Genomic DNA, 57671 nt, shown 5'->3' with positions numbered 1-57671 from the left:
AACCATCGTTGTTCCGTTAGGTGTTTCTGCTCACCTTCTCTCCTGGGGAGTCCCTCTTTCGAAAATCATAGAATTAGATTGGTTTGAATCCAAAGAAATTGTTTCAAATCTCAACATCACTGCCACTCCTACGAGACATTTCTCCGGACGAAGTGTACTAAGGAACAAAAGTTTATGGTGCTCCTATGTTTTAAAGATTGGAGAATACAAAGTATTTGTGGGTGGTGACTCAGGTTACGGCTCTGTATTTGAAACCATTGGAAAAAAATACGGACCTTTTGATTTAGCATTTTTAGAATGTGGGCAATATGGTGATGATTGGCCTTTTATCCATATGCGTCCTGAAGAAACCGCTTTGGCAGCAAAAACCATAGGTGCAAAATCATTTGTTCCGGTTCATTGGGGAAAATTCATCCTTTCCCTTCATCCATGGAATGATCCCATCAAACGAGTGCTTGTTGCATCACAGGAATTAAAACTCAATTTACAAGTTCCAAAAATTGGGGAGAGTTTTTCTTTTACGGGATCTGGAAGTGTGGATGGATGGTGGAATTTTCAGTGACAAAGAAAGAGTTTTTCTGCCATAGTTAGATTCTAATTTTAACCTGGGTTTTAATCAATGAAACATACCTTAATCATTGGAGCCACTTCCGATATTGGAATTCATATTGCAGAATCTTTAGCCAAAAGAGGATTTCCTCTTTCTTTAACAGGCAGGGATCAAAAGAAATTAAATGAAATAAAAACAAAACTTAAATCCAAATATGCCATTTCAATTGAGACTTACGAATTGGATGTCACTGATTTTTCTTCCCATACAAAATTCTACCAGACTTTAAAAGAAAAACCAACGATCGCTTTTTTTGTGGCAGGTTATTACGAAGACCAAACAAAAGCCAGAATAGAACAAACAGAGCTCCTTAAAACCATTCATACGAATTTCACAGGGGCGGTATCACTCATCAATCTCATTTCCTTAGATATGGAAAAACGACAAGAGGGGACCATCGTTGCGATTAGCTCCGTAGCCGGAGACCGTGGTCGGCAGATGAATTATATTTATGGAAGTGCCAAAGCAGGTTTAACCACCTATCTTTCTGGACTTAGGTCTCTTTTGTTTTCAAAAGGTGTCCATGTCTCTACCATCCAACTGGGACCTGTGTATACAAAAATGTCTTTGGGACACAACCTCATTCCTTGGCTCACCTTACAACCAGAAGTTGCTGGTGAACTCATTGTGAAAGCTGGCCTTAACAAAAAGGATATAGTTTATATTCGGTGGCCTTGGCGTTTCATTATGGGAGTGATACGAATGATTCCCGAATGGATTTTCAAACGTCTTCCCCCATTTTAAAAAACAAAATCTAAGTTTTAAGGAAAACTAATATAGTTCCAAATGGTTTGAAACCCATTGACCATAGGACAACTATGTAAGGCAGCCGCCCCCATTCCATTACAAGCGCTCGTCACCAGACGGTGACTATTGGCATACGGAGCACCCACACTGGTGTTTGTTAGAGTTCCAGTCATAGAAAATTGGTTTAACCAAGCATCTGTTACCTGGTTTGTGTTTCCACTAAAGTTAGCTACCGTGTCATTTTCATGAATGAGTCCATAATACGATCCAGCAGGTGCTGTTTGTGCGCTCGCAAGCCAAGACGGGAGTGAAGAATACTGCAAACTATAATCGGAAACTCCGCTATAAATAGAAACACGAGCCACGGCTCTCCGTTTCCCATGATAGGCAGCATGTCCACTTCCTTGTGAATGACCACCTACATAAATCAAATTCCAATTGATATTGTTTCCCGCAAAAAATTGTTCCCAACCTTCACCTGGCCTCGAAGATACAAGATACTGAAGAAGAGCGAGTAACCTTCCTTCAATAGAATTGTTTACATCAACAGAAACATAAGGAGATACATCAGCACCAGTCACCACTTCATTACGTAAATTTTCAAAACAATTTGTATCAAACCTTGCATCTCCTTGGTTACAAAGACTATTCACAGCTTCCCCATTCGGATAACTGAGTCCAATGATATGATAGCCACGGCTGGCTCCCTGCTGCAGGATAGCACCTATTTCACAGGGACTGGAACCAGTTCCTGGATAAAACACAGAAAGGATATTTTTTCGACTAACGTTTGATTGTGGAGGATAAACCTGATGTGGATTATTATAGGAAGTAATGGCAGTAGATGTTTGCGAAGGTTGGATTTGTAACCTGGTTAAAGCTCCAACTGCCCCATTCGAAGGGAAAGTATTCTGTCCTGCACAAGATCTGGCATACAAACCAAGTCCGAGGAGAGTTACAAGGTCCTCTTTTTCATCTGACTCTTTTTTACAGGAAACAAGAACACAGAAAATACAAAAAATGATAACGAAGGAACGAATGGAGACAATAAAATTCAAAACACTCACCTAAAAACTAAATCCAAAGATTAGTTATAAGTAAAAATAATCGAAAAAGAAAGCAACTCATTATACACAAGTGATTTCGAATGTCAAAAACACTTATGCGGAAAGAACAAACAAAATGCTGATGCTATATGCGAATCAAAACTGATTACTTTAAGTTTTGCGATTGAATGAAACGTTGGTTAGTATGGGAAGTAACTCCCTCCACCGAGTAGATGGCCCATCCTTCCTTGGAATTCAAACGATTGACTGCGAAATGGTCAAACTCGCGAGTGGAAATCCTTTGTTCAATAATTCCAAACACTACTGACAGAATAGGAAGGAGGATATTTCTGACATCCCTAACCTCATCCATTTCCGTATCCTTTGGTATCATTCTAACTTCGGTAAACCCCGATCTCATTGCTACAGTAAATAGGAATGGGTGCAAATGTTACAAAATGCACAAAAATCAGAATCTCGAAGTATTTTTTCTAGCGATTTCCTAGCTTCAGAAAAAATCGGAAGTGAATTTCTAAATCGACGGATTGGAATCTAAGAGAAAAATGGGTTAAGTACCCATGTCTTTAGATTCGCAAACTAGCCTCAGTAAGTTTCGTAGCTTACTCCACATATCTTCCATTCTGAATGCAAACCTTGATTTGCACCAACTCTTACCACTCATCATGTTATATTCCAAAGACTTACTAGAGGCAGAAGCAAGTTCCCTCTTTCTTTTAGAAGATGAGGAATTTCTCTACTGCGAAGTAGCTCTTGGAGAGAAAGGAGAGATCATTCAAGAATACGCTAGGTTAGAGTTAGGTGAAGGAATTGTGGGGATGGTTGCGCGTGAGAAAAAACCCATTGCTTTGGAAGATGCTTACCAAGATCCAAGGTTCAATGCGAGTATGGACAAACGAACTGGGTTTAAAACCAAATCTCTAATTTGTGTTCCTCTTTTTATAGAAGACCGACTCATCGGAACATTAGAGGTCATCAACAAAACAAACAACCGTATCTTTGACGCTTCTGATTTGGAATACTTAATTTCCCTTTCGGAAGTGGCCGCCACTGCCATCCAAAACGCAAATATAAAAGATAGTTTAGACAAACGGATCCTGGAATTATCATTATTATACGAATTCGAGAGACTTTCTGTTTCTGAAAAAAGTTTAAATGAACTTGGAAAATGGATTCTCAATCGAGTATTAGAATACTTAGGCGCAAGTTCTGGAACCATTTATCTTGCTAATCCCGAAAAACAAGAGTTAAGTATTCTTTCTGCAAAAGGGATTCCAGAAGATGCATATGATCAAATTAAAGTTCCTTATGGAAATGGAGTCGCAGGTTGGGTCGCAGAAAAAAAAGAAAGCCTACTCATCCACAACTTAGATTTAGATCCGAGGTATAACAAACTTTCTCCTTATAAATTTGAATCCAAATCCCTGATTTCGGCACCACTTATTTTCCAAAATGAATTGCTTGGTGTCATCAGTATCAATAACAAAATTTCCGGATATGCTTTCCAACATTCTGACTTAGACTTACTCACAAATATTGCAGCAAGACTCAGTAGTACGATCAAAAATGCACAACTTTTCCACCAAATTGTGGATACAGGAAAAGAACTGAATCGTGCCAAAAACATCATGAAAAAAATCATGCCGTCCATCCTTCCGAGCTCCGACAAACTCTCATATGGTGTGGCGCACATCCCTCTAGAACAAGTGGGCGGTGATTTTTATGATGTTACACAACTAGAAGATTCTAAGTTTTCTATTTTGATTGCAGACATTTCCGGTCATGGACTTTCTGCAGCTGTACTTGCAGCGATGGCACATATGGTTCTGAAAAACTTTGAACCAGATATCAAACTCAGCCCTTCTTTATTTTTAACAACACTGAACCATATGTTGTATGGAAAACTGGCAGGGAACTTCCTTACTGCTTTCTATGGGATCATTGACTTAAAAACAAATACCATCCTTTGTGCCAACGCAGGTCACCATGCACCATTTTTATTGAATAAAAAGGACTCTCCAATGATTCAATTAGATGTGAAAGGAAAAATTTTAGGCCTCATTCCTGATTTGTTTTATGAAGAAAAGACTTTCCCGTTTGCGCCTGGGGATCGGCTAGTGATGTATACGGATGGAATCACAGAACATATGTCAAAAGACCATAACAAACGTTATGATGAAGAATTATTTCAAAAAGCGATCCAAAAATCAAAACCTTTGAAAACGCAGGAGTCTGCTGACGACCTCATCCGAGATGCAAAGAATTATGTAGGGTCAAACGAATTTGCCGACGATGTCACAGTTTTGTTAGTCGATCGAATTTAAAAATAAAAAACAAAGAACCACTGCTAATAATAAAAGTGGTTCGGGATTTTCATTTTTTAAATAAAATTCACGGAATCAATTCTAAACTTTCATTATTACCTGTATGATAATGTTCTACCAAATCCATTATTTTTTTGGGTTCAGAAACCACCAGAGAACTCTTTTCATAGAGTGTTTCTGATTTAAAAGCAATCACCTGTGCCTGTTCAGACAATGCAAGTAGGATATTTGAAATTTGTTTAGATGCAATTCCTGCTTCTAAAACCGAGTGATCAATTTTTTTTACCTGATCGTCCACGGACTCCAACTTAAATTTAACACGAGTAGATTCTTGTAGATCATGATACAAAGAAGCAGTGACTTTGTTTAAAATGGATTTAATTTCATGAAATAAGTCCGATAAAGAAAAAATTTCAAGAGAAGCCTCCCTAACTTTTGTGGACGTTGTTTGAATCACCGACAATGTTTCATCAACATAATTTTTGATTTCTTCTGCAGAAACAGCTATTTGTTCATTTAAACTCATCATTTCTTTTGCCACGATAGCAAACCCGGCACCGACATTACCGGCCCTCGCTGCCTCAATGGATGCGTTTAAGGAAAGTAAGTTGGTTCGGTCAGCAATCTCAGTAATAATTGAAACTATGTTCAAAATTTTACCTGAAACATTTTTAATAGCATCAATCCCCTCTAAGGAATCAGAGATTTTTTGTTTTCCTAAATCTGCTTTTTTGGTAGATGTTACTGATAACTCATCCAATCCTTTTAAAGCATTTTGTGTCCCACTTAAATTTTGATTCACCGCATTCATATAATCTTTAATATCTGACATGATCACGGAATGGTCTGCAGTGATCTGTTTGATATTAGTGAGTGCCGAAGTAAGGTCTTCCATACAAGCGGCTGCTTCCTCACTTCCTGAGGCCATAGAACGTGTGGAGGTAAAAAAGTGATTGGTGAGGTCTGTCAGCTCTTCAGAGATTCGAATGGAAACATGGCTTGCCTTTTGAATTTGAGAAATAATCCCCCAAAGATTGATGCTCATACTTTTCATTGAGAGTAACATGATTTTTACTTCATCCCGACTATCATTTTGAAAATGATCCGGATATTGGAATCTTCCGGAAGCTACTGAAATCACTGATTCCGTGGCTCTCTGTAATTTTTTATTTTTTTGCGAGAGAATTAGAATAAAACCAGAACCGATCAATATTTGTGAAAAAAATAAAAAACCGCAGTACAACGGTTTTTCGGGAAAAAGAAAAGAAAAAAGGCCTAAAAAGGGAAGAGAGATCAAAACAACCAGGAAGACATCCATGAATTTGATGGTTCTAAGATTCTTAACGACCTTATTTTTTTTCCAAAAGAAAAGGGAACGTTTTCCCATCTTTTGATATAGTTGGTCATAAAATTCTTTTTTTGCATCGGGTAACTTTTTTCGAACAGACACATAACCAACAACCTTTCGTTCCTCATTGAGGATAGGAGTGATAGTGGCATCGACCCAATAATAATTGCCTGATTTGGCTCTATTTTTCACAGCCCCTGTCCAAGGAAGTCCAACTTTAATATAATCCCAAAGTTCAGCAAAAACTACCTTGGGCATATCGGGATGTCTCACTATGTTATGTGGTTTTCCAATCATTTCTTCGGCGTCGTATTCGGAGATTCTTGCAAAGTCAGGAGAAACATAGGTAATCAAACCTTTAGCATCGGTACGAGATATAATGACATCCGATTCCGTAAGAAAATTTTCCAATAAATTCACTTTTATATTTTTCAACTTTATATCCTTAGTCGCGATATTAAACCTGATATACGATGATCCACATCAGATATCTGAACTTAGTATCATTCAAAATTATCAACTAACATGTTATAAACTAAGAATATGGGATTTTGTAGCAACTCGGTTGTCATTTTTTTATTCACGAACCGAATTGATATTTGTCAATGAGGCTTAAGGGATTCTACTTAGTTTTGTAGACCATATCCAATCAGTAAACCTGTTTATTCATTTGGTATTATCTAGGTGAACCCTATGATCTTCAAGGTAAGTTTTTCGATACGAATCTATATCAACCTTCCGCATCTTACGGAAGTGGATGACTGGTCATCGGTTCTAATTTACAGCTAGCACTAAGGAGCAATGTCCCAGAAGGATCTCTTGTAGCAATAAGGTAACTTGAAGAAAGTGCGATACAGGCTTTCGCTTTCTTTTTGTTAAATGATAGATCCCTTTTTTGATAACTCACTCCCATGGCATCAGGCCAACGAGTCAGTACGGCAAGGTCTGACAATCGTCGAGAAAAATTGTAACTGTCTTTTGCTAAATCTTGACCATAAATTCCAATGTATAGGGAAGTTTCATCGAAAATGTCCCGACCAAGTATGGTTTCTTCTCCGATACCGGATTTTCCTAGATTATTACACTGAGTCAAAAACAAGGCAAACAAAAATAAATAGAGTAATCTCACCAGCTAACTTTGAAAAATAAGCCTCAAATCGTCAACTAACAAAAGCATCCGCAGCCGTAAATGTAATGATGCAAAGATATTTTATAGACCCTTTATATCTTCATTCCTCATTCTAGCTTTTAGAGAAACAATCGAATCCTATAACTCCATAAGTTCTTTACTGAGTGTTTGAAACTTCTGAAGTAACTCTGGGTTTTCTTTACAATCTTTTATAACATCGGCTTCAAATGATTCCACTAACAAACGTATGGAGGCACTAGAAGTAGTGTCATTGATCCCTCCGTCAAATGATTTAGATACGATGGGCAAAACGAGATAAAATGGAATTGTTAACCAAGAAATAATCCTTCTTCCTCGAATGGGATAAGTATAATCTCTAATAATTTTTCTGCTATCTCTATCATAAAGGGCGAAGGTCACATTAGAATGAGATTCTTCGAAAGAGGGAAAAATACCTAAAGTCAGCAGAAAAAGCAGGGCCGATATGCCCGCGTGATTCATTCCTGTCGATGTTGTGTAGGTTAAATCAAGTTTTGATGTTTTACTCAAACCAAACAATTTTGATTTTGCCAATTCGTATTCAACGGCAGGGGAATTATATAAATTAGGTTTTGCTGCTTCTTCAGAACGAATCAGGTTGAATCGGATCTTTCCTTGCATCAGTATTTCACCGGTGTTGGAGTTATCAGAATTTCGATTCGCTATGGAAAAGTAATGTAGGTTACAAGAAAAACTGAATGATAAGGCAAACACCAAGGCCAATTGGAAAAATAATTTCATAATGTAAGGATATTTTGCGTAACCGCAGAACCTGGTGCAAGCCGATTTCCTAGACGGGAAGTGACCGAAACAAATCGATCAATGCGAATACAAAGCGCCCACACAGGTTCCGCATATATCGGAATCCGCATTTGCCGATTTGGCCACAGCCACTCGGATTTTTTTTAGATCCAACCTTAAAGATGATTTTTCCATCGTGTGTTTGGAAGGATCAAAACCACAAGGGAATGATTTCACTCCGCCCTTCTCTACTTGGATATGTGCCAGTTCTACAGATTCAAAACGAATGAGTGTGTACAAATTTTCCTCTCTATCTTTTAAGAATCATATTTTAGCCCGTAATGGCGAATACAAATAAAAAACTGGGAATTTATTCTATATAGCACAAAGAGTGTTTACGGAATTCGGAAAAAGTTCAAACAAAGGAAAGCAAAAAAGCGCAGAAGCTGTATAAGTATGTATCACTCAAGAAACGCGTTTTTGTTAATAAAACTCTCAAATTTACACAAAAAACCGAATATAATTGTTTACTTCATGAGCCCATGAAGTCGAATATTGCGAGTTATGCGAAAGTTTACAGTCTTATTATATATTTAAAAAAGGATTAAAATATGAAAAAATTAACAATATTTCTAGCTATTATAGTTGTAGGATGCTCAACGTCTGCAGACAAAATCGTTCAAAAATATAACCAAAGCATGACTATATCTGATCAAGAAAGATCTGATTGGTTTCCTAATTCTGAAAGTGCCAATAATTACGAGAAAGCATATAAATCCCCCCTCTACTATGCTACTAGTTTTGGTGACTTTGAAACATTTAATTATCTAATCAATATTGGCGCTGATTATCAAATTAAAGATTTGTTTGGGAATAATTTACTTAGCGTCGCTGCCGGACTTATGAGGTTTGATGACAATTGCAAAAATCAATGCCTAGAAAATAGAATTAGCAATAAACTGAAAATTATCAACTTTCTAAAAACCAAAGGACTTTCTCCATTAAACAAAGACGGTGAAAACGTAGCAGTTATTTCGGCAATTAGTTCTGCCTCTTACGAACCGATTCCTCTGCTTTTTTCAGAAGCTGATTTAAAAAATAATTCAACACGCTTAGGCAATGAACTTATTGGGTGCTATCGGCCCGATGAAGATCTTTATTATTCTGGATTCCAAGATCAAGCAGAAACAAGATATCGAGATAAAATTAAAATACTAAATTTCTTTAAAAACAAAGGTGTTAAGTTTGATAAAGGTAGAATTTGTAAATTAGAAGGCTTTGAAAAAGGTAATCTTCTTAAAATCAAGCTGGAGTTTATTGCTCAAGCAAGACAAATGTAATTCACTAAAAAAGCAAACCTTCGCATAACTTCCATGTACGACATTAAACTGTTTCTCTGGTAATGCTATTTTTATGGTTGGGAAATTGTCAGCAAAGAGATTATATCAAAAACATAAGATAATTTACAAAACTTTTAAAAGAGAACCTTTTTGAAAAAAATGTCCCATTCAGGTTCGAACTGTTAATATTTCAGTATGTAAAAAGGAAAATCGATATGGGTTTGTTCAATAAAATATTCAAAAAGAAACTAGATTATCAACCACCAATACAAAATAATGCGGCAAAACTTCTAGAAAATCATGATGGGATTTCCCTACTTGATAAACATGAAAAGGGTTTACTTGATGACAAATCGTTTCTTAGTTCTTTTGGTAAAGTTAAGGTTTTTTATTCAACACCTTTCGGAGACCATAAGGATGGAAGTAGCAGATTGTTTGTTCTTCCTGCACCGGACAAGACGGCATACCTCCCTGTTTTCACTTCAACTGAGCGAGCAATGGAATTCTATAATGAAGCTGGCAGACTAGGTTTTTTATTAATGGAAGATTCATTTGTATCATTTCTTGAAACAACGAAAAAAATAAACGAAGGTAATACTCCGATAAAATTGGGCGCAGTGATAGACCCTGGATATTACGGTGTAACCGTTAACGCAAACGTGCTCGATACTGTGATCGATATGACAAAATAAACATACGATAAAAAAATGTTTTGGATGTTAATGACAGGGCACAAGGGATAGAAGCGGAAATCCTTATCGCAGGATGCGATAAGACTTGCGCGAATAGCGCGGTCCCTTTCCGTTAGGAAAGGGATGTGCCCCCAATCCCTTCATTGCGATAGTTTTCTTTATACTTGGCATAGTTGTTTGCGGTGCGAGTGATGATCTCGCGGTCCTTGTCTGTAATGTCGCGGATGATTTTGGCGGGGCTTCCCATGATGAGAACTCCTGGCGGGATTTTTTTCCCAGGAGGAACGAGGGAACCTGCACCCACAAAGGACCACTCTCCGATCTCTACATCGTCCATAAGCATGGCCCCCATCCCCACAAAACTATGATCCCGCAAAACACAACCGTGGATGGTCGCATGGTGGCCAATGGATACATAATCTCCAATGGTGACGGGAAACAGATCTCTTGCCACATGTACCAAAGTCATGTCTTGAATGTTGACATGTTTGCCAATCGTGATGGTATTTACGTCACCACGAAGTACACATTGGAACCAAATGGAAGACTCTTCGCCAATCGTGACTTTTCCAAGTACGTCGGCAGAGGGTGCCACCCAGGCCGTGGGGTGGAGGGAAGGTGTATGGCCTTGAAAAGAACGGATCATTCCTCTAAGCACAGGCAGTCCAACTGAAACTCAAGGCCTTTTCGTTTTTTCCGCTTGCGTTTTTACCTTCAACTAAGTTACCGTAGTCTTAGATTCAAATGGGATCTCTCTCCTCAAAAACGCTATTTTTCTCTAAAAACCTGCTAAGGAATATTTCATGGCAATAGAAATCAAAGTCCCCGAGATGGGGGAATCCGTAACCGAAGCGACTATCAGTGCTTGGACCAAAAAAGAAGGCGATGCCGTAAAAGTAGACGAAGTGCTCGCTATTTTAGAAACAGACAAAGTCTCATTAGAGATCCCTGCTCCCACTTCCGGGGTTTTAAAATCCATCTCCAAAAAGGTCGGGGATGTAGTTCACGTGCGTGATATCATGGGTACCATTGAAGAAGGTGCTGTGGCATCGGCTCCTGCGAGTTCCACTGTCCAAGCTCCGAAAGCGGAAACACCAAATGCGCAACCTAACACGGGCAAAGTGAATGAAGAACTTCCTCCTGCTGCTCGTAAACTCATCGAAGAAAACAAATTAGATATTTCAAAAATCACGGGAACTGGTCGCAACGGACAAATCACAAAAGAAGATGTGATCCTTTTTATGGAAAAAGGTGGCGCTGCCGGTGCTCCGAAAGTAGCAACAAGCCCTGAGATTCCGAAAGCGGTTGTGGTTTCGGCAAATGCCGGTCCAAGAGAAACCGTTGTGCCGATGACAAAACTTCGCCAAACCATCGCTAATCGGTTGGTGAGTGCACAACATACGGCAGCCATCCTTACCACTTTCAACGAAGTGGATATGTCTCCGATTATGGACCTTCGTAATAAATACAAAGACAAGTTCAAAGAAACTCACGGTGTGGGTCTTGGATTCATGTCACTTTTCACCAAAGCAGTGGTGGCCGCTCTCAAAGCATATCCTGCCATCAATGCAGAAATTCGCGGAACAGACATCGTCTACAAAAACTTCTATGATATCGGAGTGGCTGTGGGTGGACCCAAAGGTCTTGTGGTTCCGATTGTGCGTAATGCCGACCTACTTAGTTTTGCTGGTGTGGAACAAGAGATCGCAAGACTTGCCGGCAAAGTCAAAGACGGAAAAATCTCTCTCGAAGACATGGAAGGTGGGACTTTCTCCATCTCCAATGGTGGTGTGTATGGATCGATGATGTCGACACCCATCCTCAACCCTCCACAATCGGGAATTCTTGGAATGCACAATATCGTCAAACGCGCGGTAGTTGTGAATGACCAAATTGTCATTCGCCCTATGATGTATTTGGCTCTTTCTTATGACCACAGAATTGTGGATGGAAAGGAAGCGGTTCAGTTCCTTGTGAAAATCAAAGAAATGGTAGAGGACCCAACTAGACTCCTCTTTGAGGTTTAAGGATTTTATGGAACAATACGATATCATTGTCATTGGTGCAGGTCCTGGTGGGTATGTGGCGGCGGTTCGCGCAGCCCAACTCGGCAAAAAAGTAGCCATCATTGAAAAAAGAAAAACACTCGGTGGGACTTGTCTCAACGTAGGTTGTATCCCTTCCAAAGCCCTTCTCGATTCTTCTGAAGAATATCACAAAACAAAACACAAATTAGCCGACCATGGAATCTCCGTAAAAGATGTAAAAATCGATATCGCGAAGATGATGGCACGTAAAGACAAAGTGGTTTCTGAGGTGACATCCGGTGTAGACTACCTGATGAAAAAAAACAAAATCACTCGTTATTTGGGTCATGCCAGTTTTGTATCTAAAACAGAAATTTCGATCACCGCAGAAGATGGTAAAAAAGAATCCATAGCTGGAACAAACATCATCATTGCTTCCGGATCTACCCCAATTGAAATTCCTCCCCTTCCTGTAGATGGAAAAAACATCATCACCTCTGACCACGCAATCGGTTTGGATTCTGTTCCAGAACACCTGATCATTGTCGGTGCAGGTGTGATTGGTTTGGAACTGGGATCTGTATGGTTACGCCTTGGTGCTAAAGTCACTGTGGTAGAACTCATGCCACGTCTTTTCGGAACGGCTGACCAAGCCATATCCAGTTTAGCGGAACGATTGTTAACTGGGCAAGGGATAGGTTTTCTCTTTGAAACCAAAGTCCATGGTGCCAAAGTCAAAGGCAAAAAAGTAGAAGTAGAAATCGAAGGCAAAGACGGCAAAAAAACCATTCTCGAAGGAGACAAGGTTCTTGTTTCCATTGGTCGCCGTCCCAACACGGACGGACTCGGTGCCAAAGAAATTGGAGTCGAAATGACTGACCGTGGCCGCGTAAAAGTAGAACTCAATAAATTCCAAACCAATATCCCAAATATCTATGCGATTGGGGATGTGGTCGATGGCCCGATGCTTGCTCACAAAGCAGAAGACGAAGGGATTGCTGTTGCCGAACTCATTTGTGGAAAGTATGGCCATGTAAATTACAAAGCCATTCCTTCTATCGTTTACACTTGGCCAGAAGTGGCTTGGGTGGGACTCGGCGAAGAAGAACTAAAAGCAAAAGGTATCGAATACAAAGTGGGTAAGTACATGTTCAAACCGAACGCTCGTGCCAAAGCCATGAACGAAACGGATGGACAAGTAAAAGTCATCGCTGACAAAAAAACGGATAAACTTCTTGGAGTTTATATCGTAGGTCCTCGGGCCTCCGATATGATAGCGGAAGCTGCGATTGCTTTTGAATTTGGAGCCAGTGCGGAAGACATTGCTCGTTCTACACATGCCCACCCCACTCTTTCCGAAGTGCTTCGGGAAGCGGCGATGGATGCTGATGCGAAATGGTCGATCCATTCGTAATTTAACTGTTGTTTTGTTGTTTTAGGGAGATTATATGACAACCGACCAGATGATGAGTTTATACGGCGATAACGTCGTATTATTGGAAGAGTATTACAAACAGTTCAAAGAAGATCCGCAAAGTCTTTCAAAAGACTGGATCGACTTTTTTGGAGAACTGGAAAGAACATCCGTATCCAGTAACGGTTCCAACGGGAATGGATTTAATGGAAATGGATATGTAAATTACGCATCCACCGAACACCGGAAAGGTTCTTCACTCAGCGACTTCGGTATCATCAACCTTCTCAATGCCTACAGAAGACAAGGGCACTTAGCAGCAAACCTCGACCCACTCGGAATCAACAAACCCAACCGCGAATTCATCGACCTCAAAGTCAAAGCCCTAAAATCTAGCGACTTAGAAACAGAAGTGGATTCCGGAATTGTGAATCTTGGGAAAGCAAAACTAAAAGACGTCATCGATTGGTTTGAAAAAACCTATTGCGGATCTATCGGTTGTGAACACTACTACCTCGTCAATGATGAGGAAAGAGAGTGGTTACAAAATCGTATGGAACCACTCGCAAACAACGAACCCATCAGCAAAAAAACCGCCTTACGTTTGTTTGAAAAACTTTACCAAGCTGACAGTTTCGAAAACTTCCTCGCTAAAAAATTCGTAGGGAAAAAACGTTTTTCTCTCGAAGGTGGGGAAACTATGATCCCTATGCTTGATACCCTTGTGGAAGAAGCGGGTGGTCATAAAATGGATGCACTTGTGATTGGTATGGCGCACAGGGGGCGTTTGAATGTGCTTGTAAACATCATTCGTAAACCTGCGGGCCTTATCTTTGCTGAGTTCGAAGAAAAATTAAACCCAGGCCAACTTGGTTATGCGGACGTTAAATACCATCTTGGGTATTCCAACAATGTCATGACACATTACGGAAAAGAAGTCAAACTCTCCCTTGCCTTCAACCCTTCTCACTTAGAAGCCGTAGACCCTGTCATCTTTGGATCGGTTCGTGCCCGTCAAGAAATGGCAAAAGACATTGACCGCTCTAAATTTATGCCAGTGGCCATCCATGGGGATGCTGCCTTTGCTGGACAAGGGGTTGTGGCAGAAACTCTCAACATGATGAACCTAGATGGTTATACTGTTGGAGGAACTTTCCATATTGTAATCAATAACCAAATTGGATTCACCACTCTACCGAGCGAATCTAGATCTACTTTGTATGCGACTGACCTTGCCAAAGGTTTCCAAGTTCCTATTTTCCATGTGAACGGAGATGATCCGGAAGCCACATATCGGGTCACAAAACTTGCGTTAGAATACCGTCAAAAATTCAAAAAAGATGTGATCATTGATCTTATCTGTTATAGAAGACTTGGTCATAACGAAACGGATGAACCAACCTTCACACAACCACAGATGTATGATATCATCAAAAAACATCCAAAAACCATCAAAATTTACGAAGAGAAATTGTTGCAACGTGGTGACATCACCCCTGATGAAATTCAATTCATTAAGGATGGAATTGCCCAAGGACTTGAAGACTCTTTCCAACAAGCAAAGGAAAAAGACACTCGGATTACCGTAGACACACTCGGTGGTGTTTGGTCAAGATACACCAAAGAACCTTTGGATTCCGATGTTCATACACAACTCCTCCAACAACAATTAGGTGGAATTGTCAAAGCAGTCACAACCCTTCCAGAAGGATATACAGCGAATCCAAAACACATCAAGGTTTTAGAAGACCGTAGAAAAATGGGAGCGGGAGAACTTCCTATCGACTGGGGATTTGCAGAATCTCTTTCTTTTGGTTCCATTTTGGAAAACGGATTCCCAATTCGCCTCGGTGGACAAGATGCACAAAGAGGAACTTTCTCTCATAGACATGCCACTCTTTCGGACATTGTGAACGGGAAAAAACTCACCCTTCTCAACCACATCAGCGACAAACAAGCAAAGATCGATATTGTGAACTCCTCACTTTCCGAGTATTCTTGTCTCGGATTTGAATATGGATATTCCCTTGCAGATCCAAATAGCCTTGTGATGTGGGAAGCTCAGTTTGGTGACTTTGCGAACAACGCACAGGTGATCTTTGATCAGTTCATTTCCAGTTCGGAAATCAAATGGCAAAGGATGTCTGGTCTTGTTTGTTTACTCCCTCATGGATACGAAGGACAAGGTCCGGAACACTCGTCAGCAAGACTCGAACGTTTCCTCCAACTTTGTGCTTTGGACAATATCCAAGTGGCAAACCTTACCACACCGGCACAGTACTTCCACATCTTACGTCGACAAATCTTACAAAGTTTTAGAAAGCCACTCATCATCATGACACCGAAGTCACTCCTCAGGTTGAAAGATGCGGCTTCTAGTTTGGAAGATATTACCACTGGTGCTTTTAGAAAGATCCTTCCTGATCCAGTAGCAAAACCGGAAAAAGTAGAGAAGTTACTTTTCTGTTCTGGAAAAGTATACTACGACCTACGTAAAGCAATTGATGCTCAAAAATTGGAAAACGTAGCTGTCGTTCGGATCGAACAACTCTATCCGTTCCCAGAAAACCATATCCAACAAATGATTACAAGTTATGGAAAATTGAAAAAATTTGTATGGGTACAGGAAGAACCAAAAAACCAAGGAGCTTGGTTTTTTGTTCGGGATCGTATTGAAGCCGTGATGCCAGAGAACAAACGTTTGCATTATGCAGGCCGTTCTGAGTTCCCAAGTCCTGCTTGTGGGCACGTGGTCACACACTTAAAAGAACAAGAAGATTTAGTAAAGGATGCCTTATCTTAAAAAATAAGCCATCCCACTACAAAAATCAAAATTGTTTAAAAGGAGCCTTGAGAGAAATCTCAGGGCTTTTTTGTTTGAATGACAGTAAAACTTTCAAAACCAAAAAATGAAATATGAATTAATCAATTGACAAACCAGCAAGCGGCCGTTAAATTCTCTGAAATGAGAAAAGTATTCAAACATTCGTCACAAGTAACCTCTATTTTTGTTATATTCTTTTGTTTATTGAGTACCACCATTTTTTCCCAGACACAAAAACCGGAAGCCGTTTACGGATTTTATAAAGGTGGATTTTATATGTCAACGCTTGGAGGAGAAACCGCATATATAGGCGGAAGTCTCATCCAAAGGGAACAAGCTTACCAAAACGGACTCCGGACACAAGCAACTCTCGGAGTTATGCCTGTTCGAATGATCGGAGTACTTCCTTTTCCGCAAAATTTCCCTTTACCAAATGACAAGGTCCAGGCGGGAAATACACGACGAGCTACCATGGAATATGGACTGACTGAACATATAGGATTGTTTATTTCCTATAGTACAATGTCGGTAGTGGCACAAGGAAATAACCAACTCGCCTATCCGGATCGAAATAGTCCTAATGGATATACAAATTATGTGGAAGCAGTTCCGTTAACGAATACCCTTTATAAGGATCGAAACTATGGATTAGGTCTGAATTACCATTTTTTATCAAGGAACAAATTTGATCCATTTATTGGTTTAGAAGTGAGTATTCTCAATTTTGATGCTAAATATAGAACGGGACAATTGAATAATTTATACTATCCTACTTACACACATCCAGGTACAGGAATTGGTGGTAGAGTTGCGTTAGGTATGAATTATTACGTTACCCCAGAATTCGGTTTTTCTTTAGAGCTTTTTGGATCTCGTAAAATTCTTAAATCAAATGCGTTCTCTTCAGAAGCAATCAACCATGCGGGATTTCAGTTTGGATTTATTTTTAATTTGGATGCAATCGGTAAATACTAAGGAATCATTCCAAAGATCCACTCAGAACTCCCTTAAACGTAACCGTATCAAAATCAAAGATATGAAGTTTGATTTCCGGTTCAGGGAGTTTTCGTCTTTTATTCACTTGTTTATCGGGGTTCTTTCCTAAAATTAACGTTAGGTGGTTTTTTGCAGAATTGTAAACAACTTTACGAAAATGGAATCCCAAAGGCAAAACAGTTTCTAGTCGACTAGTCTCTGGATCAAACAGATAAACCAATTTGTGGTCTTTATAATTGAGAACTCCATCTAAATTGCTATCTTCAGTGACAGCTAAGATAATGATTTTTTTCTCTAAACCTAGGACATCTTCTTTAGGGTCATCGATGGTGTTGGATACAGTTTTTTTGGCAAAATCGCCGGCAAAAAAATCCCAAATATAAACATCATGAGGAAAAAGTTTTTGGACCTTTCCATCTTTTAAGTTGATAGAATATAAATTTCTTGCATGAGATAAAATCCCATCAGGACCAAACCCACCGGACTCAGTGACAAGTCCATGTGGATAAATAAAGTATTGTTTCCAATAAATTTTCCCATTTCCATCTTCTAAATCTAAATTATCAGAAGGTTCAGGAGAATTGTCTTTTTCTTTAGATTCTGGAGTTTCTACAGTCACTTCATACCCATCATCATAAAGGCGCCAACTCTTAGATAAACTAAAAGTTAACACCGCAAGGATGAGTAAAAAAAATAGAAAAACTCCGACTCTAAACTTTTCCATTATTTGTTCGAGTTATATGCCTTAATTGCGCTAAACACTTCGTCAAGCTCCGAATCTGTCATATAAGCAAACAGAGGGAAGTTGAGAACAGATTTGGAAATCCTACGAGCATTCCCATCTTTGCCAAATCTCTCAATGAGATATGGCTTTGCGCCAGGTTGGTCAGACATGGCCCCAGGATAAATATTTCCAAATCCAATCCCTTTGTCTTTTAAAACAGCTTCAATTTTAGGACGTACTTCAGGATCCACCAAAGTTACGTTACAATAACCATTTTCGTCATAACCTTTGGGTGGTTGGATGACACCAATTCCTAAACCCGGTAGTTCTTTATAATATACGTTTTGTGACTTTTTGCGGGAATCAATTCTTGTTTGTAGATGTTTTAAAGACAAATTGAGAAATGCTGCCTGTAAAGAATCCAGTCTTGAGTTCCATCCCACAAGTCCATGTTCGTAATGAGAGGTTCTTCCATGGTTCACAAGACGACGTGTCACGATAGATAACTCTTCATCATTTGTAAATACAGCACCACCGTCACCAGCAGCACCTAACACCTTTGCAGGGTAAAAGGAAGTTGTGGATATGAGCGCATCTTTGTATAACGATTTTCCATTGTGTTTCACACCAAAACACTGAGCTCCATCTTCAATGAGAGCCACATTCTTTTCTTTGCAAAATTTACGGAGTTCTTCAATTTTTGATGTTCCCCATCCATACAAATGAACAACCAGAGCAGCCTTTGGTTTTACTTTTTCTACTGCTTCTTGAAAAACTTGAAAGTCCATTTGTAAATCAACAGGATTGGTATCAATGGTGTAAGGATCACCACCCACATTCACAACCGCTTCAAAGGTTGCCCAAAATGTTGAATCCGGTAACAAAACTTTATCACCGCGGCCCACTCCCACAGCACGAAGAGCCAATTGTAAAGCATCGGTTCCATTGGCACAACCAATGGCATATTTTGTTTCTGCCCAAGTAGCAAGACCCGCTTCTAAATCTGTAACTTCGTTTCCACCGATAAACTGTGCGTTTACGGACATGGACTTTACTTTTTCATTCCAGGTGTCCAAAAATCCTGGTTCAAATCGTTTGATATCTATAAATGGAACTGCCATTGTATGCCCTTTTTAATTACTTATTTGTGAAAATTTGATGAAGCCAACCATTGAACTCTTTGGAATACATGGTCCAAAGAAAAAATAATGCCCAATACAGAACCGTCCCATAAGCGAGCGCAGGGATCAAGGTTTTACTTAAGTTATTGGATGCGGAATAATAAATTCGAATGAGAACGAGAGGCCATAAAAAAAATAAAAATACATAGATAGAATTTCCCATAGCCGAGATCCAAAGAAGTGCCTCCGCTTTTGGATTTTCTTTCCAACGAGTCACACCTTCCCAAAATTCAGGAAAAAACTGAACTAAATAAAAACAAAACACGAGAAAGAAAAAGAACTTCCAATGTGACTCCAAATCTCTTCGAAAGAGAGTGAGAAGAAGGCCCACAAACCAAATGAAAAGAACAGGAAAGGCAACGGTTTCCAGTAGTGTCATGAAATCTTTTTTAAGTCTCCGTTAGTCGTTCTAAACAGGAAATGAGTCCTGTTGGATCTGCGATCCCTTTTCCAGCAATGTCAAAGGCTGTCCCATGATCCGGGGACAGACGAGTAAAATCCAGTCCTAAGGTTATATTGACTCCCTTCTTCCCTTCAAGCAATTTAAATGGGATGAGTCCCTGGTCATGATACCCTGCCAAATACAAATCGTACGCAAACCCCCCCGGCAAAAAAGCAGAATCTGCTGAAAGTGGACCTTCCACAGAAAACTTTGCTTTTCGTAAGATTTGGACACCGGCCGCAAGGATGGTCAATTCTTCATCCCCAATCTTTCCCCCTTCACCCGCATGTGGGTTTAGTCCCAAATAAGCAATTTTTGGATTCTTTAGAAATCTCGAACGGAGGAGGGCTTTGGAAAGTTCCTTCCAAGAAAACTTTTTTAGTTCTTTTACCACGTCTTTCAAAGGGACATGGGTGGTTAAAGGAATTACGTTTAATTTTTCACCAGACATCATCATAAACGTAGGGCGTTTATAATACTCAGCCAAGGTTTCTGTATGACCTCTAAATCCTTTGATTCCTGCTTTTCCAACCCACTCTTTTGACAGCGGAAGGGTGATTAAATCAGCGCCTAATTCCTTTTGCCAGTCCATAGCAGCGAGTAAAGAATCATACGCCATCCTACCTGAGGTTTTGGAGGGTTTACCTAAAATAAAGTTACGTGATTTTTTAGAATCTGACCAAGGGAGAGAATAAAACCCGGGTGCGTCAATCGGCCGAGTCAAGTTTGGAAGTGAGGGAACCGTGAGATTGTGAGGGCCACGGATAAAATAGATGCGGTGGCGTTTCCCTAAGGATTGCAACAATGGGAAGGCAGAAACCATAAGCTCGTAGTTGATACTTGTTGGATCGCCTTCCGAAATCAGAATGGTTTTCAATTATTCTTTTGCGTTTGGTTGTTTCCCAAAAATTTTCTCAACACTTAAAGAATCTTTGGAATATTCCAATTCGATTAGGTCTTTGGCACTATGTTTGAGGTCGTTGGAAATCATACAACGTCCTTCGAGAATCACCCCATTTTGGATGATGAGTTCCGGAGTTTTGATATCGCCGAGGATTTTAGAAGTAGGAAGGAGCATCACGCGGTTTCTCGCAGTCACGTTTCCAACCACAATTCCCTCTACGATGACACTGGCAGCAGTGATGTTGGTTTTGACCTTTCCGGTAACACCAATGTAGAGGTGTTCGGCTTGGAGGGATTTTCCCTCGAATTTACCGTCAATTTTTAAGGATCCATTGATGAAGAATTTACCATTGAAGTAAGAATTCTCACCAATAGTTGAATTGGTAACTTCGGTCTGATTTTTGACTAATGCCATGCTGTTACGAGTCCGTGAATGTGATTTTTCACAGTGTCCTTGTTCCCCCCGGGAATGAAAAGGTTTTTTTACCCTCGAAAAGACGGGAGTCGAATCAAATCACAAGCTTCTTCAGCGAATTCTTGAAATTCACGAAGGCCTTCCATAATCGAACGACCTTCCAAAACCGTGGCCTTTTCAAACCTCGGATTGAATTTGATCGGTTCTTCCATGTTCATAATGACATTATTCCCTTCTTTGATGTCTTTGTTCACCGCAGTCAGAAAGTCTCTAAATTTACCAAGGGTTTCGAACGATTCTGCGATGAAGATTCGGGATTGTTTGTTTTTCATCCGTGAGAGCTGTTCACGGAACTCTTGTTTGTCGGCAGCCGCATATTCCTCTACTGTTTCCACTAGGATCTTCATGTTCCGCCGTAAGTTTTCCATATACTTAAGAACTGAGTCCCTTTCTGTAGCATGGGAATAATCAAATTTAATATGTCCATCCCCAAGGATCGGAATATATTCCAAATCCATAATATTCACAAGAGTACCTATTTGATTGATTTCACTATCATTGGAATTGGGAGAAACTTTCATCACCGGATACTGAGATATAATTTTGTGTTTGAGGTTCTCTGGATTTTCCTCTCTGGTTTTAGCGTTTCGCATAGTCTGCTCTAAATTATCAGGAATACCTTCCGGTGATACCTCTTGCATCCGGCGTCTATAACGTTCGATATCAAATGCAACTCTTTCCTTTTGCAGATCATTTTTGGCATTTCTTTCAATTTTCTCCAAATTCCTTAGCATTTTCTGCAATTTGGAGAGTTCCATAATCTGTTCTTGTGAGAGTGGCATCTTATACCCAACCTTCCGGAATGTTTGTCGATTCTCCCGTTGCGATCAGCGTTCGTTCAATGGAGTGCGCTAAAACGTCTTCCCCGTTGGTCTTCAAAACACGCCAATACAAATTAAGAGCTAGAGGTAAATATTTCAATCGACCGGCTTTTTTATAGAAGTTTAAAAACTTATCGTTTTCCTTTTTCACAAAAGCAATCGTCGCCAACTGTAAATTGATAAAATAAGAATAGGGACGAAGTATTAACTCAGCTTTTAATTCTTCTTCATAACGAAGACCATCATTTCGAAATCTTACAACGGTTTCCACAAACGGATCCATTTCGTGTGACAACTCATAACCAAACCCATAACCATGGGTCCAGTCCCCACGAAGATTAGTTTCCAATTCCTCTCGGTAATGTAAAAATGTTTCTTCTGGAAAGTATCGTTTTGCATACCGCAACGCCGGGAAGGCAGGAATTTTTCCCATCGAAACGAAACGAAATTTTTGTTTCTCCCACTCTTCCCATTCTGCGTAAAACCCAATGAAAAATTTCCAAAATCGAAATGTCTCGTCTCCAATAAACCAACCCATTTCAATTGTATGAAAAAGAACTCCAGAGATTTGCCAATGAGAATCTACTGTGACAGCATTGGTTAGAGTTTTAAAATCTAAATTTTCTTTGTTCCCTTTGATATATTCAACTAACATATGTAAAATGGAATTATCATAAGGTAATTCTGATGATTCCCAACCAAGTAAAAACAAAAACCGACGGTTGTCATCGGTTTGACCGAAAAATTCTTTGGTTTTTAAGACCCAGTTTCGAAACTCGAGAATTTTTCCTGCATACAAGAGTCCAAACCCAACAAGTTCCCAATCTTCTCTCTCCATCTCTTCAAACTCCCGATTTTGACAGAGTTTCCAAATTTGGTCTAATGATTGGCTCGGGAATGTGGAAGGTGCCGTCAATTGCGGGTCTCGGAACCGATTGGCGACTTCATTTTCCCCCAAAACGGAACAAAGGCTGAACCCCCCAGAAAAATCGGTCGATAAATAGAAGAGATAGTTTGCAAATCGAGACTGATTGCCCGAAAAGAAGGCACGTAAATCTGGCCAGAGCTCTGAGAGTGTGGCCGTTTTAGGAAGATGAGGCGTCTTGTGGAATTCGATATGATATTCCGGCCATTGCAGTTTGTATTCTGTTTGTAAGCTCATAAGGAGAGGAACCTTCCCTCTCTAAATTCGTAATCATAGGAAGTATGCATGAGGCATTTTTGGTTAGCAAGTAGAATTCTTCTCTTTTTCACAACATCCCTATTTGCGGAAACTGACCTTCAATATTTAATCAAATCACACCAGTGGGGGCAAATCGAAAACCATTTTCGAAATACAAATCCTTCTCGTGAAAGTGAAGTGTATAGCCTTATTGAATTTCACGAAAAGGCACCTAACGGAGACAAGGAGAAACGATTTCGGTATTTGATTTCTCTTGTTCGTGGGGTTTTTGTCACTGAATCCTCGGAAGAGGAAGTAAGAAAAATTCTGACACAAACAATGCCCTTCCAAACCACAATTTTTAAACTTAGTTATTGGAAATTGTACACAGAAATCACACAAAGGAACTACCTCACACCAGCAGAAAGAATTCAGTTTCTCGGCCGCCTAAATCTTGAAGAAGATCCCATTTGCAGAAGGTCACTTGATGAACTTGTTCGCCTCCTTGCGGCAAACAACCAATGGAAAGAAATTTTAGATAAAATTAATTCCATTCAGGAAACACATAAAAAATACCTTCTTACCGGTGACACACAATACAGATACGGAAAAGCAAAACTCATATTAGGTGATGAAAAATCAGCTGTAGAAGAATGGTTGAATCTTCTACAGAGAGATGGGCTCTCTGACTCCACTGTCCATATGGTCGCAGCCGATTGGTCCAAATACAAAGGATCTGGAAGTATTTTACAGTTAGCTCCATCAGAACTGACCCTTCTTCTTCCAGCAATCAGCCATAACGATAAAGAAGCCTTGTTTCGCACAAGACCCGAAGTTTTTTCTACTAGACTTGCTTACTACGAAGGATTTAAACACCTAACATCCGTCTTAACAAAAACAGGAAAAACTAACGAACTTTTCCGAGTATTACGTGCAAACAAAACCTTTGTTGATATGGATTCGTCCTTTATCGTTGCCCTTGCCGATATTTTGTACCAACAAAATAAATTCCAGGCGGCCATTGAACTTTTAAGAACATTTCCAGGAAAAGATGCAGGATATTACCGAGTTCTTGCCGCCTCTTACGATCGTCTGGGTGACCGGGAATTGTATTTTGAAAACCTAATTCTGTATTTAGGAAAGTATCCCTTTAATCTGTTTTACCAAGACAGATTGATTGAATATCTAGTGGATCGCAAAGGAGATAAATCAAACTATGCTCCTCTTGTAAAATTTGAAAGGGCACTTGCAGAAATTCCAAACCTCCCAGTCAAAGGCCGACTCGTATATTGGTATCTGCGCTCTCTAAAAGAAAGTGGAGAAACAGAAAAATTAAAAAAAGAACTCAAACGTTATTATGCCCTTTGCCCCGGTTCTTATTATACACGTGTGATCCGAGAAGAATTTTTATCCATCATCAAAGAATCAAATAAACCCGACAATCCCACCTATAACAAAGAATATCTTTTTGAATACTTATCTTATACCGCCGGAATTCCAGAAGAATCCTATGCCATCCTTGGTCGCAATTTGGGATTTGTGTATCCAAAAGATTCTTATGAATTAGGCAATAAACTGGGAGGAATGAGTTCCCGAATCCAAGGACACAAACTTCTAAACCTTGCCAAAGAATACTTTCGCGTCGGAGAAGATAGTTTGGGACTAAGTCTTGTCAACTTCCACATAAAACGGGAAAACCTTTCCGAAGAAGAAAAAGATGAAATTTTAGTAGGGATTGGTGACTTAACATATAATACGTATTATACGGCATTTCACACAAGATCACTCCTCAAAAGACATTTTATCCCGGATGATCCTATCCTTCTCCCGACTTCCCTCTCCGTTCGCATCTATCCAAGACCTCACCAAAGTCTTGTCTCGCGCTACGCAAACGAAAATGATATCTCAGAAGACAAAATCTATGCCTTGATGCGACAAGAATCCTTCTTTAAGGAGACAGCCACGTCAAGATCCAATGCGCGGGGTCTTATGCAAATTATGCCAGCGACGGGCAAAGAACTAGCCTCTCGGATGGGAATCACTTCCTACTCCCTGTATGAACCGGATACCTCCATCCGTTTGGGGACAAAATTTTTAGCCTATCTTTTAAAATCCAATGGGAACGAATTGAAATGGGCATCCATCGCATACAATGGGGGGCCTGGAAATTTACGAAAGTGGAAGAAGTCGGTTTACTCAGGCGATTTTAACCATTTTCTAGAGGATCTTCCATACAAAGAGTCGAGAGATTACTGTCGCATCGTGGTTTCGAATTTCTACGCATACGACATCATGAAAAAATACCATAAGTTGTAAAAAATGGCTTTTCCCCACCCTTTCCTCTCTCTATCCTTTGAAATAGACAGAGATATACAGGAGAAGATATGTCCGAAAAGGCAATTCTGAAAGTGGATGGAAAAGAGTTCGAACTTCCAATTTTAGTAGGAAGTGAAAACGAGAAGGCAATTGATATTACTAAACTCCGCCAATTGTCCGGTTATGTTACGATTGATTCCGGTTATTTAAATACAGGTGCTTGCACCAGTGATATTACCTTTCTCGATGGAGAACAGGGAATCCTCCGTTACCGCGGAATTCCTATTGATGATTTGGCCGCTAAGTCTACTTTTACTGAAGTAGCTTATTTACTCATCTACGGCAAACTTCCAAACGACGCACAACTCAAAGAGTGGAATACTTCCATTACTAATCATACAATGATCCATGAGGATCTAAAACGATTGTTCAACGGTTTTCCAAAAGATGGACACCCGATGGCAATCATGTCTTGTATGATGGGATGTTTGTCTACATACTACCAAGATAGTTATGATCCGATGAATGAGGAACACAGAGAAATCTCCATCATTCGACTTCTTGCAAAATTCCCAACGATCGCAGCTTACGCTTATAAAAAATCAATCGGCCAACCAATCATCCATCCACTCAATGAGTTAGATTATGCATCTAACTTCATGAATATGATGTTTGCGGTTCCTGCTGAAGATTATCATATCGATCCAGAAATTGTTTCCGCACTCAACTTGTTACTCATTCTACATGCAGATCATGAACAAAACTGTTCTACATCTACTGTACGTTTGGTGGGATCTTCCCTTGCCAACTTGTATGGTGCGATTTCTGCAGGAATCCTTGCACTCTGGGGACCTCGTCACGGTGGTGCGAACCAAGAAGTATTGGAAATGTTGGAAGGAATTAAAAAGAGCGGGCTTTCTGTGAAAAAAATCGTAGAACAAGCCAAAGACAAAAACTCCAGTTTCCGATTGAATGGATTTGGTCACCGCGTTTATAAAAACTTTGACCCACGTGCAAAAATCATCAAAGTAGCTTGTGATAAAGTTCTAAACAAACTAGGAATCAAAGACCCACTCCTTGACATTGCAAAAGAATTGGAAGAAGCCGCTCTTAACGATCCATACTTTGTAGAAAGAAAACTTTATCCAAATGTTGACTTCTACTCAGGAATCATCTACCGTGCCCTTGGAATTCCGACCAACATGTTTACAGTAATGTTTGCTATGGGAAGACTTCCAGGTTGGATTGCGCAGTGGAAAGAAATGATTGAAGACCCAAGTTTAAAAATCGGCCGACCACGCCAAATTTACACTGGTCCTCAAGAAATCTCTTACGAAGCAGCTAAAAAACAGGCATAAAACACCTATACCAAATCAGGACAGGGGGATGACCTCCTGTCCAAGACCGATCAATTGAAAAAGTCATCTCAGACCGAAACCTTTCTCTATATTTTACTTTCGGTTTTCTTTTTTACAAACCCAGTTCTTCCTGAAACTCAAAATGATATTGGAGAACGAATCCTCCATACAACTAAATTCACATATTGGATTGATCCCACATCCTCCGTTCCCGTTGAATCCGTTTTAAAAACGGGAGAATTTGCGAAAATCACAGATGACTTTGTCAACTTTGGATTTTTAAAAGGCACTCTTTGGTTGAAACTAGATCCAAAAGACTTTCCAGATCCCGCCAAATATCCGCTACTTCTCATCCAAGCGCATAACATTGACTCTGTGAACCTTTTCCATAAACACGATGGTAATACGTACATTGTCTCTAAATCAGGTCATATCCATCCAGTTTTCCAAAGAGAGATCCCTCACAGAAATTTTGTTTTTCGCATTGGACATGAAAGAGAAACCATTCTCATTGCGATTCGGTCTGAAATCTCCTTACAGTTTTCTTTAATTTTTACCAACCAAAGAAATCTCCAACGAGAAGATTATATCACTCAGTGGGCCTATGGACTTTTTTTCGGAAGTTTAGGAATCATCATTTTATACAATCTAGCAATTGCATTTTTTGTAAGAGACAGAAATTATTTTTATTATATCGGCTATGTTTTGTTTTTTGGCCTAGGACAACTTTCTCTACTCGGGTTCTGGGGTTATTTTTTTGTGCCTGATTCCTATTTTTGGAAACGAATAGGGATTCCTGTTTTTTTTAGTATCTGCCTTTTTTTCTTTGTTCTATTCACTTCTAATTTTCTAAAACTAAAAGCCAGGGTGCCAAAAGTGGCTCGATTCTATAAGGTTTTAGGTTTTTTTGCTCTACTGAATGCCGCAGTCGCATTGTTTGGTGGGATCTCCCATGCCTCTATTGGGGTGAGTTCTCTATCCGTTTTGATCTGTGTAAGTTTACTTGCAGTTTTAATTTGGGGGATTTGGAAACGTCTTCGTTCTTTTTATTACTTTGCTATTGCTTTTGTTTTACTGCTATTAACATGTATTGTGTATGGGTTTCTTAAATTTGGAATCCTTCCCTCCAATCCATTTTTAGAAGAAATGTTATTTCCTATCGCTTCTCTTGCCGACATCACTTTGTTTGCATTTGCTTTAGCAGATCGTATCCAATTGTTACGCCAAGAAAAAGATATGGCCCTTGCCCAAGTTACAAGCCTAAGGAAAGAAAGAAAAATTTCTAGGGACATTCTGATGCAGTCCCTTCCCAAAACCATTCCCAATGTAAAAGACCTGCAAATCCAAATTTATATCTTACCAATGAAAGATGTTGGTGGTGACTTCTATGAGTATTTTTCGCCAAACCCTTATGAGATAGGGATTGTACTTTGTGATGTTTCGGGACATGGAATTCCGGCTTCTCTTATTTCTGCGATGGGTAAGGTTGCTTTCACCACCCAAAAAGACAATATCTCTTCTCCTAAACAAGTTTTAGAAGGAATGAATCGCGTGTTATACGGTAATTGCAACCCACAATACGTGACTGCTTCTTATGTGTATCTGAATACATCCACTAAAGTCTGGAGGTTCGGGCGTGCAGGTCATCCCAGTGCTTATCTCCAAAGAGTGGGTGGTGAAATCATCAAAGTTCATCCCAAGGGCAAAATCATTGGCGTTTTTCCCGAAATCCAAATTGAAGAAACCACTTATAAAGTAGAACCCAAAGATAGAATTCTCATCTTAAGTGATGGAGTTTTGGAATGTTTTAATCCAGAAGGAAAGATGTATGGAGAATCCGGATTATTAGAATTTTTAAAGGCGAATAGAGAACTACCAAACCATCTCTTCAAAGTAAAACTCATTCAGGATTTAGAGTCGTTTTCTAAAGCCGAAATAAAAGAGTGGGACGACGACCTAACGTTTATTTTTCTGGAATTGGTATGACAAAAAGTTACGAACTCTTGGATTCAGGTGATTTATCCAAATTGGAAATTGTTGGCGGTTACAAACTCCTACGTTCTTCCCCTACTTCCGCTTATGGCAAGGCAACTCCTGAAATTTGGAACGACCTACATGCCCAGTATGTTAAAAATGATTCCGGCTCTGGACATTGGAATTTTCAAAAAAAAGTCCCTGAAAGTTTTACCATCGAATTTTCTAATCTAACCTTTAAAATCAAACTCACACCTTTTGGTCACATAGGCCTTTTTCCAGAACAAGAAACCAATTGGAACCGCATCCGAGAAATTGGGAAAAAGAAACAAGGCCTCGAAGTTCTGAACTTGTTTGCTTATTCCGGAGGATCTACCCTGGCCTGTTTGGATGCAGGTATGGGTGTATGCCATGTGGATGCTTCCAAAGGTATGGTGGATTGGGCTCGTGAAAATGCAAAACTCTCTGGACTTGATTCCAAACCAGTCAGGTGGATTGTGGATGATGTCATGAAGTTCATTCGCCGTGAAATCAAACGTGGGAAAAAGTACCAAGGACTCATCCTTGACCCTCCGAGTTTTGGACGCGGCTCCAAAGGTGAGGTATGGAAAATTGAAGAAAACTTAAGCGAACTAATGGATGCCCTTATGGAACTCTCTGATTCCAAACCAGAATTTGTCATCTTAAGTTGCCATAGTCAAGGGTTTAGTCCCCTAACATTAGAAAGGATTCTTTCTTCGCGAATCAAAACCAAGGGTGTTTACCAAACATCAGAGTTATTCATTCCTGAAAAATCGGGAAAAAAATATCCAGCTGGATTTTGTACTTTCTTCTCCAAATAAAAAAGTCCATTCTTTGTAAACCCTATGCCAAATAGAAGACAATATATCACTAGTTTTTCCAATCCCAAAGTCAAATGGGTTGCAGGACTCAAAGAAAAACGAAACCGCGATGAAGAAAAAAAATTCTTTATCGAAGGTTATAGGGAAATCAAAAAAGCGATTACAAGTAACCCCGAATCACCTATTCCTTGTTTACCGATCAATATCACAAGTTTGTTCATTTCTCCAGAATGTTTTTTAGGAGAAAATGAAGAAACACTCATTGGATCCGTTCATTGTCCTATCTTTGAACTCCCTCGTAAAATTTTTGAAAAAATTTCTTACAGAGACAGACCAGATGGGCTTATTGCTGTCGCAGAAACACCCGATGCCAATGTTCCTTGGGAAAAAATCAAATCAATCGATACCAATCCCATTCTCATCATTGAAGGAGTGGAAAAACCAGGGAACCTGGGAACCATCCTGCGAACGGCCGAAGGGGCTGGAGTTGGACTTGTGATTGTGACGGATCCAAGGATCGATCTTTTTAATCCTAATGTGGTAAGGGCAAGCACTGGAACTATTTTTACTTTGCCTGTTTATATTGGAGACTTAAAAGAAGTGCTCACAAAGTTTTTATCCAAAGGGTACAAACGTTATGCGGTCACACCTGAAGGGAAAACACTCTATACTTCAATCAATATGAAAGAAAAATCGGTGTTTCTTTTTGGTAGTGAACAATATGGGCTGAGTCCAGAGGCAAAACAACTTTCCGATGACACACTCCACTTACCGATGCTCGGAGAAGCAGATTCTTTAAACTTGGCTATGTCTTGTGGAATCGTTTTATACGAATCCATTCGGCAAAGAAACAAATGAAAATTTATTTTTATATCTCTGGCCATGGGTTTGGCCATATCAGTCGTTCAGGAAATATCATAAAACGTTTACTTAGAGAAGAATTCATTGAAGAAATTCATTTAGTCAGCACAAGAATTCCTTTTTTAGATTTTACACATCCCAAACTAAAAACAAAAAACTTGAAACTTGATGTTGGAGTTTCACAAAAGAACTCTCTCTCTATTGACTTACAAACTACCAAAGAAGAACTTCAAGAGTTTGAAAAAACCAAAACAAAACTCCTGAGAGAAGAAACAGAATACTGCAAAAAAAATAAAATCTCACTCATTGTAACGGACTGTTCTTCTTTTCCCATCACCATTGCCTTAGAAGTGGGGATCCCCAGTGTTTTTATCGGGAACTTTACTTGGGATTTTATTTATAAAAATTATGCCAAAGACGATTCTTATTTCGGAAACTTAAGTGACCAAATCGAAGTGGAATACGGTTTTGCGACCGAAGCTCTAATCCTACCTTTTTATTGTCCAACACCTGCGTTCCTAGATAAAACTAACATTGGTCTTGTGGGAAGAAAACCAAATCTGTCTAAACTTCAAGCCAGACAAAAATTTGGATTCAAAGACGATACTACCTATATTCTTTTATCTTTTGGGGCTTACGGTTTAGAAGGAACCAAATTACAAACAAAGAACCTTCCCCCATCCATCCAGTTGGTTGCTTATGGAGTTCCAGGAATTCAAACGGACGGAATCCTCATTCCTGAGGTATCACATTACCCAGATTTAGTCGCAGCCTGTGATTTTGTTTGTACAAAACCTGGTTATGGAATTTTAGCGGAATGTTATTATGCCAAAACTCCTATTCTTTATACGGATCGTGGAGATTTTAGCGAGTATTTACATTTGGTTAGTGCACTCGATCTTCACTTTCGTTCGGCATATATTGACCTGCCCCGAATAATTTCTTGTCAATTTGGGGAAGTGCTGACTCTAATTAATACAATCGACGGAATGACTCCCAAGTTAGAATTAAAAACAGATGGAGAGGAAGACGTCGTTTCTCATTTATTAGAATACAATTAAATGCCAGGCCCAGACTCATATACCGATAGAATCCTTCAAGATTTAGAAGCTTCAGAAAATGGATATTTCCAAATCGAAAATTCCGCTGGTAAAGCTGTATTAAAGATCACCAAACCTGGAGCCAAAGGAAAAAAAGTCGATTATAAAGACGTACTCGCAAGAGTCCAACTCTTTGGTGTAGAAGGTTACAACCAGGAACAAATCAAAAAAGCAGTAGCTCTTGCAGAAAACAGACCTGTAGAAATTGGAACTTGGTCCAAAGGGGATCCTGTAAACTCTTATGCAGACATTATTATCTCTGAAGATCACATGGAGGCTAAAATGGTTCTCCACCCACCAAAACATGGTGGAGCCCTCCTCACAGAATACCAGTTACGTGAACAAATTGCGTCGGTTGGAATTTCCGTTGGTATCATCGATGTTGTCATTCAAAAACAAATCAAAAACCCCGATTTTTTTCTACCATATACAATTGCCAAAGGATTCCCTCCGATTCCTGGAAAAGATGGAGAAATCAAAATCCATTTTCGTTCTGACAACAAACCTCAGTTAGAAGAAGACGAACATGGACGAATTGATTATAAAAATATAGGAGTGATCCAATCGGTTAAACCCGGTGACTTAATCGCAGAACGAATCCCACCAAAAAAAGGTGAGTTTGGAAAAACTGTGAATGGATCTATTCTTCCTTACCAAGAGGAAAAATCTGTCGAGTGGAATTTGGGACCTAACGTAGAACTGAAAGAGGACAAACTGTACGCTAAAATTGCAGGGCGGCCCGTTCTTTCTGCGGCCATGGAAATCAAAGTAGATGAAGTGATTCAACTGGAGGCAGTAGACTATTCCACCGGTAATATTGATTTTCCAGGAACAATCATCGTGGAAGAAAAAATCGGAGATGGATTTTCCTTAACCACAAGCGGAAGTATCATCATTCGTAATTCGGTGGGAAAAGCATTTCTCAAAGCCAAAGGTGACATTGTTTTATCAGGCGGATTTATGGGACGCGGTGAAGGGTATATTGAATCAGAAGGTAATATTTACGCCAAATTTGTAGAACAAGGAAAACTCACCGCCCAAGGAAGTATCTTTGTGGAAGAGGCAGTCATGCATTCTGAAATTTCGGCCAAAGATTTCATTCGTGTAGTGGGAGGGAGAGGAGAAGTCATTGGCGGAACTGTCATTGCCGGTAACTCACTCACTTGCGCAAAACTCGGAGCCGTTGTGGAAACCAAAACCAAAGTTGCCATTGGAACTCCGCCAGAGTTACTCGATGAACTCAACCGAATGAAAAAAGAAATCGCAGATAAAGAAATCACTCTTCACAAAGTCCAACTAACCCTCACAAAACTTGTAGAAAAAAGCCAAAAAAAAGAACTGACTTTGGAAGAAAAAGAAACCATCACCAAACTTAAAGATGCGAACGAAAAGTTTACCAAAGTTTTGGAAACAGAAGCCAAACAATTTGAAACAGCCCTTGGTTCTTATGAACCAAATCCAGATGCTTTTGTGGATGTGGAAAGAGAAGTATTTCCTGGAGTGGACTTAAGTTTTGGGGCAGGAAAAAACTATCGATTGGGAATCAATTCTCTCGTAGGGAAAACACATTTCTACTTAGGAACTGACGGAAGTATCCAAACAGAAAGAACAGTTATCAGAAAAGAAGACTAAACAAAGAATTTATTCTTCGTTTACAATCCCCTCTTCTTCATCTCTAGAGATTTTTTTTTCAGGTTTCAGATCTGCGTCAACAGAGTTTGTTACCTCAGGAATCGTGGTTTTCTTTCGTTTCTCAAACTTCAGCTTTGCCAAATCAGTTTTATCAAAAACCAACCAGTGTTTATTGCGAAATCCGGAAACTTTCTTAAAAGAAAATCCTTGGCCTTGTAAAATGTATGTGGACTGAGGGAAATGTTCAAAAGGGATGTCAGGGATATTGGACCAATCGTAATAATTCCCTTGTTCATCATAGGTAACTTCTTTTTGGAGTTCCCCAAATAAAATTTCAATGGAGGTTTCGGAAGACCAAATATAAAACCCAGTTCTCGCATAATGAGAAACAACGGAACGAACTGGATTGTATTTTGAGATAACAAGGAGTAATTGGTCTGGCTTTAATTTTTGTAGGCCGTCAACCAAATCCAATGCAAATTCTTTGATTTCTTTTTCTTCAAAGACATATCTGTTTACATCCCCGTAAGAACTTTCTTCTCGAAATCGAATGTTCCCTAGTAAATCCAAAACTTTATCTTCTGTTAGTTCCACAGGATGTGCGAAAGTTTTGGAAACAGAAGTTTCTGACTTTAGATTGATTTTGTCTCGGTTTACTGTATAAATCGCAAACTCATTGCTACGAAAAAGTAAAGAGCGACTCTTTACACCGGTAGCACAGGAATTCAAAGTGATGGAGAGAATCAAAAGAGAAAAAATTCGATAGAGTTTCATTACGCTTATACCTCGAGAGTTTTTTGAAACTCTGGAAATTTAGAAAGGTATTCATCCAATGTTAAAATGGATAGAATATGGTTGAGTCCAGAAAGACGGAACACGGAATTTAGGTTTTTATTTAGGTTGGTGACGAAGATTTCAACACCACGATTGTGCAAGGCCGATGAAGCCTTAATGACAGCTCCAATCCCACTCGAGTCCAAAAACTTTACAGAATGGAAATCCATAGTCAATTTTCCAAAATTCTGACTTTCTATTGCCTTCTCAAACTCTTGGTAAAACTCTCTTGAGTTTTCCATCAGGACATCCCTTTGGATCGATAGAAGCAGGTGATTTTCCAGACGGTGGCTTAGAATCAACATAGTTGGATTAACAATACGTTACGATTCTCTGGATTTGTGTCAAGAAAATCGGGTTTAGGAAAGCGGGGTCAAATCCGTTAGATTCATCTCTAAATCGTGTGGATATCCTTCTTTATCATTATAAACAACAATGGCCTTATCCGATTGGATTTCTTTAATTTCTACCGTAGACCCAGTAAAAATAAAAATCCCTTTGTTTAAGAATGTTGGTTTGATGAGCTTTGCTTTATCGCCTGGCTTCATTCCCCATCCTCTTTTTTCAAGTAGAGGTCCTTACCCGCCTTTTTCATGACATCAAAGATGTACATTTGGCTGTGGTCCACTCGCGTTCCAATATCATAAATAGCGTCAGTAAAATCAGCACCTTCAATTTTAGCAGAAGCAAGTTTGGCGAACCGTAAGTCAGCTCCGCGAAAATTGGCATTTCTTAGATCCGCTCCATTAAAAAAAGAAGCCTTCAAGTTTGCACCTTGAAAGTTAGCTCCCACAAAACTAGAATTTTGAAGGAAGGCATTGTGGAGATCCGCTCCACTAAAGTCCACACCATCTAACTTCTCTTTCTCTAACATAACGCTAGATAACTTAGCTTCTCGAAGGTGACCTTGATTGTGGAGAAGTTCCATAGTCTGGGATTTTGTAATTCGGTTTTCTTTCGGAACACCCTGCCCTGATTCATAATCTTCCACAGCTTTTTTCAAAGCAGCTACAGCAGATTCCGGGTAGTTTTTTCTTCTTTCAGGAAACTCAAACAGAGTCTCTAAGGTTTCGGGGGTTAAGTTTTTGAGTTCCAAAAGGGACTTACCCTTTGCGTATTCGGTTGCCATGGCCAAGGCCACAATTCCGAACCCACAGCCGGTTGTGGTATAACTTGCATCTTCCACAACAGACTCATCGTTTAACTTTAAATAAATTCGATATCCGTCCCCGCAACCCGTGTTGCGGTAATAGGAGACGACTGTTGCGTCTTCCATCTCACGGTAATTCATCCTTTGGTCGTTGATTTCTTTGTAGCGAGCAAAGTCCATTACTGCCATGAGTTGTTCCCCCGTTATAGATTAGACGGATGTGAGGCGCCTGCCTCTTACTTCATTTTGTATTTTTTCTTGAACTTGTCTACTCGACCAGTTGTATCCACTAATTTGGATTTTCCGGTAAAGAAAGGGTGGCAGTTGGAACAAATTTCCACACTGATATCCCCGGCAGTGGATCTTGTTTCGATCACAGTACCGCAAGCACATTTGATTTTTGAAGCAACGTATTTTGGATGTATGTCAGTTTTCATGGTGGCCCTTCTAGTTCGTATTCATGCTGGCGAGGAATTGGTCGTTGGTCTTCGCGCCACGCATTTTTTCAATCAATAGTTCCATACTTTCGGTGATACTCATAGGAGAAAGTACTTTTCGGAGGATAAAGACACGAGTGAGGGTATCTTGTGGAAGTAGGAGTTCCTCTTTTCTCGTTCCGGAGCGGTTAATGTCTATGGCGGGGAAAATTCGTTTGTCCGCGAGTTTTCTGTCCAAATGGATTTCCATATTTCCCGTTCCCTTAAATTCCTCAAAAATTACCTCGTCCATTCGGGAACCAGTGTCAATGAGGGCTGTGGCGATGATGGTGAGTGACCCACCCTCTTCGATATTCCTTGCAGCTCCAAAAAAACGTTTTGGTTTATGGAGGGCATTGGAATCCACACCACCGGAAAGGATTTTCCCAGATGTTGGCACTACTTGGTTGTAAGCACGAGCAAGCCTTGTGATGGAGTCAAGTAGGATGACCACATCCTTTCCATGTTCCACAAGTCGTTTTGCTTTTTCGATGACCATCTCTGCTACTTGGACATGGCGTTGTGCTGGTTCATCAAAAGTGGAACTCACAACCTCACCTTTCACATGACGAGCCATGTCGGTTACTTCTTCCGGACGTTCATCAATGAGTAATACAATAAGAAAAATTTCTGGGTGGTTTCTCGTGATCGCATTGGCAATCGATTGCATGAGAACCGTCTTACCCGTTCTAGGTGGTGCCACAATGAGAGCTCTTTGCCCTTTTCCAATCGGACACATAAGATCAATCACACGAGTGTCCAAATGGCTTGGGTCAAACTCCATATTGATTCTTTCGTCTGGATAAAGAGGTGTTAGGTTATCAAATAAATTTCTTTTTTGAGCCACTTCTACCGGAAAACCGTTAATGGATTCCACTCGGAGCATAGCAAAAAATCGTTCTGCTTCTTTTGGTGGTCGAATCAAACCAGTGACTGTATCTCCAGTCCGAAGTCCAAATAGTTTAATTTGAGAGGGTGATACATAAATATCATCTGGACCTGGCACATAATTGTAGTCAGGTGATCGGAGAAAACCGTAACCATCTGGTAACCTTTCCATAACTCCAGCAGCATGTACTTGGCCGTCTTTTTCGGTTTGTGCCTGGAGAAGAGCAAACATCAAATTTTGTTTCTTCAGTCCATGGGTGTTTTCCACCCCTAAACCCTTGGCAAGGTCAGCAAGTTCGTTGATGTTTTTTTTCTTTAGTTCTACTAGATCGAGAGGAGGAGGAACAGGGCCTTCATATCGGCTCTTTTTCTTCTTAAATTGTTTTGGTGGTTCGGAACCATCTTCTTGGTCCATAATGCCATTGGTATATTCGGTTGGTTCTTCGGGAGGGTTAACTTGGATTTCTTCTTGTTTGCGTGATGCCATAGATTGTTCTACATTGATTGTTAGAGTATTTGATTAAATTAGGGAAACCATTTGTGCAAGTTAAGTATGCAAGGGAAACAGCGAAGTGCGGAGGTGTTTTCTCAAACGGTAATGAAAAAATCGTTTTTCCCTGATTTTCGTCAACGTCTTTTTTTTGTCTTTTTTCCAGCTGGCCTTTGATTTTTACTCTGTTTCTTCGCCGGGCCTTGCGATTTCAAAGATTTTCCCGGTTTCTTCACAGCCTTATTCTTTTTAGAAGGAAGCGGTTTAGCCTTTTCTATTGCCTTTTGGGGTTTTGGATCCGGTTTTTCCGAGCGTTTTCTTGGGATCACCACTTTCCCTTTGGATTCATTTCGAAATCGTTCTGCGAGTTTCAAAAAACGAATTCTATTTTGTAAGGTAGTTCTCGGAACCCCAAGTTCTGAGGCAGTATGTGAGATATTGTTTGAATTTCTTCCGAGCGACTTATGGATGTAATGTGCTTCCATTTCTTCCAAAACTGATTCCAGAGGAAGTTTGGAACGGAAAGCATCTCCTAAATTTGGGAATTCCAAATCTCCATCCCCTGAAGGATGTGCAAACGATGAAGGTGAAAAATGATATAAAAACCCAAATACCTTTTTCTCTTTTTTTAAAGTAACAATGCGCAGAGTGACTTTCAGTTCGGTGATATTGGTATAAAGGACACTTGTATCAGCATCCTTTCCTAAACTCATATCATGATCTTTGAGATAGGTTGCGAGCACTTCTCGATTTAGATTGTGAAGGTATTTTTCCGCAAACTGAAGTGAATCACGAAACAAGGATTTGGTGAGGATATGATTTTCAAAGGTTTCGTTATAAAAAACAGTGGAGCCAGTTACATCCGTAGCAAGAAGTCCGTCTGGGAAATGAGAAAGAATGAGTTCCATAAACCATTGGACAGAGTCAGCGTTTTCTTTTTTCTTTTCGAGTTTGGATTCGATTTCTTCTAATTTTGGATCACGTATCTGTGTAGAATCTAATTTAGTAAAGGCGGCAAGGAATCTAGGTTTGTCCCAATTGTCTTTTTTTTCTCCATCCAAACCAATGACAGGGATTTGTGTGGATTCTTTAAAATACAAAAGTAAGTTTTCGTGAAGTTCCGTTTCGAGAATGTCCAAAGGAATTTGATCAAGATCTTCCCTTTCCCTTCCCAAATCTGACAACTCACGGTGTACACGATCTTTGGAAAGTAGACCTAACAACTCACCCTCTTCCGAAATGACGGGAAGGTGGGTGGCTCTTGTCAGCAGAAAATGACGATAGAGTGATTCAAACTTCACTAAGCAGTCATTCTTTGGAATTTGATATCAGTGAAAATCGAAATTTTAGTTTTCTTGGATTGTGTTTTGCTTTTGTTTGTGAACGCCCATCCAAATCGGTTGGACCCAAACAGAATCTGCAGTTTGATAATCTTCAGGAATATCAGCTTTTTGCGATCGTAAAGACATAAGACTGTAAACTAGCGAACGTTTGTATGTATGGAGTGATAGTTGGTAATTTCCAGACAAAAAGTATTCTTTCGCATGATCTTTTTCGGTTTTTGCCATCACAAGATAACGTTGGATCTTTTCTTTTGTGTCCCATTCCAATTGTTTGGCACCAGTTTTATCTTCCCCTTCAAGGAGAATCCATTGTCCCATGGCTTTTTGGTAGAGTGTGGTTGCAGATTCTTCCATGGGAAAACAGAGTTTCCTTTGTGTGGCGTGGATATCTCCCTCGGCTATGGAAAGAGTTTTTTCAATTTCCACTCGGTTGCCACCGCGATATGTTTCTTCTACTTGTGTGCGCATCGCCTCAATCGAAGTTTTACCGATCTCTGGTTCTAACTTCAACTGTTCTTTGATGTCAAGAACCAGTGTTATTTTTCCATCTAATTGTTTTTTACGTTCCCTGTAAGACATTGTAGTTTTAGCCACAAGTCCGAGCGTAAAACATAAGATAATAACACTGGTAGTCCACTTCATATTATTTTTTCTTTTCTTCTGGATAGATTGCTTTTCCGTTTTCATCAAACTTGGGAGTTGGAGGAACGGACTCACGTCTTGCACCTTCCGTCTCTTTAATTTGAGCATTGGCTTCTAATAACAAATCTAATTTTTTAGAAGTAATGAATCCATAATTGTCATCATGTTGTTCTAAAAGATCCAAAGGTTTTGCATCAGGATTACCCGGAGGAACAACGGTTCTTTCCATTCTTTTGTTTTCTACGAAGTTGATGATGGTATCTCTTACCTTCTCGTAGTTACGTTGTTTTTCTTCATTACGAGCATCTTTTAAATCTTCATTCGAACGATATTGATATTCAGGTTTGTCCTCATCCGGTGTTTTGCTGTAAATCATCGCGAGGATAGCAAAACGTTTTGCGCGGCGTAGAGTGAGAATCCCCTCTTTATAAAGAGTCAATTTATATCGATATTGGTGTGGACTAGAATTGAGACCTGTTGTGTAAAGATCTTCCGAAGAACGAAGGTCACGGAAACCTAAACGTAACAACGCTTTGGCGTTATTGTCATTGGAACGAATGATGGTTGGAGCTGCAGCTTCAAGAAGGGCTCTCGCATCTTCGATGTATTTTTGAAGAACGATTTCAAAGATACCTTTCAATTCCCCTTGGGCTTGGCGGAGTTGGCGGAACCCATATACATAGTTACTTTGTAAGTACCACATATTTCCACTAAAGTCAGATTGGTTGGCGGCTTTTAGAAGTTTGAAATAATCAAAGTCTAAATTCTTTTTAGAAGGATCTTGTGCTGCTGTTTCTGCTCCAGGTTGTGCCTGTGCCTCTTCTTGGGAAGGTGCCAAATTGCTAAGAGCAACATTGATAAAATTTAAGTTTTCTTTGTTTTCAAAGATCAAAATCCCCAGATTCGTCTGTTCTGGAGATACTGCACTGATATGTGAGATATGACCCACAACCATTGCAAAAAAGAGGATGAATTTCCATTTTCCCATAGCTCTACCTTGTTTTATATATCGGAGCTACGGGAAAAACCAGGACTAAATTTTACATTTTTTGGATTCGTTCTATCGCAGAAATCACATCTTCTCGCTTTCCAAAGGCAGAAAGTCGAAAATATCCCTCGCCCGCCGGCCCAAATCCCGATCCAGGGGTTCCGACCACTTGTGCTTTTCCAAGAAGTTCGTCAAAAAATTCCCAAGATTTGAGACCTTTCGGTGTTTTTAACCAAATGTAAGGAGCGTTTGTTCCGCCAAAAATAGTGTAGCCCGCTTTCGCCAAACCTTCGCGAATGAGTTTTGCGTTTTGCATATAGTAGGAGATTTGTTCTTTGATCTCTACCTGACCTTGGGGTGAAAAAATGGCCTCGGCACCTTTTTGTGTTACATAAGACACACCATTGAACTTGGTTGTATGACGGCGATTCCAAAGTGAGTTGAAACTAATTTCTTCCCCCGCTTTTGTTTTTCCTTTTAAATCTTTCGGAATTACAAGATAAGCGCAGCGTGTTCCAGTGAATCCAGCAGTTTTGGAGAAGGATCTAAATTCCATAGCCACTTCTTTGGCACCGGGAATTTCATAAATCGATTTTGGAATTTCTGGATCTTGGATAAAAGATTCGTAAGCCGAATCATAAAGAATGATACTCCCAATTTTTTTGGCAAAGTTCACCCACTCCGTTAAACGCGCCTTAGTTGCCACCATTCCGGTTGGGTTGTTTGGATAACAAAGATAAATGATATCTGGTTTTTCTTTTGGGAAATCCGGCTCAAAATTATTTTCTTCTGTCGCTGGCATATAAATGATATTTGCGTATCTGCCGTCAGATCCTACTTCTCCCGTGCGACCTGCCATTACGTTTGTATCCACGTAAACCGGATATACCGGGTCAACCACGGCAATTTTACTATCTAAAGAAAAGATCTCTTGGATGTTACCACAGTCACATTTGGATCCGTCAGAAACAAATACTTCATCTTCTGCAATTTGAACCCCACGAGCCGTATAATCATGTGCGATGATTTTTTGGATGAGAAAGGAATATCCTTGTTCAGGACCATATCCATGGAACCCGCCGGCACTTCCCATTTCTTTAGCTGCATCAACCATAGCATTCACAATGGTAGGTGCCAAAGGAAGAGTCACATCACCAATTCCAAGACGGATGATTTTCGCACTTTGGTTCGCATCGGAATAAGCTTTTACCCTTCTTCCAATTTCTGGAAATAGGTAACCTGCTTTCAATTTTAAATAGTTTTCATTTATCTGAGTCATCTTCTTCTTTATTTTCCTCTATGAGTTTTCTCGATCTAAATCCTTCATGATAACCGTGTTCGTATAATACGTCTTCTTCGCCCCAAGTCCAACAGTAGAACCCACTTCCGTTATCAAAATCAACAAGCCACAAACCTTTGACATCGATCTGCATTGCCAAAATTTCATTGGTCCAATGTTTTACTATTTCACCAATTTCTTCTTCTTTGGCTTCCAAAACATTTTCTGGTAGGAGTTTATTCCGAACATCATCAGCAAGAACACTTGCTCTTAAATAGTATTCTCTCGTGATGTCTCGCACAAGCGGAAGGACTTCTCTTGCTTCCGTTAGTGTCCAAAGTTTTTTAGTCAAAATCCACTCCAAGACTTAGACAAAGTAAAGCCATTCGGACAACCACACCGTATTTCGCCTGACGGAAGTAAGCTGCATTAGGAAGATCATCTACATCTGTGGAGAGTTCATTAACACGAGGGAGTGGATGAAGAATGGTTGTGTCTTTTTTGGAAGCGAGAACCAGTTCCTTATTCACTTTATAAATATCTTTTAATTTTTCGTATTCTCTATGATCAGGGAACCTTTCTTCTTGGATCCTTGTCACATAGGCAACATCCGCGTCCCAAAAAGCTTTGATGTCTGTGGTTTCTTCCCAAGTCATCGGATAACCTTCTAAATTCTTTTTGTATTTTTCTGGAAGTCTCAACTCTTCTGGACTGATGAGATATAAGTGAACTGGGTAATGTCTAAGTAAGTTGATGAGAGAATGAATGGTGCGCCCGTATTTTAAATCTCCGATAAAAGCGATGTTTAGACCATCGATCTTTCCTTTTTCAGAAACAATTGTATATAAATCGAGAAGTGCCTGGGTGGGGTGTTGGCCGGCTCCATCACCTGCATTGATCACAGGTATGTTCACTGCTCCTGCCGCAATCCGAGAAGAACCTTCCACAGGATGACGGATGACTGCGATGTCCACATATGCTTCGATCATCTTCATGGTGTCATAAAGAGTTTCTCCTTTCGAGATCGAAGAAAACTGAAATCCCACAGTAGAGATTAACCGCCCACCGAGCCTCTCCATCGCCGCTTCAAAGGAGAGTCGTGTCCGGGTGCTTGCTTCAAAGAAAAGGGAGGCGAGGAGTTTCCCATTCAGAATTCCGAAGGCCTTCCCCGATTCCTGAAGTAGATTCATACGTTGTGTTTTTTCAATGAGGAAGTTGAGGTCCTCTTTGGAAAATTGGAGGGTGTCTAGAATGTTTTTGTGGGAATAAGAGTGCATAAGTCGGAAATCTTTTCTCTAGGGTTTTTGGTATCGAATAAATCGAAAACATATTTTTTGGTATTTATGGTCGACACGATTCAGAACAAACTCCGCGATATGGAACTGGTCACCCAACACCTGGTCCAACCTGACGATTTGAACTACCATAACAATCTTTTTGGGGGAAAAATGCTCTCCTGGATCGACGAGGGGATGGCAATGTATGTGATGAATAAAATTCGTTATACCAATATTGTCACGATGAGTATGGACAATGTGGTATTTCGTTCCCCTGCTCGGGCCGGAGACATCATCCAAATTTACGGAAAAATCGTTAAATACGGAAAATCTTCGGTTACGTCACGAACTTTGGCCATTACCAACAATCCGCAAACGGGAAAAATGTCGGCTGTGATTGAAAGTGACATCACCTACGTATGTTTAGGTGAGAACGGAAAACCAACGGCTTATTTCCGAAATTTTACCCCAACCACTTAGGATAGAGAGTTTTATCGATTCCTAGAAGATTGAATATCCTTCCAGCAATAAAATCTCCTAAATCATCCAAAGTTTTTGGCATTTGGTAGAATCCAGGGGATGCAGGAAGGATGATAGCGCCAGCTTCGTCCAATGCCAAAAGATTTTTAAGATGGATACGATTGTAAGGAGTTTCTCTCGGAACAACAATCAACCTTCTTCGTTCTTTCAACGAAACATCAGCAGCCCTTTCAATTAAATTTTCTGTGAGTCCTTGAGACATCGAAGCCACAGTCTTCATACTACAAGGAACTACAACCATCGCATCCCACCGGTTTGACCCGCTGGCAATATCAGATCCAATATCAAAAAAATTACGAACATGGAATTTATGTTTAGGTTTTGTTTTCCACTTGGTTTCTACAAAAGACAGTACGTCCTCGGTAGTTTCCACTTTGGTTTCATATTCCTCGGAAAAAATACGTAATGCTGCGGGACTTGCTGTGATGTAACTCTCACCTTCGACTTCAGACAAAGCACGAAGGAAACGAGCGGCATAGATACTACCACTCGCCCCTGCAAGACCAACAACAAGTTTCATCGAAAACTAATTCCAGAAGAAACTTTTAATAAAAATTCATTCCACTTATCAAATAAAATCGCGAGGAATAAAACCACACTGATCCAAGAATTGATTTGGTAAAAAACAATCGGTAAGTCTTTGGATTTGTACTGGTATGAAATTTTATGTTCGTACAAAACCAAAATTCCAATCACAGAAAGAATGAGAAAATACATAACTCCAAGTCCTGCACTGATCCCTGCAAAAATAAAAAATACAAAGGAAAGGATGTGGAGAACCACAGCGATACCACGAGACTTGGTTTCTCCGAGTCTGGAAGGAATACTATGAAGATTCTCTTTGGCATCAAAGTCCATATCCTGGATGGCATATAATACATCAAAGGCGGAAATATGAAAAAGTAACCCTAAAGAAAATAGAACGGGGACCAGGTTAACCGTTTCTGTGATGGCAATCCAAGCACCAAGGGGAGCAAGGGAAATCGCAAATCCCAAAACTAAATGGCAAAAGAGAGTAAACCGTTTGGTCAGGGAATAAAGAAATAATACAAAAAGAGCCGGAAAAGAAAGTAAGAAAGCCAGTTTGTTTACAAAGAAACTCGCAAAAATAAAAATAAAAGAAGAAAGGCCTATGAATAGTAGAGCCGAAAGTTTGGAGATTTTTCCAGAGGGGATTTCCCTATTTTGTGTGCGCGGGTTCTTTTCATCAATTTCCGAATCCACATAACGATTGAATCCCATGGCAGCACTGCGAGCACTCACCATACAAACAAGGACAAGGGCCCCAATCCGAAGTAAATCCCCTGTATCCAAGGTGGATTCCAGATAGGCCAAGATGAAACTAATCCCTGCAAAAGGGAGAGCAAAGAGTGTGTGGGAAAATTTTACCATTTTAGCGTAGAGAATTAGGTTTTTAAAGAAGTTCATGGCATCCTTTCTGCCCTTAGATTAGACAGACTGAAGGTTTTTTGGTTCATTCTGATTCGATTTCTTCCGTTCTTAGAACCAAGGTCTTAATTTATGAATATCCGTCTTTCTTTTCTTGGGAGAATCCTGGTTCTCTGTATTACATTCGGGATTTTTCTCAATCCTACAGCAGGAAGTGCTCACCCGAGCCTAGAAGACAGGCCTCTCCGGATTTTTTTCCATTGCGGTAAGGAACTCTTCACGAAAATGGATGAGGATGGCCGTGGAGGTCTTAGTGCCCTCCTTGGATTCGTGGAACGAGAAAAAATGGATTTGGATTTAAAACGAGGAAAAGGGTACATGTTGTACCCTTTTCAACCCAAAGACAAACCATTGGAATTTCCGTTTGATGGATTTACTCTAGGGAAACCAAGAGAGATGAACCATGGTCCCGTTAAACTAGGTTTAGGTTCCATTCAGGAACTCATCGATGTCAAAAACATAGAAGACTATGACGGTTGGATCGTTTATGTGAATGCTGATGATGAAACCAAAATCCCCCTCCTTCCTTGGCAAAACCATCCCGAACTTCCCCTCTTCCTACTGGTAGAAGGAAAACCACAAGCTCGGTTTCGTTATTTATCGAATGTACACCAAATTGAATGCCCAAAAGATTACGGGAGACTTGGAACTTTAAATTTGTTCTTTAGGAAACGCAATTTAATTCGTTTGGATTATAAGTTAGAATCCATTAATTTAACGGATCGCAATCGTTCTTGGAAACAAAGAAAAGAATCAGAAACCGAAGAAGGTCTAGAGAAACCTACTCCGAAAATGAAGGACATAGGGAAGAAAGAGGACATGTCGAACAAAATGTCCGGCGGGCTTGGCAATTCTTACGACCGAGAAATATTAGGTACAGAGATAGGTTTCGGCAAATCTCCTTAGGGGTGATTTTGATCATTTCCCGTTCAATCTGAACGGGATCCGTTTTTTTTGTGAAACCCAATCTTTTGGTGAGTCGTTTCACATGGGTATCCACAACAAATCCCTCTACCACTCCATAAATTTCTGCAAGAACCACATTAGCAGTTTTCCTTCCAAACCCAGGAAGTTTGATGGCCTCCTCCATTGTTTTTGGAATTTCACCACCAAATTCATCAAGAACCATCCGTGCAAAACCTTGGATACTTTTGGCCTTGTTTTTATAAAACCCAGTGGAAAAAATTTTTTTCTCTAGTAGTGGTAGTGATGCCTTAGCAAAAGATTCGAGAGTGGGAAAGGTACGAAAGAGTTCAGGTGTGACTGTATTGACGCGTTCGTCCGTACACTGTGCACTGAGAATGACCGCTATGGCCAATTCATAAGGTTTAGTAAACGTGAGGGGAGTTTCTACTACACCGAACTCCGCCTCTAAGAGACGGTAGACTTCGGTGATTTCGGGTGTTTTTCTGGATTGTTTCAATCCACCAAAAATGCTTAAAAAACTTAAGCTGCTGGTTGTGCTTTTGGAGTGATCCCTACGTATTTTTTAGGAGTGATCGCAGTGATATCGCCGCCGTGGTCTTTGATTGCCACTTTCAAACCTTTTTTACGAAGAGTTCGCAAAGCACGTGTAGAAATCTTAACGCGAACCCAACGGTTCTCGTCTTCTAAAAAGATTTTCTTTGTGATCACATTCACCTTCCAGATACGGCGGTTCTTTTTATGAGAATGGGATACGTTGTTCCCTGCCGTCGTTCCTTTTCCGGTTACTACACATGTTCTAGCCATAATTATTACCTTGTTTCGCTATGTTTTTGTACCCGTAGAATGGGTCAATTCGAAACGAATCTTTTCCTGAAAGAATCGGAGGGCCTCTTCTGGACTGTCTGCAAACCCAAATAAATCCAGATCTTCTTCCGAGATCAACCGCATCTCTGCGAGTTTTTTAAAATTGATCACTTGGGTCCAAAATTCCTTTCCATAAAGAAGGATAGGAATCTTAGATTTTTTTCCCGTTTGGACAAGAGTCAGGGTTTCAAATAATTCATCAAAAGTTCCGAACCCACCGGGAAAGGCAACCATCCCTCGACAAGCCTTCATAAACCAAAGTTTTCTCATAAAAAAATAATGAAACTCGAAGGTTAGCTCCGGATCCACATAGGGATTCACATGTTGTTCGTGCGGGAGGACAATGTTGAGGGCAACTGACTTGGCACCCGCTTCTTTTGCTCCTCGGTTCCCTGCTTCCATTATCCCCGGACCACCGCCTGTACAAATATTCAGATTGCGCCCCGGTCTTTCTGATTTTAAAGTTTCTGCCCATTCGGAAATTAATTTCGCAAAGGCAGTAGCTTCTGCATAATAATTGCTTAGATTCTCAAGAGCTGTGGGCGGATTTGATTTCAGTTCTTCTGGCGCTGGAATCCTTGCGGATCCAAAGACAACGATTGTATCAGTGATTCCTTGCGATTGGAATTCCGTTTTAGGATGGAGGTATTCCGAAAGGATACGGATGGGGCCGGCTTCATTTCCCCATAAAAAATTTTGGTTCTCAAACGCTAAATCAGTCATCTTGTTATCTTAGATCGACCGATTGGAATAAAAAATGCGGAAATTCCCAAAAACACTTTTTGTCTCTATTTCATTAGAACATCTCCCTATTTCTGAGACAAGTTTGAAACAAATTTGTTTGGATTGGGAGGATGTTGGGTTTTCATTTTTCCGACCAGCCGTTGTCATGGAATGGAAAGCAGAACCTTTACCCTTAGGTAAATCCAAATTGGGGTTAAATTTGAAGTTAACACTCAGGTATTGGCAAGGATTTATGGCCTTTGTCCTACCCAATTGGTATTTTCAAAAAGAAAAAGAAAAACTAACCGATGTTTTACGAAATCAGATTGATTCTAAAAACAAAAAAAGAAAACAAAATCTTCTATTAGAAATTTGGAATCATTTTTGGAAAAAACCCATTTCACTTGTTTGGTTGGATTTGGAATTCATCAAGGTGCGAATGGATCTAAATTTAGAATCGGAGGAATTTCCGACAGCCCTTCCCCTCAGTTATGACGGTGAGAAAAAAATCTATCTACGCCGAGGATATCTAAAAACCATTCACTACCGGTGGACAAAAAAAGAATTCAAAGCCCCTTATCCTAAGTTTGCAGAAATGTATATCAAAACACGAGATAAACATAACGACAAAAGTTTAGGGAAGGTATATCACCGTTTTCTTGGATATTTATTAGAAACTAAGAGCGACGAATACCTGTTACGTTATTTTGGATTTGAATCCATTTTAACAGATAAAGTGCGAAACCAAATTCCAGAACAAATATGGAACCTAAACAGCCCCACAATCAAAACAAAATGGATAGAACCAAATCTTTTAGCAAATGAATTAGAATTTAGGACTGTCTACCAGGTTTCCACTTCTTCGCAGAATCATCTAAAATGATAAAACGAGAATTTTTACCAATGACAACTTCATTGATTTTTTTATCTTGTAGTGCTCGGTAAACAGAGGTTCGGCTAGTGTTTTTCTTTTCAGCGAAATACTTGATCTCCAATAGATTTTTACTGATTTGTTTGCATGTATTCACTAGTGCATCTGACATTGTTGGACTAACCTCTCTTACATTAGACAGATTGTTCGATAAAGAGTTGCAAATTTTTAAAAATGATCCAGTCGAATGGAAAATTCTATGCGTTTTTCTGTCTTTGGTGTTATGGTTTTAGGATTACCACCAGGGAAATGTAAAAAATTTCCCGTACCTGTCATAGGTTCAATCGCTATAGATCTTCGATCTTGTGGAGTATATACTTGGTAAAATTCGCCACCTCTGATGATGAGTTTTTCTTTTTTATTCATAGAGAAAAGTCCGATGTAAGAATTTTGTCCATCAGCAGCTGCATAAAGATCATCTAAATTTTTCCCAACAAGAGATTCTTCTGAATTGAGCACTAGATCTTCTTTCTGAATTCTTTCTGGTAATAAATAATCACCCAACTTTACTTTATGAAATCCAGAACCAAACAAAAATAAGTCATCAATAGATTCATCTTCATTCCATCGAAAGTATGGATGAATTCCTAGTGCAAAAGGAAATTCTGTATCCGAATCGTTGACCAATCGGTAAATAATCTTTAACTCCGATGGGAAAAGTTGGTAACATTCTTTTACATGAATTTTAGAAAGGAATGTGCCTTTCCAAACAGAAGGAATTTCCATTTCGAATTCCGCGTATGATTCATGATCACTCAATTCTTCCTTTACCAAATGCCTGGGAAGATTGTGATAAAGGCCATGTAAAGGGATTCCATTTCCATCAGTAAGCCAATGTGTGCTGGGATAAAATGGCTCTCTGGCCCAAGGATTGGGTTCCAAACGATTCACCCAAGGAAACATCAAAAAAGATCCAGATGCAAAAAAAGGATCCGGAGGTTTATGGCCAGAAACGACGGAGACAGACTTCCCATCCACCGAAGAAAGGAGATGCAAACCGAGCCATTGGCCGCCACCGGTCGGGTGGGTCTCAAAACTAGACTGTTTTGTTTTCAGTTGGTACAAAATTTATCTCCCAAAAATGATTGAAGTCATAGTTTGCCATCTTAGAAAGGTTTGTATGCCTTCAAGAAAGCCTTTTCTTTTCGTTTGTATCGTTCTTCTTTCGGTTCTTTTTACCGAATCTTGTGTCATTGGGAACAGTCTGAACTTGTTACCGCAAAGTGGCAAGGCTGATTTCGAAGAGAAACTCATCGCCGGAAGGGATCAAGAAAAAATCGTTATCATCTCCATCGAAGGAATGATTTCTGATGAATCCAAAGAATCTTTTTTTGGTACTTCCACGGAATCAATGGTCGCTCGGATCAAAGAATCTCTTAAATATGCAGAACGAGACCCAGATGTAAAGGGTGTGATTTTAAAAATAAACTCTCCTGGCGGAACGGTTACTGCCAGTGACATCATTTACCAAGAAATTTTGAAATTTAAGAACAGAAGATCCATTCCAGTGTTCGCAGGTTTTATGGATACTGCAGCAAGTGGTGCCTACTACATTGCGATGGCAACAGACGCCATTGGAGCCCACCCAACGACTGTTACAGGATCAGTTGGTGTCATCATGTCCGGGATCAATGTAAAAGAAGGTTTGGATAAAATTGGAGTGAAGGACCAATCCTTTACCTCCGGCCCGAACAAAGCTCTTGGTTCACCAACTACAGAGATGACAGCAGAACAAAGAAAAATCCTTCAATCCATCATTGATAGTTTGTACGGTCGTTTTTTCGAAATTGTAAAAAAAGGAAGACCGAATGTAGCAGAGACTCGCCTCAAAGAAATTTGTGACGGAAGGATCTTTACTGCAGAACAAGCTAAAAAAGAAGGTATGATTGATTTCATTGGATACTTCGATGACTTTGTTTACCAAATAATGCAACATCCAAAGTTCCAAGGAAATCGTAGTGGGAATCCTCGTGTCATCACTTACCAAAGAGGCAAAGGTCGGGTAGAAAATATCTACCAAGCAACGGATGCCAACAAAAATCCTCTTTCTTTAGGAATCGCTGACAAAATCTTAGGAACAGGCACCAATGCTAAATTTCTTTATCTTTGGGATCTATAATTTTAAGGCAAACTAATCAATGTTATTTAATTCTATTCCTTATTTACTTCTATTTGCTTTTACGTATTTAATTTACTGGAACATTCCACAAAAAGGAAGAAAACCATTACTTGTTTTTTCTTCCCTAATTTTCTACGCCTACTTCAGTTTTCCTTTTTTGTTTCACTTCCTAACAGTAATCCTCGTCAACTACGGATTTAGTGAGTGGATCTTCCGAAAAAAAGAAAAAGAACAACCTTACAACCATATACTGTTTGCGATTGTGGCATTAAACTTAATCAATTTAGGTTTTTTCAAATACTTCTATTTCATAACAGGTTCATTATTTTCATTAACTGGTTATCCTGCTTTTAAAGAAATATCCGGAGTTTGGAGTATATTTTTACCACTAGCAATTAGTTTTTATACCTTCCAAATCATTGCAGTGCAAGTGGACATCCATAGAGGGATCATTGAAAAAAGAATGTCCGCTGTGGATTATTTTTTATTCATCCTTTTCTTCCCACAATTAATTGCGGGGCCCATTATGCGCTCCCAAGATTTCCTTCCACAACTAGACAACCCAACCATTGATGCCGACCGAATGAAAAAAGGTCTGTTTTTAATTATTGGTGGTCTTTTTAAGAAAGTCATCATTGCAGAAAACATTGCACCGATCATCTCACCGATTTTTATGGATCCTGCAAAATTCGATAGTTTTTCCATATTTTTCAGTGTGATTGCTTTTGGTACGCAAGTGTATTGCGACTTTTCTGGTTATACTGATATGGCACGCGGTTCTGCAAATTTACTTGGGTATGAAATTCCAGAAAACTTCCAAGGTCCTTTTCTGTCTCAATCCTTTAGGGAACTTTGGTCGCGATGGCATATCACTCTTTCTTCTTGGCTCAGGGATTATATCTATATCCCACTCGGTGGCAGTAAAGGATCTATCTTTCGTTCCAATGTAAACTCGTTTATCACAATGTGCCTTGGTGGGTTATGGCATGGTGCCAATTGGGCCTTTGTGTTTTGGGGTGCCTATTTAGGTGCGCTCATATGGATTGAAAGATCATTGTATTTACATCGAGGGAAAAAGAAGTTTCTTCCTGATACACTCCCTTTTGTGGGTATCATCCGTACCATCGTTGTATTTATCATATTTACCTTTTCAGGTGTATTTTTCCGATCTGCCGCAAGGGGTGAGGAATCAATGAATGTGGCTTATGAAATTTTTAAAGGTGTTTTGACCTTCCGTAATACCGGAGAAACATTGAGTCGTGTGGATGAACTTCCCACCTTCATTGCTCTCGGTTTGATGTTCAACTGGTTCCAGTATTCGAACTTTGTTTATGAAAAATTAAAACCATACCAAAATATCCTCCTTCCTATTCTGTCAGTAGTGATTTTATTATTACTCGGAATTTTTGGAGATGGTGGACAAGATTTTATTTACTTCCAATTCTAAACCTCAACTTCACCCCGGTGGAGTTGATTACATACAAATAAGAAGAATAGATTTCATTCTTCTTATTTGTATTTTGTTCTGTAATTTACAATGTGCTCCCAAACTGGATTGGATTCGTTCCCTTCCTTCCGATTACCCAAGAGATCAAAACATAACACTTGGATTCTATTCAAGACCGGCAGAAAAAAAATCTGCGTTTGGATCCAAAACCTTTCATTTGTATTGGAAAGAAGAAATACACTTACAAACAAACTCTAAGTTCAAAAAAACCTGGAGTGAATGGAAGGTATATGAAGATCATTCTGAGTTCCAACAAAAAGAAGGAGTGGGAACTTATGAAAAATCCGGAGACTGGGTTTTGTTCCAAACAAATACCATCGTTATATTAGAATGTAAGTCGGATCAAAAAACAAAAACAACCCCAAACCCACATGGTAAAGATTGGTCGAAACTCTTTCCTTGTTCCTCTATTCTGTCGCAGAATGAAAGTTCAATGAAACATCGATTGTTGTATTATTATGATGGGAAATCTATATATCCTTTGCAGTATGAATCTGGATACAATGAAGCAAACTTTGGAATTGCCTGGGAATCAGACCTTCCTTACACGAAGTCAAGTTTGTTTGAAAAAGCAAAACTTAAATATGGGAAAAAAGAATTCCAACCCCACGTGTACAACCACGTGAAGTTGGATTGATTCGAAGAAGAATCAAAAAGGGTAACCATCTCTAGAAAGAATCATTACATCGTTTTATCTAAAAGCAACCACCGCACAAGCCCGTGCGTATTCTTTGTGTTCTATGTTTGCTTTTTGTTCAAATTTGGTAATTCCATGTTGGCGAAAACCTTCACTTGCTTTTTTAGCATGTGTAGATGCCTCACAAAAGTTACCTGCTTTAGAATGTGCAAGACTTGCAAGGTATTGGATTGACGGGAAACTTTTATGTTCACTCATCCCAATTGCTTCTCTAATTTTAATCGCACGAGAATAATGTCCGGAAGCTAAATCGAATTCACCCATCCCCTCTTCTTCGCTTGCTAATTTTACAAGTTCGTTGGAAATAACAGTGAGGGTTTCTTTGTCATATTGGCTGACGAGGGAATCAAGGTCTTCATTCATAAAAGAAGACTCTCCAGCAGAAATGGAAGCGGTAAGTGTCAAAACTAGAATGGTTAAAACTGCCTTTTTCATATTCCCTCCGAACCAGTGGTTCCCTTACTTTAATGCAACTATCGTGCCAAAGTAAAACAGGCCTCAAAGGCTGGAATGGATCATTCCAAGGGTCCGAAGATAAGCAAAACCAGGCCAAATTGCTCAAAACGTACGCAAAATGATGAATTAGAAATAAATTTCCTAAATAGGTGAACTTATAGGGAGATAGCATGGGAATTTCTTTGGTCAGTGGATTACTAAAGCGATCTCGTGGAAAAGGAAAGCCACTCACTTTCGCCTGGGAATTTCTTTGGTCAGTGGATTACTAAAGCGATCTCGTGGAAAAGGAAAGCCACTCACTTTCACGTGGGACTTTCTTTGGTAAGTGGATTACTAAAGTGATCTTGTGGAAAAGGAAAGCCACTCACTTTCGCCTGGAACTTTCTTTGGTGAGTGGATTACTGAAGCAATCTTGTGGAAAAGGAAAGCCACTCACTTTCACGTGGAACTTTCTTTGGTGAGTGGATTACTGAAGCAATCTTGTGGAAAAGGAAAGCCACTCACTTTCGTGTGGGACTTTCTTTGGTAAGTGGATTACTGAAGCAATCTTGTGGAAAAGGAAAGCCACTCACTTTCGTGTGGGACTTTCTTTGGTAAGTGGATTACTGAAGCAATCTTGTGGAAAAGGAAAGCCACTCACTTTCGTGTGGGACTTTCTTTGGTAAGTGGATTACTTCAATTCGTCGTCAGAAATTTCAAGTTCTCTTTGGAGGAAATCAGTTAGATCCATGGAGCGGTAGTGGTCACGATCTCCATCACACTGCCTACCACCGGGAACGGAGAGAGTTCGGCCAGCAATGGTAATCGGCTTTAAAAATAAATTCCCAGTCAAAGGACAGTTTGGTCCAGGAGAAAGACCATTGAAAGCACAAGTTGCCCCTTTAACCACATCGGCCGGAATTTCTTCGGCTCGTCCATTGGGATAAAAAAGTGGGTATGGGCCTTCGTTATACCAACGCGAGTAAATCTTCCCCCAAATCGGTGCAGCGACTCCAGCTGCCGTGACTCCTTTTCCAAGAGAGAGAGAAGATTTATCAAAACCCATCCAAACAACTGAGGTATATTTAGGATCGAAACCTGCGTACCAAACATTAGTATAAGAAGAAGTTGATCCTGTTTTTCCGCCGGACTCTCCTTTATAGTTTCCTTTGTCGGCTGCGCGGAGGGCTTGTGTAGGAGTTCCTCCCATAGCCACACCAATTAACATTTGTTTAATGATGTATGCAGTAGCCTCAGGAATGATTTGAATAGCTCCAGTTTTTGCTTCTTCGGCAAGTGTTTCTTGAACTTCTTTTTCTTTGTTATAAACCACGGTTCCACTTTGATTCAAAACATAACGAACACTAAAAGGGATTACATCTTTACCTTTGTTAGCAAGAATAGAATAACCAAGTGCCATTTCATAAGGAGTCAATTCTGCAACACCCAGGGCCAAAGCCGGACCGGTAGGAAACCGAGCTTTATTTGCCTTTGTTACTTTAGATGCAAAGTCAATGACTGCATCAGTTCCTGTTCTCATAAGCACTTGCACGGAAACAATATTTAAAGATAACGATAATGCTCTCGAAAGAGGAACCATTCCTCTAAAATCACCAGAAATATCTTGCGGAGAATACCCTTCCCCCTCTTCTGTAATCGTTGTAAGAGGTGCGTCCATAATTCCGGTTCCGGAACCAACGGCTCTGTTTTGGATGGCTGCCGCATAAACAAATGGTTTGAAGGCAGATCCAGTTTGTCGCCTTGCTTGCATAGCTCGATTAAATTGGTTTTTAGGAGAGAACCTAGAACCACCCACCATTGTTTGAATGTATCCTGTTTGATGATCAATGGTAACAATAGCACCTTCTACGTGTAAGTTGGAAGAAAATACAAGTGATGATCTTTGGAATTCTTTCACAGCTGAACTTTCGTTTTCTGAAGGAACAAAGTCCGTTAGAAGCTCCAAAGCCGGAGCCATTTCTTTTTCCAAATGGAGGCGAAATACTTGTCTATCATCCAAACTCGTTACATAAGGAACACCCACTGGAAATAATGATCCAAATAAATTGTATAATGAAACTAGACCTCGGTCTGCACGTCCCACATAACGAAAGTTTGCCCCGAAAGCATATTTATCTTGCTCTATTAGACCTTTTCTAAGTTCTTCTTCTGCGATCTCTTGTTTTCGAACATCTATCGTTGTATAAACACGCAAACCGCCAGTATATAAAGCCTCTTCTCCAAGTTCCTTCTCTAAAATTTGACGCACCCATTCAGTGAAATAAGGAGCTCTGTTTAGTTTTGCCCCCCAAGTAGAACGGGAAGGAGATTGTGTGATCACAACTGGCCAATAACGCTCCCAAAAATCATCGTGGATTTTTTGAACTTGGTCTTTAGGAATAAACCCATTTTTCGCCATAAGACTCAAAACCACCATATGGGCCTGTTTCGCTTCTTTAGGATTTTTAAATGGAGAATAGGTTACAGGAGCTTTGGGAAGCCTTGCAAGCATTGCTGCTTCTGCAATACTTAAGTCCCTCACATCTTTTTGAAAATAAACATTAGCAGCAGAAGAAAGGCCTGTTGTTCCATGACCTAAATAAATTAAGTTAAAATAAATTTCTAAAATTTCTTCCTTAGTATACTCTTGTTCAATTTGTAATGTGAGAAGCGCTTCCAAAAACTTACGACCAAATGTTTTTTTCCTTTGTTGTAAGATGGTTTTTGCCAACTGTTGGGTGAGAGTGGATCCACCTTGGACAATACGTCCAGCAAATACGTTTTTAATAGCCGCACGAACGATGGCTAAAAAATCGATTCCGAAATGATTGAAAAAGTTATCATCTTCAACAGAAAGAAATGCATGAATAACATGAGGAGGAATGTCGCTGTATTTTAATAATTCTTGTTTGTGTCGGTAGAGCTCTGCGAACAAAACCCCATTCGAGTCATAAAGTTTAGTAGGAGTTGTGGGTTGGTAAGATGCCAACTTTTGTAACTCTTTTCCTTTATTTACCTCAGAAAGGATGTATCCAAAAAAGAAACCACCTAGGAGGGCAATGCTAAAGAATGTAGTAATAGTGATTCGAAGTGTTTTTTCTTTGTTCATAATATTATAGGTGGAATCGCAATCCTTCCCTTGCTAAATGAATTTTTAATTTTTTTTCGCCTAACTGTTCTTTGTGGAGCTTAGCATCATTATAAATTTCGTAAATTTTTTCATCAGAGTAACTTGGCTCATGATGAGTGAGGACCAAATTTTTGACCCTCCATGAGGAAGCACAGTTCACAGACATTGTATATGCAGTGTGACCCCAATCAAATTTTGAAAAGGATTCGTCTAACGTGTATTGGGTGTCGAGAATTAGTAAATCAGCATCAGCAAAAAATGGATGGCATTCATGGATTAAATCCATATCAGCACCGGTGAATTCTGCGTCCGTTGCAAAGATAAAAACTTTACCGGCCCTGTTTGTAAACTTGTAAGCAAAAGATCCACCCGGGTGTTTCAAAGGATAACACTCTACCTTCATTCCTGAAGCAAATTCCAAAACATCCCCAGGAAAGAAAAGTTTGAAGTCTTTGGCCGAACCTGTCCCATCCAAAGGAACAGGGAAATATTCTGGTTCTTGTTGTTTTTGGAGACGAGACTCTAAATCGGAATAAGGTGAATAAAAGTTCAGGAGGAAGTCAGGGAAATAAATTGGCTTAAAGAATGGGAGGCCTTGGATATGATCCCAATGAGTATGGGTGATAAAGAAAGAGACTGTCCTTTTTAACTTTGTGGAAAGGTATTCTGAAATGAGTTCATCCCCCAAATTCCGAAGGCCCGTTCCCATGTCCAAAATGTAAACTTCCCCTTCATCGTCAGTAACAGACACACAGGTTGTGTCCGATCCTGTGACAAATTTGAGATGATAAGGAAGGTCTTGCCAAAACTCATCCGCCGAAATGCCAGCCCCCGATTGCCTGTAGAGGTCTAGAATATCGATAATTTTTTTGCGGTAGTCTTGGTTTCGGAGGGGGCTCGCTATGGAGCCGCGGACTCCGTAGAGTTGCACAATCACTTCCTCGATGCTAGGAAATCGACTTTCCTTGTCACTCAAGATTTGCGACCTTGAATTTATGGCCTCTCGTTACCCAGGATATGAACTCCGATTTGGACCTCCAATGGTTCCCATTGTACGCACTCTCATCATTATCAATGCAATTTTATTCCTCCTACAGATGGCAACGAAACTGGCTTTCCATTCTCCCATTATGGAACTGTATTTCGGACTCACCCCAGAATTGGTTTTCAATGGTTGGGTCTGGCAACTACTCAGTTATGCCTTTCTCCACGGAAGTTTCCTTCATATTCTTTTTAACATGCTGAGCCTTTGGATGTTTGGTTCAGAACTCGCAGAAGTTTGGGGAGAACGTGCTTTTTTAAAATTTTATACATTCACTGCATTCCTTGGAGGGATAGGCACCGTACTTGCTCATTTTTTTGGCATTCCGCAAGGGCTAGTCGTGGGAGCTAGTGCTAGTATCTATGGCCTACTTGTGGCTTATGCGATGACCTGGCCCAACCGCGAACTTCTTGTATTCCTCATTTTCCCCATGCGAGCCAAATACTTTGTGATGATCGTTATGCTTATGGTGCTTTTTGCCCAAGGGGAAAGAGTGGCCCATTTTGCTCACTTAGGGGGAGCCATTGGCGGATTCTTCTTAATGAAAGTTTATACTGGTTGGAAAAAGAAAGTGGGTTCCCTTCCCACTTGGTCTCTTTCTCGGTATTTACAAAAACGTAGGTTTATGCGTTACCAAGAAGAAATGGCCAAAAGGGAAAATGCAAAAACGAAAGTAGATGAACTTTTGGAAAAAATTTCTAAAAATGGAATGGATTCCCTTTCCCGTAGCGAACGAAAGTTTTTAAACGAAGCTTCACAAAAATACTTTAACGAGTGAATTCCAAAGTATTTTATTTTCCACAAACTCCAGCAAGATCACCTTACTATAATTTGGCGATCGAAGAAGCTATCGC

General features: G+C 39.8%; 59 protein-coding genes (2 of these 59 running past the window's edge). 23 read left to right on the top strand and 36 right to left on the bottom strand.

Going from position 1 to position 57671, the window contains the following annotated elements:
• Both EHQ49_RS06985 and EHQ49_RS06980 read left to right on the top strand, forming a co-directional pair.
• Positions 1-562, top strand: partial view of an MBL fold metallo-hydrolase gene (locus tag EHQ49_RS06985; protein ID WP_135577637.1) — the 3' portion only. Its footprint begins 470 nt before the window's first position; 562 of the gene's 1032 nt are visible here — the last part of the coding sequence; its start codon lies off the left edge, out of view; the stop codon is at positions 560-562.
• 57 nt (positions 563-619) lie between these two features.
• A complete protein-coding gene (locus tag EHQ49_RS06980) occupies positions 620-1354 on the top strand; it encodes an SDR family NAD(P)-dependent oxidoreductase (protein WP_135577635.1) in 735 nt (244 codons plus the stop codon).
• 17 nt (positions 1355-1371) lie between these two features.
• On the opposite strand, the gene EHQ49_RS06975 is transcribed toward EHQ49_RS06980, so the two are convergent.
• The gene (locus EHQ49_RS06975; protein WP_425269828.1) at positions 1372-2424 is read right to left on the bottom strand and encodes a BPSS1187 family protein; all 1053 of its coding nucleotides are present in this window, start codon (positions 2422-2424) and stop codon (positions 1372-1374) included.
• 145 nt (positions 2425-2569) lie between these two features.
• Positions 2570-2797 (bottom strand): hypothetical protein, encoded by a 228-nt coding sequence (locus EHQ49_RS06970; protein ID WP_135577633.1) that lies wholly within the window; start codon positions 2795-2797, stop codon positions 2570-2572.
• A 184-nt stretch (positions 2798-2981) separates the two neighbouring features.
• Between EHQ49_RS06970 and EHQ49_RS06965 the strand changes: the two genes are divergently transcribed.
• Positions 2982-4745, top strand: a complete 1764-nt coding sequence (locus EHQ49_RS06965) for a GAF domain-containing SpoIIE family protein phosphatase (RefSeq protein WP_135577631.1) — start codon at positions 2982-2984, stop codon at positions 4743-4745.
• A gap of 67 nt (positions 4746-4812) precedes the next feature.
• On the opposite strand, the gene EHQ49_RS06960 is transcribed toward EHQ49_RS06965, so the two are convergent.
• The 4 genes from EHQ49_RS06960 to EHQ49_RS06945 all read right to left on the bottom strand — a co-directional run bounded on the left by EHQ49_RS06960 (position 4813) and on the right by EHQ49_RS06945 (position 8302).
• Positions 4813-6528 (bottom strand): methyl-accepting chemotaxis protein, encoded by a 1716-nt coding sequence (locus EHQ49_RS06960; RefSeq protein ID WP_208732169.1) that lies wholly within the window; start codon positions 6526-6528, stop codon positions 4813-4815.
• Positions 6529-6838: 310 nt separating this feature from the next.
• Positions 6839-7222, bottom strand: coding sequence for a hypothetical protein (locus EHQ49_RS06955; protein WP_135577627.1), 384 nt, complete (start codon positions 7220-7222; stop codon positions 6839-6841).
• A gap of 138 nt (positions 7223-7360) precedes the next feature.
• Positions 7361-7882 carry a hypothetical protein gene (locus tag EHQ49_RS06950; RefSeq protein ID WP_244241380.1) on the bottom strand — a complete coding sequence of 174 codons (522 nt, stop codon included), beginning with the start codon at positions 7880-7882 and terminating at the stop codon, positions 7361-7363.
• A gap of 198 nt (positions 7883-8080) precedes the next feature.
• Positions 8081-8302 (bottom strand): hypothetical protein, encoded by a 222-nt coding sequence (locus EHQ49_RS06945; RefSeq protein WP_135577622.1) that lies wholly within the window; start codon positions 8300-8302, stop codon positions 8081-8083.
• 311 nt (positions 8303-8613) lie between these two features.
• Between EHQ49_RS06945 and EHQ49_RS06940 the strand changes: the two genes are divergently transcribed.
• Both EHQ49_RS06940 and EHQ49_RS06935 read left to right on the top strand, forming a co-directional pair.
• The gene (locus tag EHQ49_RS06940) at positions 8614-9342 is read left to right on the top strand and encodes an ankyrin repeat domain-containing protein (protein ID WP_135577620.1); all 729 of its coding nucleotides are present in this window, start codon (positions 8614-8616) and stop codon (positions 9340-9342) included.
• Positions 9343-9557: 215 nt separating this feature from the next.
• Positions 9558-10034 carry an SseB family protein gene (locus EHQ49_RS06935; protein ID WP_135577618.1) on the top strand — a complete coding sequence of 159 codons (477 nt, stop codon included), beginning with the start codon at positions 9558-9560 and terminating at the stop codon, positions 10032-10034.
• 112 nt (positions 10035-10146) lie between these two features.
• On the opposite strand, the gene EHQ49_RS06930 is transcribed toward EHQ49_RS06935, so the two are convergent.
• Positions 10147-10680 (bottom strand): gamma carbonic anhydrase family protein, encoded by a 534-nt coding sequence (locus EHQ49_RS06930; RefSeq protein WP_135577615.1) that lies wholly within the window; start codon positions 10678-10680, stop codon positions 10147-10149.
• A 157-nt stretch (positions 10681-10837) separates the two neighbouring features.
• Here EHQ49_RS06930 and odhB point away from each other — a divergent pair, with 157 nt between their 5' ends.
• The 4 genes from odhB to EHQ49_RS06910 all read left to right on the top strand — a co-directional run bounded on the left by odhB (position 10838) and on the right by EHQ49_RS06910 (position 17274).
• Entirely contained in the window at positions 10838-12061 is a 1224-nt protein-coding gene (gene odhB / locus EHQ49_RS06925) for a 2-oxoglutarate dehydrogenase complex dihydrolipoyllysine-residue succinyltransferase (RefSeq protein WP_135577613.1), read from the top strand.
• Between the two features lie 7 nt (positions 12062-12068).
• Positions 12069-13475: a dihydrolipoyl dehydrogenase gene (lpdA, locus tag EHQ49_RS06920; protein WP_135577611.1), complete on the top strand. Its 1407-nt coding sequence runs from the start codon at positions 12069-12071 to the stop codon at positions 13473-13475.
• 34 nt (positions 13476-13509) lie between these two features.
• Positions 13510-16278 (top strand): 2-oxoglutarate dehydrogenase E1 component, encoded by a 2769-nt coding sequence (locus tag EHQ49_RS06915; protein WP_135577609.1) that lies wholly within the window; start codon positions 13510-13512, stop codon positions 16276-16278.
• A 126-nt stretch (positions 16279-16404) separates the two neighbouring features.
• Positions 16405-17274 carry a hypothetical protein gene (locus EHQ49_RS06910; protein ID WP_244241379.1) on the top strand — a complete coding sequence of 290 codons (870 nt, stop codon included), beginning with the start codon at positions 16405-16407 and terminating at the stop codon, positions 17272-17274.
• A gap of 4 nt (positions 17275-17278) precedes the next feature.
• Here EHQ49_RS06910 and EHQ49_RS06905 read toward each other — a convergent pair whose 3' ends face one another.
• The 7 genes from EHQ49_RS06905 to EHQ49_RS06875 all read right to left on the bottom strand — a co-directional run bounded on the left by EHQ49_RS06905 (position 17279) and on the right by EHQ49_RS06875 (position 23003).
• Positions 17279-18019, bottom strand: coding sequence for a hypothetical protein (locus EHQ49_RS06905; RefSeq protein ID WP_208732168.1), 741 nt, complete (start codon positions 18017-18019; stop codon positions 17279-17281).
• Entirely contained in the window at positions 18019-19140 is a 1122-nt protein-coding gene (locus EHQ49_RS06900) for a DegT/DnrJ/EryC1/StrS aminotransferase family protein (protein WP_135577605.1), read from the bottom strand. The genes EHQ49_RS06905 and EHQ49_RS06900 overlap by 1 nt, the downstream gene beginning before the upstream one ends.
• Before the next feature lie 16 nt (positions 19141-19156).
• Positions 19157-19579, bottom strand: a complete 423-nt coding sequence (locus EHQ49_RS06895) for a hypothetical protein (protein ID WP_135577603.1) — start codon at positions 19577-19579, stop codon at positions 19157-19159.
• Positions 19580-19589: 10 nt separating this feature from the next.
• Complete coding sequence (locus EHQ49_RS06890; protein WP_135577601.1) at positions 19590-20519, bottom strand: PdxA family dehydrogenase; 930 nt, start codon at positions 20517-20519, stop codon at positions 19590-19592.
• Positions 20520-20960, bottom strand: coding sequence for a bactofilin family protein (locus tag EHQ49_RS06885; protein WP_002973191.1), 441 nt, complete (start codon positions 20958-20960; stop codon positions 20520-20522).
• 68 nt (positions 20961-21028) lie between these two features.
• The gene (locus tag EHQ49_RS06880) at positions 21029-21802 is read right to left on the bottom strand and encodes a hypothetical protein (RefSeq protein WP_135577599.1); all 774 of its coding nucleotides are present in this window, start codon (positions 21800-21802) and stop codon (positions 21029-21031) included.
• 1 nt (position 21803) lies between these two features.
• The gene (locus EHQ49_RS06875) at positions 21804-23003 is read right to left on the bottom strand and encodes an LBF_1011 family protein (RefSeq protein WP_135577597.1); all 1200 of its coding nucleotides are present in this window, start codon (positions 23001-23003) and stop codon (positions 21804-21806) included.
• Positions 23004-23051: 48 nt separating this feature from the next.
• Here EHQ49_RS06875 and EHQ49_RS06870 point away from each other — a divergent pair, with 48 nt between their 5' ends.
• The 7 genes from EHQ49_RS06870 (at position 23052) to EHQ49_RS06840 (ending at position 33086) form a co-directional block, all read left to right on the top strand.
• On the top strand, positions 23052-25319 hold the full coding sequence (locus tag EHQ49_RS06870; protein ID WP_135577595.1) for a lytic transglycosylase domain-containing protein: 2268 nt from the start codon (positions 23052-23054) through the stop codon (positions 25317-25319).
• 68 nt (positions 25320-25387) lie between these two features.
• Complete coding sequence (locus tag EHQ49_RS06865; protein ID WP_135577593.1) at positions 25388-26677, top strand: citrate synthase; 1290 nt, start codon at positions 25388-25390, stop codon at positions 26675-26677.
• Between the two features lie 54 nt (positions 26678-26731).
• Positions 26732-28663, top strand: coding sequence for a SpoIIE family protein phosphatase (locus EHQ49_RS06860; RefSeq protein WP_244241378.1), 1932 nt, complete (start codon positions 26732-26734; stop codon positions 28661-28663).
• Positions 28660-29493 carry a class I SAM-dependent methyltransferase gene (locus tag EHQ49_RS06855; protein WP_135577591.1) on the top strand — a complete coding sequence of 278 codons (834 nt, stop codon included), beginning with the start codon at positions 28660-28662 and terminating at the stop codon, positions 29491-29493. The genes EHQ49_RS06860 and EHQ49_RS06855 overlap by 4 nt, the downstream gene beginning before the upstream one ends.
• Before the next feature lie 24 nt (positions 29494-29517).
• The gene (locus EHQ49_RS06850; protein WP_135577589.1) at positions 29518-30351 is read left to right on the top strand and encodes a TrmH family RNA methyltransferase; all 834 of its coding nucleotides are present in this window, start codon (positions 29518-29520) and stop codon (positions 30349-30351) included.
• On the top strand, positions 30348-31415 hold the full coding sequence (locus EHQ49_RS06845; protein ID WP_135577587.1) for a glycosyl transferase: 1068 nt from the start codon (positions 30348-30350) through the stop codon (positions 31413-31415). Before EHQ49_RS06850 ends, EHQ49_RS06845 begins: the two co-directional genes overlap by 4 nt.
• Positions 31416-33086: a DUF342 domain-containing protein gene (locus EHQ49_RS06840; protein ID WP_135577585.1), complete on the top strand. Its 1671-nt coding sequence runs from the start codon at positions 31416-31418 to the stop codon at positions 33084-33086.
• A gap of 9 nt (positions 33087-33095) precedes the next feature.
• Here the strand turns inward: EHQ49_RS06840 and EHQ49_RS06835 are convergent, their stop codons facing one another.
• The 12 genes from EHQ49_RS06835 to pyrB form a co-directional block, all read right to left on the bottom strand.
• A complete protein-coding gene (locus EHQ49_RS06835; RefSeq protein WP_135577583.1) occupies positions 33096-33860 on the bottom strand; it encodes an LA_1326/LA_4305 family lipoprotein in 765 nt (254 codons plus the stop codon).
• Positions 33861-33865: 5 nt separating this feature from the next.
• The gene (locus EHQ49_RS06830; protein WP_051064145.1) at positions 33866-34162 is read right to left on the bottom strand and encodes an STAS domain-containing protein; all 297 of its coding nucleotides are present in this window, start codon (positions 34160-34162) and stop codon (positions 33866-33868) included.
• Positions 34163-34279: 117 nt separating this feature from the next.
• A complete protein-coding gene (locus tag EHQ49_RS06825) occupies positions 34280-34468 on the bottom strand; it encodes a hypothetical protein (protein ID WP_135577579.1) in 189 nt (62 codons plus the stop codon).
• Positions 34465-35259, bottom strand: coding sequence for a pentapeptide repeat-containing protein (locus EHQ49_RS06820; protein WP_135577577.1), 795 nt, complete (start codon positions 35257-35259; stop codon positions 34465-34467). Before EHQ49_RS06820 ends, EHQ49_RS06825 begins: the two co-directional genes overlap by 4 nt.
• A gap of 47 nt (positions 35260-35306) precedes the next feature.
• Positions 35307-35507, bottom strand: a complete 201-nt coding sequence (gene rpmE / locus EHQ49_RS06815; RefSeq protein WP_135577575.1) for a 50S ribosomal protein L31 — start codon at positions 35505-35507, stop codon at positions 35307-35309.
• Positions 35508-35517: 10 nt separating this feature from the next.
• Complete coding sequence (rho, locus tag EHQ49_RS06810) at positions 35518-36921, bottom strand: transcription termination factor Rho (protein WP_135577573.1); 1404 nt, start codon at positions 36919-36921, stop codon at positions 35518-35520.
• Between the two features lie 140 nt (positions 36922-37061).
• Complete coding sequence (locus EHQ49_RS06805; protein WP_135577571.1) at positions 37062-38225, bottom strand: helix-turn-helix domain-containing protein; 1164 nt, start codon at positions 38223-38225, stop codon at positions 37062-37064.
• A 45-nt stretch (positions 38226-38270) separates the two neighbouring features.
• Entirely contained in the window at positions 38271-38909 is a 639-nt protein-coding gene (locus EHQ49_RS06800; RefSeq protein ID WP_135577569.1) for a hypothetical protein, read from the bottom strand.
• Between the two features lies 1 nt (position 38910).
• Complete coding sequence (locus EHQ49_RS06795; RefSeq protein ID WP_135577567.1) at positions 38911-39897, bottom strand: adhesin OmpL37 family surface protein; 987 nt, start codon at positions 39895-39897, stop codon at positions 38911-38913.
• Between the two features lie 52 nt (positions 39898-39949).
• The gene (locus EHQ49_RS06790) at positions 39950-41176 is read right to left on the bottom strand and encodes an LL-diaminopimelate aminotransferase (RefSeq protein ID WP_135577565.1); all 1227 of its coding nucleotides are present in this window, start codon (positions 41174-41176) and stop codon (positions 39950-39952) included.
• Positions 41160-41528, bottom strand: a complete 369-nt coding sequence (locus EHQ49_RS06785; protein WP_135577563.1) for a DUF2203 domain-containing protein — start codon at positions 41526-41528, stop codon at positions 41160-41162. Before EHQ49_RS06785 ends, EHQ49_RS06790 begins: the two co-directional genes overlap by 17 nt.
• Positions 41521-42453, bottom strand: coding sequence for an aspartate carbamoyltransferase (gene pyrB / locus EHQ49_RS06780; RefSeq protein ID WP_135577561.1), 933 nt, complete (start codon positions 42451-42453; stop codon positions 41521-41523). Before pyrB ends, EHQ49_RS06785 begins: the two co-directional genes overlap by 8 nt.
• Before the next feature lie 66 nt (positions 42454-42519).
• Here pyrB and EHQ49_RS06775 point away from each other — a divergent pair, with 66 nt between their 5' ends.
• A complete protein-coding gene (locus EHQ49_RS06775; protein WP_002973064.1) occupies positions 42520-42933 on the top strand; it encodes an acyl-CoA thioesterase in 414 nt (137 codons plus the stop codon).
• Here the strand turns inward: EHQ49_RS06775 and EHQ49_RS06770 are convergent.
• The 5 genes from EHQ49_RS06770 to EHQ49_RS06750 form a co-directional block, all read right to left on the bottom strand.
• Complete coding sequence (locus EHQ49_RS06770; protein ID WP_135577559.1) at positions 42917-43513, bottom strand: UbiX family flavin prenyltransferase; 597 nt, start codon at positions 43511-43513, stop codon at positions 42917-42919. The two genes, EHQ49_RS06775 and EHQ49_RS06770, sit on opposite strands and share 17 nt — an antisense overlap.
• Positions 43510-44421, bottom strand: a complete 912-nt coding sequence (locus tag EHQ49_RS06765) for a UbiA-like polyprenyltransferase (RefSeq protein ID WP_135577557.1) — start codon at positions 44419-44421, stop codon at positions 43510-43512. Before EHQ49_RS06765 ends, EHQ49_RS06770 begins: the two co-directional genes overlap by 4 nt.
• An 802-nt stretch (positions 44422-45223) precedes the next feature.
• Positions 45224-45865, bottom strand: a complete 642-nt coding sequence (locus tag EHQ49_RS06760; RefSeq protein ID WP_135577555.1) for an endonuclease III domain-containing protein — start codon at positions 45863-45865, stop codon at positions 45224-45226.
• A 23-nt stretch (positions 45866-45888) separates the two neighbouring features.
• Positions 45889-46173, bottom strand: a complete 285-nt coding sequence (gene rpmB, locus EHQ49_RS06755) for a 50S ribosomal protein L28 (RefSeq protein WP_100742302.1) — start codon at positions 46171-46173, stop codon at positions 45889-45891.
• Positions 46174-46191: 18 nt separating this feature from the next.
• Positions 46192-46956 (bottom strand): LOG family protein, encoded by a 765-nt coding sequence (locus tag EHQ49_RS06750; protein ID WP_135577553.1) that lies wholly within the window; start codon positions 46954-46956, stop codon positions 46192-46194.
• A gap of 34 nt (positions 46957-46990) precedes the next feature.
• Here EHQ49_RS06750 and EHQ49_RS06745 point away from each other — a divergent pair, with 34 nt between their 5' ends.
• Positions 46991-47839: a hypothetical protein gene (locus EHQ49_RS06745; protein ID WP_135577551.1), complete on the top strand. Its 849-nt coding sequence runs from the start codon at positions 46991-46993 to the stop codon at positions 47837-47839.
• Here EHQ49_RS06745 and EHQ49_RS06740 read toward each other — a convergent pair.
• The gene (locus EHQ49_RS06740) at positions 47790-47999 is read right to left on the bottom strand and encodes a hypothetical protein (RefSeq protein ID WP_004787737.1); all 210 of its coding nucleotides are present in this window, start codon (positions 47997-47999) and stop codon (positions 47790-47792) included. The two genes, EHQ49_RS06745 and EHQ49_RS06740, sit on opposite strands and share 50 nt — an antisense overlap.
• A 56-nt stretch (positions 48000-48055) precedes the next feature.
• The gene (locus EHQ49_RS06735; protein ID WP_135577549.1) at positions 48056-48952 is read right to left on the bottom strand and encodes an aldose 1-epimerase; all 897 of its coding nucleotides are present in this window, start codon (positions 48950-48952) and stop codon (positions 48056-48058) included.
• 55 nt (positions 48953-49007) lie between these two features.
• On the opposite strand from EHQ49_RS06735, the gene sppA reads away from it, so the two are divergent.
• From sppA to EHQ49_RS06720, 3 genes are read left to right on the top strand one after another with little or no spacing between them, the layout of a single operon-like run.
• On the top strand, positions 49008-50006 hold the full coding sequence (sppA, locus tag EHQ49_RS06730; protein ID WP_167482987.1) for a signal peptide peptidase SppA: 999 nt from the start codon (positions 49008-49010) through the stop codon (positions 50004-50006).
• Positions 50007-50025: 19 nt separating this feature from the next.
• Positions 50026-51453: an MBOAT family O-acyltransferase gene (locus tag EHQ49_RS06725; RefSeq protein WP_135577547.1), complete on the top strand. Its 1428-nt coding sequence runs from the start codon at positions 50026-50028 to the stop codon at positions 51451-51453.
• A complete protein-coding gene (locus EHQ49_RS06720; RefSeq protein WP_208732167.1) occupies positions 51419-52150 on the top strand; it encodes a hypothetical protein in 732 nt (243 codons plus the stop codon). Before EHQ49_RS06725 ends, EHQ49_RS06720 begins: the two co-directional genes overlap by 35 nt.
• A 54-nt stretch (positions 52151-52204) precedes the next feature.
• Here EHQ49_RS06720 and EHQ49_RS06715 read toward each other — a convergent pair whose 3' ends face one another.
• The 3 genes from EHQ49_RS06715 to EHQ49_RS06705 all read right to left on the bottom strand — a co-directional run bounded on the left by EHQ49_RS06715 (position 52205) and on the right by EHQ49_RS06705 (position 56712).
• The gene (locus tag EHQ49_RS06715; RefSeq protein WP_135577545.1) at positions 52205-52645 is read right to left on the bottom strand and encodes a tetratricopeptide repeat protein; all 441 of its coding nucleotides are present in this window, start codon (positions 52643-52645) and stop codon (positions 52205-52207) included.
• A gap of 691 nt (positions 52646-53336) precedes the next feature.
• Positions 53337-55754 carry a penicillin-binding protein 1A gene (locus tag EHQ49_RS06710; RefSeq protein ID WP_135577543.1) on the bottom strand — a complete coding sequence of 806 codons (2418 nt, stop codon included), beginning with the start codon at positions 55752-55754 and terminating at the stop codon, positions 53337-53339.
• Between the two features lie 4 nt (positions 55755-55758).
• Positions 55759-56712, bottom strand: coding sequence for an MBL fold metallo-hydrolase (locus EHQ49_RS06705; protein ID WP_208732166.1), 954 nt, complete (start codon positions 56710-56712; stop codon positions 55759-55761).
• Between the two features lie 58 nt (positions 56713-56770).
• Here EHQ49_RS06705 and EHQ49_RS06700 point away from each other — a divergent pair, with 58 nt between their 5' ends.
• Together EHQ49_RS06700 and EHQ49_RS06695 are read left to right on the top strand one after the other, a co-directional pair.
• A complete protein-coding gene (locus EHQ49_RS06700; protein ID WP_135577788.1) occupies positions 56771-57595 on the top strand; it encodes a rhomboid family intramembrane serine protease in 825 nt (274 codons plus the stop codon).
• A protein-coding gene (locus tag EHQ49_RS06695; protein WP_135577539.1) for a lipoate--protein ligase family protein crosses the window boundary here: on the top strand, positions 57592-57671 show its beginning. It continues 799 nt past the right edge of the window; only the first 80 of its 879 coding nucleotides appear in the window; it begins with the start codon at positions 57592-57594; its stop codon lies off the right edge, out of view. Before EHQ49_RS06700 ends, EHQ49_RS06695 begins: the two co-directional genes overlap by 4 nt.

The sequence above is a fragment of the Leptospira perdikensis genome (genome assembly GCF_004769575.1).
GTDB lineage: Bacteria > Spirochaetota > Leptospiria > Leptospirales > Leptospiraceae > Leptospira_A > Leptospira_A perdikensis.
The sequence above is the reverse complement of the archived record's forward strand: the minus strand, read 5'-3'. Positions and strand labels throughout refer to the sequence as shown.

Bases quoted from the DNA above. Each gene is read 5' to 3' on its own strand.
- EHQ49_RS06980 (WP_135577635.1), top strand. From the start codon at position 620: ATGAAACATACCTTAATCATTGGAGCCACTTCCGATATTGGAATTCAT.
- EHQ49_RS06970 (WP_135577633.1), bottom strand. From the start codon at position 2,797: ATGATACCAAAGGATACGGAAATGGATGAGGTTAGGGATGTCAGAAAT.
- EHQ49_RS06965 (WP_135577631.1), top strand. From the start codon at position 2,982: ATGTCTTTAGATTCGCAAACTAGCCTCAGTAAGTTTCGTAGCTTACTC.
- EHQ49_RS06950 (WP_244241380.1), bottom strand. From the start codon at position 7,882: ATGCAAGGAAAGATCCGATTCAACCTGATTCGTTCTGAAGAAGCAGCA.
- EHQ49_RS06940 (WP_135577620.1), top strand. From the start codon at position 8,614: ATGAAAAAATTAACAATATTTCTAGCTATTATAGTTGTAGGATGCTCA.
- EHQ49_RS06935 (WP_135577618.1), top strand. From the start codon at position 9,558: ATGGGTTTGTTCAATAAAATATTCAAAAAGAAACTAGATTATCAACCA.
- EHQ49_RS06930 (WP_135577615.1), bottom strand. From the start codon at position 10,680: ATGATCCGTTCTTTTCAAGGCCATACACCTTCCCTCCACCCCACGGCC.
- odhB (WP_135577613.1), top strand. From the start codon at position 10,838: ATGGCAATAGAAATCAAAGTCCCCGAGATGGGGGAATCCGTAACCGAA.
- lpdA (WP_135577611.1), top strand. From the start codon at position 12,069: ATGGAACAATACGATATCATTGTCATTGGTGCAGGTCCTGGTGGGTAT.
- EHQ49_RS06915 (WP_135577609.1), top strand. From the start codon at position 13,510: ATGACAACCGACCAGATGATGAGTTTATACGGCGATAACGTCGTATTA.
- EHQ49_RS06905 (WP_208732168.1), bottom strand. From the start codon at position 18,019: ATGGAAAAGTTTAGAGTCGGAGTTTTTCTATTTTTTTTACTCATCCTT.
- EHQ49_RS06900 (WP_135577605.1), bottom strand. From the start codon at position 19,140: ATGGCAGTTCCATTTATAGATATCAAACGATTTGAACCAGGATTTTTG.
- EHQ49_RS06895 (WP_135577603.1), bottom strand. From the start codon at position 19,579: ATGACACTACTGGAAACCGTTGCCTTTCCTGTTCTTTTCATTTGGTTT.
- EHQ49_RS06885 (WP_002973191.1), bottom strand. From the start codon at position 20,960: ATGGCATTAGTCAAAAATCAGACCGAAGTTACCAATTCAACTATTGGT.
- EHQ49_RS06880 (WP_135577599.1), bottom strand. From the start codon at position 21,802: ATGCCACTCTCACAAGAACAGATTATGGAACTCTCCAAATTGCAGAAA.
- EHQ49_RS06875 (WP_135577597.1), bottom strand. From the start codon at position 23,003: ATGAGCTTACAAACAGAATACAAACTGCAATGGCCGGAATATCATATC.
- EHQ49_RS06870 (WP_135577595.1), top strand. From the start codon at position 23,052: ATGAGGCATTTTTGGTTAGCAAGTAGAATTCTTCTCTTTTTCACAACA.
- EHQ49_RS06865 (WP_135577593.1), top strand. From the start codon at position 25,388: ATGTCCGAAAAGGCAATTCTGAAAGTGGATGGAAAAGAGTTCGAACTT.
- EHQ49_RS06855 (WP_135577591.1), top strand. From the start codon at position 28,660: ATGACAAAAAGTTACGAACTCTTGGATTCAGGTGATTTATCCAAATTG.
- EHQ49_RS06850 (WP_135577589.1), top strand. From the start codon at position 29,518: ATGCCAAATAGAAGACAATATATCACTAGTTTTTCCAATCCCAAAGTC.
- EHQ49_RS06845 (WP_135577587.1), top strand. From the start codon at position 30,348: ATGAAAATTTATTTTTATATCTCTGGCCATGGGTTTGGCCATATCAGT.
- EHQ49_RS06840 (WP_135577585.1), top strand. From the start codon at position 31,416: ATGCCAGGCCCAGACTCATATACCGATAGAATCCTTCAAGATTTAGAA.
- EHQ49_RS06835 (WP_135577583.1), bottom strand. From the start codon at position 33,860: ATGAAACTCTATCGAATTTTTTCTCTTTTGATTCTCTCCATCACTTTG.
- EHQ49_RS06830 (WP_051064145.1), bottom strand. From the start codon at position 34,162: ATGGAAAACTCAAGAGAGTTTTACCAAGAGTTTGAGAAGGCAATAGAA.
- EHQ49_RS06825 (WP_135577579.1), bottom strand. From the start codon at position 34,468: ATGAAGCCAGGCGATAAAGCAAAGCTCATCAAACCAACATTCTTAAAC.
- EHQ49_RS06820 (WP_135577577.1), bottom strand. From the start codon at position 35,259: ATGGCAGTAATGGACTTTGCTCGCTACAAAGAAATCAACGACCAAAGG.
- rpmE (WP_135577575.1), bottom strand. From the start codon at position 35,507: ATGAAAACTGACATACATCCAAAATACGTTGCTTCAAAAATCAAATGT.
- rho (WP_135577573.1), bottom strand. From the start codon at position 36,921: ATGGCATCACGCAAACAAGAAGAAATCCAAGTTAACCCTCCCGAAGAA.
- EHQ49_RS06800 (WP_135577569.1), bottom strand. From the start codon at position 38,909: ATGAAGTGGACTACCAGTGTTATTATCTTATGTTTTACGCTCGGACTT.
- EHQ49_RS06795 (WP_135577567.1), bottom strand. From the start codon at position 39,897: ATGGGAAAATGGAAATTCATCCTCTTTTTTGCAATGGTTGTGGGTCAT.
- EHQ49_RS06790 (WP_135577565.1), bottom strand. From the start codon at position 41,176: ATGACTCAGATAAATGAAAACTATTTAAAATTGAAAGCAGGTTACCTA.
- pyrB (WP_135577561.1), bottom strand. From the start codon at position 42,453: ATGCACTCTTATTCCCACAAAAACATTCTAGACACCCTCCAATTTTCC.
- EHQ49_RS06775 (WP_002973064.1), top strand. From the start codon at position 42,520: ATGGTCGACACGATTCAGAACAAACTCCGCGATATGGAACTGGTCACC.
- EHQ49_RS06770 (WP_135577559.1), bottom strand. From the start codon at position 43,513: ATGAAACTTGTTGTTGGTCTTGCAGGGGCGAGTGGTAGTATCTATGCC.
- EHQ49_RS06765 (WP_135577557.1), bottom strand. From the start codon at position 44,421: ATGAACTTCTTTAAAAACCTAATTCTCTACGCTAAAATGGTAAAATTT.
- rpmB (WP_100742302.1), bottom strand. From the start codon at position 46,173: ATGGCTAGAACATGTGTAGTAACCGGAAAAGGAACGACGGCAGGGAAC.
- EHQ49_RS06750 (WP_135577553.1), bottom strand. From the start codon at position 46,956: ATGACTGATTTAGCGTTTGAGAACCAAAATTTTTTATGGGGAAATGAA.
- EHQ49_RS06745 (WP_135577551.1), top strand. From the start codon at position 46,991: ATGCGGAAATTCCCAAAAACACTTTTTGTCTCTATTTCATTAGAACAT.
- EHQ49_RS06740 (WP_004787737.1), bottom strand. From the start codon at position 47,999: ATGTCAGATGCACTAGTGAATACATGCAAACAAATCAGTAAAAATCTA.
- sppA (WP_167482987.1), top strand. From the start codon at position 49,008: ATGCCTTCAAGAAAGCCTTTTCTTTTCGTTTGTATCGTTCTTCTTTCG.
- EHQ49_RS06725 (WP_135577547.1), top strand. From the start codon at position 50,026: ATGTTATTTAATTCTATTCCTTATTTACTTCTATTTGCTTTTACGTAT.
- EHQ49_RS06720 (WP_208732167.1), top strand. From the start codon at position 51,419: ATGGTGGACAAGATTTTATTTACTTCCAATTCTAAACCTCAACTTCAC.
- EHQ49_RS06715 (WP_135577545.1), bottom strand. From the start codon at position 52,645: ATGAAAAAGGCAGTTTTAACCATTCTAGTTTTGACACTTACCGCTTCC.
- EHQ49_RS06710 (WP_135577543.1), bottom strand. From the start codon at position 55,754: ATGAACAAAGAAAAAACACTTCGAATCACTATTACTACATTCTTTAGC.
- EHQ49_RS06700 (WP_135577788.1), top strand. From the start codon at position 56,771: ATGGCCTCTCGTTACCCAGGATATGAACTCCGATTTGGACCTCCAATG.